Here is a 51,953-nt window from a genome sequence, read left to right as displayed (position 1 = left end):
CCCGAACTCGGAAGTGAAACGCAGCTGCGCCGATGGTAGTGTGGCTCAAGCCATGCGAGAGTAGGTCATCGCCAGGGTTTACACCCAAAACCCCGCTGCTCACGCAGCGGGGTTTTTCTTTGTGCGCAGGAAACCCCGGTAGTGCCGGCCACTGGCCGGCAACCCGATGGCGTTGCATTGCCCGGTAGATCCACGCCATGCGTGGGTGCTCCGCGAGGAAGCATGGCGCCAACCAAGGTTGGCCGCTACCAATCGATTGCCGGCCAGCGGCCGGCACTACCGGCAGATCCACACCAACCGTGGATGAGCCGCCGACGGTACACAAAAGAAAAGCGGCGCCCCGTGGGGCGCCGCTCTGCTCTCAACGATGTTCAGTCGAGCATGGCCCGGCTTTACTTTGCCGAAGCCTTGTCCTTCATCATCGCGTCGCGGGCTGCCTTGAACGGGTTGCCTTCGTACCAGTTCGGCCAACGATCGCCACCGGCCAGTTCCTTGCCGACGCCGTACATCAGCTGCAGGTCCTCGACAGTCCCGTCCAGCTTCCAGGTGGACGCGTCGAACTCGTCCTTCGGACCGTGGTAGCGGTTGGCGCCGTAGTCCGCCGCGGCCTTGCGGCCGGCGTCCACGCCACCCTCGCGCAGGTCCTCGCCACCATCGGCGTACAGGGCCGGCACGCCGGCCTTGGCGAAGTTGAAGTGATCCGAGCGGAAGTAGAAGCCGCTCTGCACCGAGGTCTCACCATGCAGCGTGCGGTCCTGGGCCGCAGCCAGCGGCTTGAGGATGTCCTCCAGCTCCGAGCTGCCGAAGCCGGTGACGGTCACGTCCTTGGCACGGCCGGCCACCGACATCGCGTCGATGTTGATCACGCCGGCGATCTTGTCCAGCGGGAAGGTCGGGTGGGAGACGTAGTACTTCGAACCCAGCAGGCCGGACTCTTCCAGGGTCACCGCCAGGAACACCACCGAGCGCTCCGGCTTCGGATCCTGGTGGGCCATGGCTTCGGCCACCTCAAGGATGCCGGCCACGCCGGTCGCGTTGTCGACCGCACCGTTGTAGATATTGTCGCCGGTTTCACCCTCGTGCTTGCCCAGGTGGTCCCAGTGCGCCATGTACAGCACGGCCTCGTCGGCACGCTTGCTGCCTGGCAGCACGCCCACCACGTTGCGCGACTGCTTCTGCGCGATCTGGCTCTTCAGGTCGACCGTGGCGGTGGCCTTCAGCGGCACCGGCTTGAAGCCGCGCTTGCTCGCATCCTTGTAAGCCTGCGCCAGGTCCAGGCCGGCACCGGCAAACAGCGCCTTGGCGGCGTCGGCGCTCAGCCAGCCCTGCACCGGGATGCGGGCTTCCGGGTCATCCTTGGCCGGCAGGTCGTACTGCGGGCCGGCCCAGGAGTTCTTCACCACGTCCCAGCCATAGGAGGCACCGGCGGTGTCGTGCACGATCAGCGCCGCGGCGGCGCCCTTGCGCGCGGCCTCTTCGAACTTGTAGGTCCAGCGGCCGTAGTAGGTCATGCGCTTGCCGTCGAACAGCTTCGCGTCGTCAACATGGAAGCCCGGATCGTTGACGAACATCACGACCGTCTTGCCCTTCCAGTCCTGGCCGGCATAGTCGTTCCACTTCTGCTCCGGCGCATCAACGCCATAGCCGACGAACACCAGGTCGCTGGCATCGACTTTCACCTCAGCCTGGCCGGTACGGGTGCCGACCACCATGTCGGTACCGAACTTCAGCTCGGTGGTTTTGCCACCCTGGGTGATCTTCAGCACGGTCGATGCGTCGGCCGTGGTCTCGGTCATCGGCACGTCCTGGAACCAGCTGTCACCGTTGCCCGGCTGCAGGCCGATGCGCTGCATCTGGTCGCGGATGTAGTTGACCGTCAGTTCCTCGCCCTTGCTGCCCGGCGCGCGGCCTTCGAATTCATCCGAGGCCAGGGTCTTGACCATCTCGGCGAAGTCGCCGGCGTTGATCTCCGGGGAGAACTGATGAGCCGCCGGCTTCGCGGCAGCGGTGTCGGTGGCTGACGCCGGTGCGGTGGCCGGCGTGTCTTCGCCTTTGCAGGCACTGAGCGCGGCCGCGGCGGCCAGGCACAGAAGGAGTTTGCGGGGCATCGTCGATTCCTGGAAAACAAAGGGCGGCCGCGCGTCGTGCACGGCCGGTGTCAGCGAGTATCACCGAACCCGAAGGCGCGGTGCGCTCAGTCCGCCGGAGCGGTTTCGGTGTCGAACGGGATCGGCTCAGCGCCGGTGACCGGACCGATGCGCGCGGTGCGATGCACATAAAGCACCACCTCGCGTTCGAACTGCAGGGGGCCGTTGACCACGGCATTCGGGCCGACGATCACGCGCGGCTTGCGGCTGGCGGTGAGCGAGACGCTGAAGTTCGGCTTGCGCACGTGCACACCGCCGTTGACCTGGGAACCGATGCCGACGGTGATATCGCCGTTGACGGTCTCCACGTCCTTGCCGACGCGGCTTTCGACCAGGCCGATGCCACCGTTCACGGTTTCGACGCCGCCTTCGATCTGGCTGCCGCGATCGGTGAAGATGCTGCCGTTGACGGTGCTGACGCTGCCGTGTGCAATCACCTCGCGGCCCAGGCGTACGCCGCCGTTGACCGTTTCAATCTTGCCGGTACGTGCACGGTCGGCCACCTTGACCCCGCCGTTGACGGTGTCGATGCTGCCGGTCTCGACGCCTTCACCAACCCGGATACCGCCGTTGACGGTATCCAGCTTGCCGTAGCGCTGGCCAGGCTCGGCGCTGATGCTGCCGTTGACCTTGCTGATGTTGTCCTGGGCACCGGCGGGGCCGGCAACGAGCAGGACGCCCAACAACAGCGGAATGGAAAGAGTTTTCATGGGACCTCGATGGATGTGCGGCTGGCAGGCCGCGTGCGGAGATGTCACCATTCCCCGGTACCCCCTGCAACTGCCTGAAGTCACTGGAAAGCCCTTGCGCGACAACGCCTTCCCATCACGCCGACATCACATCGCCGTCATCCGCGGCGGGCGCTGCCTGCTGTTGGGGCTGGCCATCGCCTTGGCGCTGCCGTTGCAGGGCGCCGCTCAGACCACCCGCGAGACCGAGCGCAAGCTGCAGAAGCTGCGTAGCGAGTTGAAGGGCGTGGCGCAGGAGCGCAGGCAGATCGAGGGCCAGCGGGGCCAGGCCTCGCAGCAGCTGCGTGAGGCGGACGAGAAGGTGGCCCGCACCGGCCGTGCGCTTGCGCAGACTGAAACTGCGCTGCGCGAGCAGGGAAGGGCCCTGGCCGAGGCCGAACAACGCCGCAGCACGCTGCAGGCCAACCTCGCCCAGCAGCATCGCGAGCTGGCCGGCCTGCTGCGTGCGGCCTACCAGCTGGGCAACCATGCACCTCTGAAGCTGCTGCTGTCGCAGGACACGGTGGCCGATGCCAATCGTGCCCTGGCCTACCACCGCTACCTGCAACGCGAGCGGGCACAGCGCATCACCACGCTGACAGCCGACCTGAAAGAGCTGGAAGTGCTGCAGGCGCAGATCGCCGAGCGCAAGCAGAAGCTGCAGGGTGCGCAGCAGGACCAGAAGCAGCAGGCTGCGGCGCTGGAAGCCGACCGTCGCGATCGCGCCAGGACCGTCGCCTCGCTGGATGAGCGCTTCAAGGACCAGCGCGAGAAGGAACAGGCGCTGGGCCAGGACGCCAAGGCACTGGAGACGCTGCTGGCCAACCTGCGTGCCGCTGCGGCAAGGGCCGAAGCCGAGCGCCGCGCCGCGGCGCGGCGAGCAGCCGCTGAAAAGGCCGCCGCCGAGCGTGCCGCACGCCAGGCCGCCGCGCAGGGCCGCCCGCCACCGCCGCCCACCAAGGTCCCGCCTGCCGTGGCTTCCGCGCCGGCGCCGAAGGTCGGTGGCCTGGGCTGGCCGTTGTCGGGAAACCTGTTGGCCCGCTATGGCGGCAAGCTGCCCGACGGCCGCACCAGCAGCGGTGTGCTGATCGGCGCGCCCGCCGGCAGCACCGTCACCGCCGTGGCCGACGGCACCGTGGTGTTCTCCGACTGGATGACCGGCTACGGCATGATCCTGATCGTCGATCACGGCAACGGCTACATGAGCCTGTACGCGCACAACGACACCCTGCTGAAGGATGCGGGTGCCCGGGTCAGCCGCGGCGATGCGGTGGCCAAGGTCGGCAATTCCGGTGGCCAGGGCGTGACCGCGCTGTACTTCGAACTGCGCCGGGGCGGGCAGCCGGTCAACCCGGACAGCTGGCTGCAGCGGCGCTGAATCCGGCGCTGTCGCGTGGCGGACGGATTCAACGGGAATTTAGCTGTGCTTCGCGCATAATCGACGCATGTGCCTTGGGCACCATGCCACCGTCGACAGGAGTGATCCATGCGCGCAGCCCGTACCGCCACCCTCTTGCTGGCCCTCTTGCTGGCCCTGTTGCCGGCGCTGTCCTGGGCGCAGCAGACCGCGCCCGCCCCGAGCCAGGAAACCAGCGGGCAGGCAGCGAACAGCGAGGAGGCGGTGACCTCGAAGGTGCCGCTGGAGGACATCCGCCGCTTCGTGGCGGTGTACAACGCGGTGCGCGCGGCCTATGTCGACCCGGTCGATGACAAGAAGCTGATGCAGTCGGCGGTGCGCGGCCTGCTGCTCGACCTCGACCCGCACAGCACGTACTTCAACAAGGAAGACGCGCAGGCCTTCGACGAGCAGGCCAACGGCGCCTACGAGGGCATCGGCGTGGAGCTGCAGCAGCAGCCCGACAACGCCAGCATGAAGGTCATCTCGCCGATCGACGACACGCCGGCGGCCAAGGCCGGCATCCTCGCCGGTGACCTGATCATCGCCATCGACGGCAAGCCGATCAGTGCCATTGATGCGAGCGAACCGTTGCGTGGCCCGGCCGGCAGCAAGGTGGTGCTGACCATCGTGCGCGCGGGCAAGCCGAAGCCGTTCGACGTCAGCCTCACCCGCCAGACCATCCGCGTGACCAGCGTGCGCAGCCGCCTGCTGGAGCCGGGCTACGGCTACATCCGCCTGAGCACCTTCCAGGCCGACACCGGGTCGGACTTCCAGAAGCACCTGCAGCAGCTGCAGAAGCAGTCCGGTGGCCAGCTCAAGGGCCTGGTGCTGGATCTGCGCAGCAACCCGGGTGGGCTGCTGACTGCCGCGGTGCAGGTGGCCGACGACCTGCTCGACAAGGGCAACATCGTCAGCACCCGCGGCCGCATCAGCATCAGTGATGCACGGTTCGATGCGACGCCGGGCGACCTGCTGAAGGGCGCACCGGTGGTGGTGCTGGTCGATGCGGGATCGGCCAGCGCCTCGGAAGTGCTGGCTGGGGCGCTGCGCGACAACAAGCGCGCGCGCGTGGTCGGCAGCCGCACCTTCGGCAAAGGCTCGGTGCAGACCGTGCTGCCGCTGGACAACGGCGATTCGGTGAAGCTGACCACCGCGCGTTATTACACGCCGAGTGGCAAGTCGATCCAGGCCACTGGCATCGTGCCGGAAGTCGAACTGAAGCCTGCGGCGCGCCCGGAAGACGAGGCGCTGCCGGCCAGCCTGAGCGATTACAGCGAAGCGACCCTGCCAGGCCATCTGCGCGGCGATGACGAAGGCACCGAGGGCTACCACGCCGGTGCGGTGCTGCCGGGCGATGGCCCGATCAATGACGCGCTGGCCGAGCTGAAGAACCCGGGTTCGGTGGCTGCACGCTTGAAGGCCGAAGCGGCGAAGGCGGATGCGGCCAAGGCCGCGAAGGCCGCTGCGGCGAAGCCGGAAGCGAAGGTCGAACCTAAGCCGGAAGCACAGCCGGAAGCAAAGCCGGAAGCAAAGCCGGAAGCAAAGCCGGAAGCAAAGCCGGAAGCAAAGCCCGCACCGGCCCCAGCCAAGCCGTGAGGTAGCGCCGGGCCATGCCCGGCGTCGGCTCAAGGGCGGAAGAAGAAACCAAATGCCGGCCAGCGGCCGGCACTACCCGGGCGGTCAGAAGCCGTGGCGCTTGCGCAGCCGGCGGGCGATCGCCGCGCGCACGTAGACCCCGTACACCAGGCCGAACACGAAGCCGCCGATGTGGGCCCACCAGGCCACCATGCCGAAGCTCGGGCCGATATGGGCGAACACCACCTGCAGCGCTGCCCACACCCCGATCAGCAGGTAGGCCGGGGCACGCACGAATTCCAGGAACAGGCCAAGCGGGATCACCACGCCCAGCCGCGCCCCCGGGAACAGGGCCAGGTAGGCACCGATCAGTGCCGAGACCGCGCCGCTGGCACCGATGATGATCTGGTCCGGGCTGCCCATGGTGTAGATGGCCACCAGATTCGATACCGCGCCGCCGACCAGGAACAGCAGCAGCAGGCGCCAGGGCCCCAGCACCCGCTCGGCGGGCAGGCCGAAGATCAGCAGGAACACCAGGTTGCCCAGCAGGTGCGACCAGTCCGCGTGCAGGAACAGGGCGGTGAACAGGCGCAGCACGCTGCCGTCCTGCAGCGTCGCCCACCAGTCGAGCGGGTGGGTCAGGCCGGTGGACAGGGCGCCCCAGTCCAGCCAGAGACTGCCGCGGGCATCGTCCGGACGCGAGATCGACCACAGGAACGCCAGCCACAGTGCCGCAAACAGCACGGGCGTAGCCCAGCGGAGGGCCGCCTTCTTGCGGGACGGGAGGGAGACGAACATGGCACTAGCCTAGCGTGCGGGCGCTTGCGACGGGGATTGTCCTGTTCAGCTTTTGAGACGGAAAAACCGCCTGCGTCGTTATTGTTTCATTAACGGCTCTGGGTAATACTCGCATACGGCGTCGTATGTCGGGAGGGGAATCCGGCGCGCTTCGACGGGCCTCTGGGCCTGCCGGGCGCAGGCGCACTCAGAGCACCATCACCGCTTACCGGAGAGAGAGAACTACGATGCAAACCGCTTCCACCATTGCCCGACTGACCCTGCTGGCCGTCGGCGTTGCCGGTGCGCTGGCCGCCGCCGATGCCAATGCTGCCGCCTTCCAGCTGAAGGAAAACAGCGCCAAGGGCCTGGGCCGCGCGTTCGCCGGCTCCGGCAGCGCCGAAGGCGACGCCTCCATCATCGCCGTCAACCCGGCCGGCATGCGCCAGCTTGATGGCACCCTGATTCAGGGTGACCTGAGCGCCATCAGCTTCAAGGCCGAGTTCAAAGGCCAAGGCCGTAAGCCGACCGGCGCCGCGCAGACCGGCGGTGACGGCGGCGACGCTGGAATGATCGCCCCGGTTCCGGCCGCATACTTCCATATGCCAGTCGGCGAGAAGGCGCACTTCGGTGTGTCGCTGACTGCTCCGTTTGGTTTCAAGACCCAGTACGACAATGGTTGGGTGGGTCGCTACAGCGGCCTGAAGACCGATTTGAAGGCGATCGACCTCGGCTTCGCCGCATCCTATGACGTCAACCCGTACGTTTCCTTCGGTGCGTCGGTGTTCGTCGAGCACCTGACTATCGAGCTGAGCAACAACATCGATTTCGGTACTGCGCTGGCCCAGGCCCGCGTGCCGGGTTACGCCCCGGGCAGCGCCGACGGCAAGCTGACCGTTGAAGGCGACAACAATGCAGTGGGCTGGACGGTCGGTGGTCTGTTCTCGATCGATGAGAATACCCACATCGGCCTGAGCTACCGCTCCAAGGTTACGCACAAGATCACCGGTGGCGATGCCACCTTCCTGATGCCGAACGACAATGGCCGCACCGCGACCATCCTGGGACAGACTCAGCCGGGCCAGTTCGTCAGCACCAGCGGGAAGGCAACCGTAAAGCTGCCGGCGTCGGCAACCCTCAGTGTGACCCACAAGGTCAACGACCGCTGGACCGTGATGGGTGACGTCACCCGCACCGCTTGGTCGACCGCATTCGACGCTGTCACCATCGACTATGCTTCGGCCCAGAAGGACTCTGTGCTGGACTTCGGCTATCGCGATACCACCTTCGTGTCGCTGGGTGCGGACTACAAGCTGAGCGATACCGTCACCCTGCGCGGTGGTGTCGCGCTGGACCAGACCCCGACTACCGACGCTCATCGCGATGTGCGCGTGCCAGATACCAGCCGCAAGTGGCTGTCGCTGGGCGTGGGCTGGACCCCGTCGGCTAACACCGAATACAACTTCGGCTACACCCACCTGTTCACCAGCGACCCGAACGTGAACATCAAGCCGACTACCAACAACCAGGGCAACTCGCTGGCTGGCAAGTACAAGGTTCGTGGCGACGTGCTGGCAGCTTCGTTCCAGTACAAGTTCTGATCCAGGCGATTGCCTGAAGCAAGACACGGAAGGCCCCGCGTAAGCGGGGCCTTCTTTTTGCAGTGCGGCCCAGGGCATCCACGTCGGGCGTGGCTACGCCCGGTTGTGTACGCAGGGGGCGAATCCATGACAATGGCGTCATGAACCTGTCCGATCCGAACTTCCAGCTGGAGCTGGCTGCCAACATCGCCGTCGCTGGCTCGATCCTGCTGGCCGGTCGCAACAACGTGCACACCTGGTGGCTGGGCATCGTCGGTTGTGCGCTGTTTGCTGCGGTTTTCGAGCGCTCGCACCTGTATGCGGACATGGTGCTGCAGTTCTTCTTCATCGCCATCAGCGTGCTGGGCTGGTGGCAGTGGCTGCGTGGTGACCATGGCGCGCCGCTGCCGATCACTGCGCTGCGCCCACGTGCCTGGGCCTGGCTGGCGCCGCTGGCGGTAGTGGCCACCTTCGGCTACGGCTGGATGCTGGCCCGACTGACCAACGCCTATGCGCCCTACATCGATTCGGCGGTGCTGGTATTGAGCGTGATCGCGCAGATCCTGATGATGCGCCGCAAGCTGGAATCGTGGTGGGTGTGGCTGCTGGTGAACAGCGTGGCGGTGCCGCTGTACTACAGCCGTGGCCTGCACCTGACCTCGATCCTGTACATCGGTTTCTGGATAAACGCGCTGGTCGCCCTGCGCCATTGGCGCCATCTGATGCGGACCGAGGCCAAGGCAGCCGATGCCGCCGCCTGAGCGCGTTGCGCGGGGGTTGGTGGTGGGCAAGTTCTGCCCGCTGCACCTCGGCCACGAACGCCTGATCGAGTTCGCCGCCACGCGCTGCCGGCAGCTGCTGGTGATTGGCTGGTCGCAGCCGGGTTTCCCAGGCTACAGCGCCGAGCGTCGCGAGCGCTGGCTGCGAGCGCGCTTCCCGCAGGCGACGGTGGCGGTGCTCGATGATGCGCGCCTGGCGGCATTGTGCACCCAGCACGGTTTGCACGTGCGCTCGCTGCCGCAGGACAGCGACAACGAGCACGTGCAGCGCGAGTTCACCGCCTGGCTGTGCCTGAGCCTGTTCGGCGGGCCGGTGCAGGCGGTGTACACCGGCGAGGAATACGGTGACGGCTTCGCGCAGGCGTTGGCCACGCACTTCGGTGCGCCAGTACGCCATGAGCGGTTCGATCGCGCACTGGACGTCGGGCAGGCGTGCGGCACCCAGCTGCGCGCCGATCCGCATGCGCACCGCCATGGCCTTGCACCGAAGGTCTATGCCGGATACGTGCAGCGCGTGGCCTTCATTGGTGGCGAGTCCAGTGGCAAGACCACGCTGGCGCGGGTGATGGCCGAGCGCCTGCAGACCGCCTGGGTGCCGGAGTATGGCCGCACGCTCTGGGAGCAGCAGGGCGGCGACCTGATGCCGGACGATCTGCTTCGTATCGCGATGACCCAGCCGCAGCATGAAGAAGAGGCTGCGCGGCGGGCACATCGCTGGCTGTTCTGCGATACCCCGCCGCTGGTGACGCTGGGCTACAGCGGCTGGATGTCTGGTACGGCGCCGGAGGCACTGCGGCAGGCTGCATTGCGGCCATATGACCTGCTGTTCCTGTGCGCGCCGGATATTCCGTTCGACCAGGACGGCACACGGGAGGGGGAAGCATTCCGTGCGCAGCAGCATGCGTGGTACGTGCGCGAGCTGCAGGCGCGGGGCGTCGACCATGTGCTGCTGGAAGGCGATCTGGAGACGCGCATCGCGCGCGTACAGCGCGAGCTGGCTAAGCGTGCGGACAACCGGTTCAGTGTCGCCCTGCCTCTGTAGCGCCGAGCCCATGCTCGGCTGCGCCAGGAAAGCCGAGCGTGGGCTCGGCTCTACAGGAAGCAAAGCACAAGAAACCCCGCTTTCGCGGGGTTTTTCGTTCACTGCATGACGCTGACGATCAGTCGCCCAGGGTCAGCAGCGAGGCGTTGCCGCCGGCGGCGGTGGTGTTCACCGTCACCGTCTTTTCGGTGGCGAAGCGCAGCAGGTAGTGCGGGCCGCCGGCCTTCGGGCCGGTGCCGGACAGGCCCTGGCCGCCGAACGGCTGCACGCCGACCACCGCACCGATCTGGTTGCGGTTGACGTAGACGTTGCCGACATGGACGCCGTTGCTGATGCGGTCGACGGTCTCGTCGATGCGCGAATGCACGCCCAGGGTCAGGCCGTAGCCGGTGGCGTTGATCTGGTCGATCACCGCGTCGAGCTGGTCGCCCTTCCAGCGGATCACGTGCAGCACCGGGCCGAACACTTCCTTCTGCAGCTGGCCCAGGTCCTTCAGTTCGTACGCGCGCGGTGCGAAGAAGGTGCCGTTGGCGGCCTCGGCCGACAGCTCGGCGGCGGCGATCAGGCGCGCTTCGCGATCCATGCGCTCAGCGTGGTCCTGCAGGATCTTCAGCGCATCTGCGTCGATCACCGGGCCGACGTCGGTGGACAGCAGGCCGGGGTTGCCGACCTTCAGTTCCTTCATCGCACCGGCCAGCATGGTCATCACCTTGTCGGCGATGTCGTCCTGCACGAACAGCACGCGCGCGGCCGAGCAGCGCTGGCCGGCGGAGGTGAAGGCCGAACCGATCGCGTCCTTGACCAGCTGTTCCGGCAGCGCCGACGAATCGGCGATGAAGGCGTTCTGGCCGCCGGTCTCGGCAATCAGCACACCGATGGCGGCGTCACGCGCCGCCATCGCGCGGTTGATCGCACGGGCGGTGTCGGTGGAGCCGGTGAAGGCCACGCCGGCCACGCGCGGGTCGGCGGTCAGCGCGGCACCGACGGTAGCACCGTCGCCCGGCAGGAACTGCACCGCCTCGGCCGGCACGCCGGCGTCGTGCAGCAGCTTCACCGCGTAGTAGCCGATCAGGTTGGTCTGCTCGGCCGGCTTGGCGATGACGCTGTTGCCGGCGGCCAGGGCGGCAGCGACCTGGCCCAGGAAGATCGCCAGCGGGAAGTTCCACGGGCTGATGCAGACGAACACGCCGCGGCCGTGCAGCTGCAGCTCGTTGGACTCACCGGTCGGGCTCGGCAGCTTCTCGGCGTGGCTGAACTGCTCGCGCGCCTGCTTGGCGTAGTAGCGCAGGAAGTCCACCGCTTCGCGCACTTCGGCGATGCTGTCGGGCAGGCTCTTGCCGGCTTCCTTCACGCACAGCGCCATGAATTCCGGCATGCGTGCTTCCAGCTGGTCGGCGGCGTGCTCGAGGATGGCGGCGCGGCTGGCGGCCGGGGTGCGGTTCCAGGCCGGCTGCGCGGCTACGGCATTCGCCAGGGCCTTCTGCACGGTGGCGGCATCGGCGGCCAGCCACTGGCCGACCACTTCGCGGGTGTCGGCCGGGTTGGTCACCGGCAGCGCGGCGCCGGCCGGGTTGGCACCCGGTACCAGCGGCGAGGCCTGCCACGGCTTCACGGCGGCGTTGAGCTGCTCGGCCAGGGCGCGCAGTTCGTTGTCGTTGGCGAGGTTGGCGCCCATGGAGTTCTTCCTGTCGTGGTTCTGGCTGCGCAGCAGGTCAACCGGCAGCGGGATCTTGGGATGCGGAATCGATTCGAACGAGGCGACCATCTCGACCGGATCGCGGATCAGGTCGGCGATCGGCACGCGCTCGTCGGTGATGCGGTTGACGAAGCTGGAGTTGGCACCGTTTTCCAGCAGGCGGCGCACCAGGTACGGCAGCAGGTCTTCGTGCGAACCGACCGGGGCGTACACGCGGCAGGGCAGGTTCAAGCGGTCGGCCGGCACCACTTCGGCGTACAGGTCGTCGCCCATGCCGTGCAGCTTCTGGTGCTCGTACACGCCGCCGTTGGCGATGCTGCGCACGGCCGCGATGGTGTGCGCGTTGTGCGTGGCGAACATCGGGTAGATCGCGTCCGCATGGGTGAACAGCCGCTTGGCGCAGGCCAGGTAGGACACGTCGGTGTTCTGCTTGCGGGTGAACACCGGGTAGCCCGGGTAGCCTTCGATCTGCGCACGCTTGATCTCGGCATCCCAGTAGGCGCCCTTGACCAGGCGCACCTGCAGGCGGCGACCGGCACGGCGTGCCATGTCGGCCAGGTGGTCGATCGTGTACGGCGTGCGCTTCTGGTAGGCCTGCACGACCACGCCGAAGCCATCCCAGCCAGCCAGCGAGGCGTCGGAGAACACCTGCTCGATGATGTCCAGCGACAGTTCCAGGCGGTCGGACTCTTCGGCGTCGACGGTGCAGCCGATGCCGTAGCTCTTGGCCAGCTGTGCCAGTTCCAGCACGCCCGGCACCAGGTCCTTCAGCACGCGCTCGCGCTTGGCGTGCTCGTAGCGCGGGTACAGCGCCGACAGTTTGATCGAGATGCCCGGCGCGTTGTTGACGTCGCCGTCCGGACGGCCACCGCGGGCCTTGTGATCGCCGCCGATGGCGTGGATCGCACGACGGTAGTCTTCCAGGTAGCGCAGCGCGTCCTTCATGGTCAGCGCACCTTCGCCGAGCATGTCGAAGGAGTAGCGGTAGCTGGCGTTGTCGCCTTTGTGCGAGCGCGCCAGCGCTTCGCTGATGGTGCGGCCCATGACGAACTGGTGGCCCATGATCTTCATCGCCTGGCGCACGGCCAGGCGCACCACCGGCTCACCGACGCGGCCGACCAGGCGCTTGAACGCGCTGGGCGCATCGGCGCGGGTGGCGTCGTTCATCTGCACCAGCTTGCCGGTCAGCATCAGGCCCCAGGTGGAGGCATTGACCAGCACCGAGTCGCTGCCGCCCAGGTGCTTTTCCCAGTCGGCATCGGCCAGCTTGTCGCGGATCAGCTTGTCGGCGGTGTCCTGGTCCGGAATACGCAGCAGTGCCTCGGCCACGCACATCAGCAGCACGCCTTCCTCGCTGCCCAGGTCGTATTGGCGCATGAAGGCTTCGATCGCGCCCTGGTCCTTGGCGCGCACGCGCACGCGGCCGACCAGGTCGGCCGCCAGTGCCTGCACCCGGGCCTGCTCGTCGGCGGGCAGGCGGGCCTGCGCCAGCAGCTCGCGCACGTGGGTGGCCTCGTCCTTCAACCAGGCGTCGGTGATGGCCTGGCGGAACGGGTTGGGAGGCGCCGGCAGTTCCGGCGACAGCAACGCGCCGGGACGCGGGGCGTCGTGGGCTGCAGGGGAGGAGGAAGGTGCGTTCATGCCGGTCCGGCCAGTGGAAAACTTGGCGATTTTAATCATTTTTGCGGGTTGCGGAAGTGCCCAGCAGCCACCTTCGTGAAGCGCTGATAGCCAATAGCTGCGGTGGATTCAGCGTGTTCAGCAAGTGCGTAGGAGTTTATGCCGAATTCGTCATTCGTACCGCCGACCTCATGCTGTGTTGCAGCATCGGAAAATGTGTGAATGCACCCTTGCTACCGGCGAGAGGGCGGGGCTACCATCGAGGCGTTTCCCGCGGCAGGAACGCGGTTGCGACATGATCGAGGTGCTTCCAGCTCCGGATGGGTCAGGTACGCAGCTGCGGCTGCGTCCCCCACGGGCGCTCGATGCCCGGCAGTTCGTCCTGTTGTTCACCGTGTTGTCGGGTGCGATGTGGCTGGTGTCCGCCCTCGGGTGGTGGGCCGGCAATGCATTCGCCCCCCTGTTCGCGCTGCTGTACAGCCTGGTGCTGGCGGCCGCGCTGCGTGCCTTGTGGCGCAGCGGTGAACGGCAGGAGGAGATCCGGGTAGTGCCGGCGTACGTGGAGGTCATCCCCGTACCCGGTGGATCGCCGGTGTTCCGGGCCCATCCCCACTGGGTGCGCCTGCTCACCGACGATGAGAGGGTCCGGCTGGCATCCAGCGGCCGGCAGGTGGAGGTGGGGAGTTTCCTCGCGCCGGCCGAACGTCAGACGCTCGCAGAGACACTTGAAAGCTTGCTCGCCGCCAGCGATGGCGGCAACCGACGACGCTAAGGGTCTAGGCAATGAAGCAAAGCAGCAGGTGGGGCACGAAGTGCGTGAACGCGGTCGCCGCGATGCTGGCGACCGGGGGACTGATGCCGGCGTTGGCCTGGGCCCAGGCGGCCGATCCGAAGCCGTGGCAGCTGAACATGGGCAAGGGGGTGACCCAGACCTCGCGCCTGGCCTGGGAATCGAACAACCTGTCGTTGATCATCTGCACGGTGATCGGCGTCATCGTGTTCGGGGCGATGGCCTACGCCATCTTCAAGTTCCGCAAATCCAAGGGCGCGGTCGCGGCCACCTTCAGCCACAACACCAAGGCCGAGATCATCTGGACAGTGATCCCGGTGATCATCCTGATCGTGATGGCATGGCCGGCCACGGCCAACCTGATCAAGATGTACGACACCCGCGATGCCGAGATGACGGTGAAGGTCACCGGCTACCAGTGGATGTGGAAGTACGAATACCTCGGCGAGAACGTCACCTTCACCAGCCGCCTGGACCGCGAGTCCGACCGGGTGCGGCAGAGCGGCATCGTGCCGACCCGCGAAAGCCATCCGCACTACCTGCTGGATGTCGACAACCGCCTGGTGCTGCCGGTCGATACCAAGGTGCGTTTCGTCATCACCTCCGACGACGTGATCCACGCCTGGTGGGTACCGGCGCTGGGCTGGAAGCAGGACGCCATCCCCGGCTTCATCAACGAAGCCTGGACCCGCATCGAGCAGCCGGGTGTCTACCGCGGCCAGTGCGCCGAGCTGTGTGGCAAGGACCACGGCTTCATGCCGATCGTGGTCGAGGCGGTGTCCAAGGAAGAGTTCAAGCAGTGGCTGGCGCAGCGCAAGCCGGCGCCGCCCGCCGAGCCCGCCACGCCTGCGGCACCTGCCGAACCGACTGCACCGACGGGCGAGGCACCGGCTGCGCCTGCTGCTGCAGAAGCGGGCAGCGCGCCTGCCACCGCGGCCAGCGGAGCGTGATGTAAAGCCCGCAGCCGTTCGCGGCCGCGGTGACAACCGATTCTGAGAGGTGTTTTGCAATGGCGCACTCGGCAGTTGGGCACGACGATCACCATCACCACCAGAGCTTCTTCGAACGTTGGTTCTTCTCGACCAACCACAAGGACATCGGCACGCTGTACCTCGGTTTCAGCTTCATCATGTTCATCATCGGCGCGGCGATGAGCGTGGTGATCCGCGCCGAGCTGGCGCAGCCGGGCCTGCAGTTCGTCAAGCCCGAGTTCTTCAACCAGATGACCACCGTGCATGCGCTGGTGATGATCTTCGGCGGGGTGATGCCGGCCTTCGTCGGACTGGCCAACTGGATGATCCCGCTGCAGATCGGCGCGCCGGACATGGCGCTGCCACGCATGAACAACTGGTCGTTCTGGCTGCTGCCGGTGGCATTCAGCCTGCTGCTGCTGACCCTGTTCCTGCCGGGCGGTGCACCGGCCGGTGGCTGGACGCTGTACCCGCCGCTGTCGCTGCAGGGCGGCTACAACGTCGCTTTCAGCGTGTTCGCCATCCACGTGGCCGGCATCAGTTCGATCATGGGCGCGATCAACATCATCGCCACCGTGCTCAACATGCGTGCGCCGGGCATCGACCTGCTGAAAATGCCGATCTTCTGCTGGGCCTGGCTGATCACCGCCTTCCTGCTGATCGCGGTGATGCCGGTGCTGGCCGGCGCGGTGACCATGCTGCTGACCGACAAGTTCTTCGGCACCAGCTTCTTCAATGCCGCCGGTGGCGGTGACCCGGTGATGTACCAGCACATCTTCTGGTTCTTCGGCCATCCCGAGGTCTACATCATGATCCTGCCCGCCTTCGGCGTGGTCAGCGAGATCATCCCGACCTTCAGCCGCAAGCCGCTGTTCGGCTACCAGGCGATGGTGTACGCGACCGCCGCGATCGCCTTCCTGTCGTTCATCGTCTGGGCCCACCACATGTTCACCGTGGGCATGCCGCTGGGCGGCGAGATCTACTTCATGTTCGCCACCATGCTGATCTCGATCCCGACCGGGGTGAAGGTGTTCAACTGGGTCAGCACCATGTGGCGGGGCTCGTTGACGTTCGAGGCACCGATGCTGTGGTCGGTGGCCTTCGTCATCCTGTTCACCATCGGTGGCTTCTCCGGCCTGATGCTGGCGATCGTCGCCGCCGACTTCCAGTACCACGACACCTACTTCGTGGTCGCCCACTTCCACTACGTGCTGGTGACCGGTGCGGTGTTCGCGCTGATCGCGGCGGTGTATTACTGGTGGCCGAAGTGGACGGGACGGATGTACAGCGAGAAGTGGGCCAAGGTGCACTTCTGGTGGTCGATCGTGTTCGTCAACCTGCTGTTCTTCCCGCAGCACTTCCTCGGCCTGGCCGGCATGCCGCGCCGCATTCCGGACTACAGCGTAGCGTTTGCCGACTGGAACCTGATCAGCTCGATCGGTGCGTTCGGCATGTTCGTCACCCCGTTCATGATGGCCGCGATCCTGCTGTCCTCGCTGCGCAACGGCGAGAAGGCCGAGGCCCGTTCCTGGGAAGGCGCGCGCGGCCTGGAGTGGACGCTGCCGTCGCCGGCACCGGCGCACACCTTCACCACGCCGCCGACCATCCGCCCGGGAGATCTGGCGCATGACGACATCACGCATTGAGGTGGGGCATGCATAACGAGAGCCCGCTGCCGATCGGTAGAGTCGACTGTCAGTCGACTCGCGAAGTGCAGCCGACTAACAGTCGGCTCTACCAAAGCCAAAGCCAAAGCCAAAGCCAGACCGAAGCCCAACGCCACGGCATCGAACAGCAACGCCAGCGCGCCAGGCGCACGGCGATGTGGGTCGGCGCCATCGCCGTGCTGGTCTACGTCGGCTTCATCCTCAGCGGGGTGATCGGCCGATGAGCGAGGCGCCAGCCAGCACACCGTCTCGCAGTGCGGGGCTGCCGCGCCTGATCGGTGTGGCGGTGGCGGTGTTCCTGCTCACGTTCTCGCTGGTGCCGCTGTACCGCATCGCCTGCGAGAAGGTGTTCGGTGTGCGCCTGGAACGCGGCCCCGGTGGCGAAGCCAGTGCAGGCGCCGCCACCGGCAAGCGCACCGTGCGCGTGGAGTTCGACGGCGGCGTCAATTCGCGCCTGCCGTGGTCGTTCCATCCCGAACAGCTGACCATGGACGTGGTGCCCGGCGAACTCAACGAAGCGCTGTACTTCGCCCGCAACGACAGCCAGCAGGCGGTGGTCGGCAGTGCGGTGCCTTCGGTGGCGCCGGCGCGTGCCTCGGGCTTCTTCAGCAAGACCGAGTGCTTCTGTTTCACCGCGCAGACGCTGCAGGCCGGCGAGAAGCGCGACATGCCGGTGCGTTTCATCGTCGATCCGGACCTGCCGCCCGAGATCAAGACGATCACCTTGTCCTACACCTTCTATCGCAACGACGCGCTGTCCGATCGGCTGGCCCCGGCCGCCACCTCGGAAGGCGCGCACGCCGCACCCTGACCCGGATACCGACATGGCCCAGACACCGACCGACGCCAACGTGTACTTCGTCCCGGCCCAGAGCAAATGGCCGTTCGTGGGTTCCATCGCGATGATGGTGACCATGGTGGGCGTGGCCAGCTGGCTCAACGATGCCAGCTGGGGACGCTGGACCTTCTACATCGGCATCGCGATGCTGGTGCTGACGTTATTCTGGTGGTTCAGCGACGTGGTGCGCGAGTCGCAGGCGGGCAACTACAACCACCAGGTCGATGGCTCGTTCCGGATGGGGATGATCTGGTTCATCTTCTCCGAAGTGATGTTCTTCGGCGCCTTCTTCGGTGCGCTGTTCTACACCCGCAACCTGGGCCTGTCGTGGCTGAGCGGCGAAGGCCGCGGGGTGATGACCAACGAGCTGCTCTGGCAGGGTTATTCCGCCGGCTGGCCGACCAACGGCCCCGCGGCGATCGGCGGCGCGTTCCAGACCATCCCGGCCTGGGGCCTGCCGCTGATCAATACGCTGATCCTGCTGACCTCCGGCGTGACCCTGACCATCGCCCACCACGCGCTGAAGGCCGGCAACCGCCGCCAGCTGCTGATCTGGCTGGGCCTGACCGTGGTGCTTGGCCTGGGCTTCCTCACCCTGCAGGCGGAGGAGTACATCCACGCCTACAAGGAACTGAACCTGACGCTCGGCTCGGGCATCTACGGTTCAACGTTCTTCATGCTGACCGGCTTCCACGGCGCGCACGTGCTGCTGGGCACGATCATGCTGATCGTGATGTGGCTGCGTTCGGCCAAGGGACACTTCACCCGCGACAATCATTTCGGTTTTGAAGCGGCCGCGTGGTACTGGCACTTCGTCGACGTGGTGTGGCTGATGCTCTTCATGTTCGTCTACGTGCTTTGACCGCGCACGCATCGGTGACCTCAGCCGCCGATGCCGTGCGGTTTGATCCAGCCCATGTAGATGCTCACGATCACCAGCAGGATCAACGCAACCGACACCGCGATGCGGCGCGTCAGTGCGTTGACCGTGCGCTTGGTCTGGCCGCGGTCGACCAGCAGGTAATACAGGCCGGCGCCCAGATTCCAGACGATGACGATCAGAAACGCGATTACCAGCAGGGTCTTCAGCGAATCACTCATGCGCGGCTCGAGGGCAGGGTGGATGCGCCTATCTGACCGCGTTTGCGCGGACTTGTCATGATGCGCCAGCACACGCGCGTGATCGCATGGCTGCTGGCGGTGCTGGCAATGGTTGGTTTCACCGCATTGGGGCTGTGGCAGCTGCAGCGCATGCATGCCAAACAGGCAATGTTGGATGCACAAGGTCCAGCTGTGGCACAGGCGATGCCACTGGCGCAGGCCCTGGCTGCACCTGGCGCATTGCACGGCGTGGCCGACCACGGCCGTTTCCTGCCCGGCGTGGTGCTGCTGGACAACCAGACCCGGCACGGCCGCGCGGGCGTGAAGATCTATCGCCCGTTCCGCAGTGACGAGGGCAGCGTGCTGCTGGTCGATCTGGGCTGGCGCGCGCTGCCGCCCGATCGCAGGCTGCCGGATGTGCCGTCGCCGCCTTCGCCGGTGGCGGTGCGTGGCCTGCTGGCGCCGCCGCCGTCGGCGGGGCTGGCCTTGGGCCCGGCGTTCTCCGCTACCGATGAGGCCGGGCGTTGGCTGGCCAGCCGCTTGCCCGACGAGGGCCTGGCGGCGGCGCTTGGCCTGCCGGCATTGCCCGATCGCGTTCTGCGGCTGGACCCGGCGCTGCCATTTGGCGACGAACGCGACCTGGACCTGCTGCCGAACACGCTGCCGCCGCAGCGCCACCTGGGCTACGCCGTGCAGTGGTTCGGGCTGGCCCTGACCGTGCTGGTGGTCGCGCTGGTACTGGAGTGGCGCAGGCGACGTGCTGCCCGGTAGTGCCGGCCGCTGGCCGGCAACCCCCGCATTCCTGGATGCCGGCGGGCGGCCGGCACTACCGCGGCGTCACACCCGCATCCCTCACCCAACCATGAGAAAATGCCCCGCATGAACACTGCTACGTCCCCGCAGGCGCGCGGCTCCGGCCGCCGGACCCTGGTGCTGCTGTTTGCCGTGTTCTTCGGGGCGATGGCGCTGGCCGCCGTGCTGCGCTTCTCTGGCTGGCAGCCCACCGGGCACCGCAATGCCGGCCAGCTGCTGAAGCCGCCGGTGGACCTGCGCCAGCAGGCGCCGACCCTGGCCAACGGCCAGCCGTACCCGTGGAACCCCGAAGCCCGTACCTGGCGCCTGCTGGTGGCGCCGGCCGGTGCCTGCGACGCGCAGTGCGTCACTTTGTCGCAGGGACTGGGCAAGGTGTGGCAGCTGTTCGGCCATAACGCCGATAATGTCGAAATCCTGTGGCTGGGAACGCCACCGGCGTCGATCGCCTCGCTGCCCGCGCTGCGGCCGCTGGCTCCGTCGCCAGCACTGCGCGCGGCCCTGCCCGGCGTCGACGATCCGGCTGGCCTGCCGGTCTACGTGATCGATCCGAACGGCTTCGTGATCATGCGTCATGCCCCGGGCACCGACCTCGGTGGCCTGCGCAAGGACATGGCCACGTTGCTGAAACTGAAGTGAGTCCCGTTTGATGAGCCTTTCCGCGCGTCCGGCGCTGCACCGCAATTTCCACCGCCTGGCGTGGTTCGCCATGATCATGACCGCGAGCACGATCATGTTCGGCGCCTTCGTGCGCCTGTCCGATGCCGGCCTGAGCTGCCCGGACTGGCCGACCTGCTATGGCCAGGCCACCTGGCCGCAGCACGTGGAAGAGACCATCGGCCACCCGGCGGCGGAGATCCGCCCGCTGGAGACCCACAAGGCCTGGCGTGAACAGGTGCACCGCTTCCTGGCCGGCGCACTGGGCATCGAGATCCTGACCCTGGCGCTGCTGGCCACGCGCAAGCGGCGATTCGGAAGCACGGCGGTGGTGACCGCCTGCGTGCTGGTGGCCGCCGGCATACCCCTGTACATGATGGGCTGGCATGGCACCGCCAGTACCTTGGCTCTGATCGGCGAGGCGATCCTGCTGATCGCCGCGCTGCGCTGGAGCAACATCGACCTGGCGCGCGCTGCACTGCTGACCCTGGCCGTGGTGATCTTCCAGGCCCTGCTGGGCATGTGGACGGTGACCCTGCTGCTCAAGCCCATCGTGGTGATGGGGCACCTGCTGGGCGGCATGCTGATGTTCGCGCTGCTGGTCTGGATGGCCTGGCGCGCCACGCACATGCCGATCACCCTGGCCGAAGCGCCGAAGCTGAAGTGGGTGCTGCGCATCGGCGTGGCGGTGCTGGTCACCCAGATCGCACTGGGCGGCTGGGTCAGTGCCAACTACGCGGCGCTGGCCTGCGGCGGCGGCAGCGCCTCGCTGGACAACTTCCCCCGCTGTGCCAACCAGTGGTGGCCGCAGCACAACTTCGTCGAAGGCTTCACCCTGTGGCGCGGCATCGGCGTGGATTACGAAGGCGGCGTGCTGGATGGCGCCTCGCGTATCGCCATCCAGATGGCGCACCGGCTGTTCGCGGTGGTGGTGGCCGTCTACCTGCTGTGGCTGGGCGTGCGCCTGTTCCGCTTGCCGAGCATGCGTGGCTGGGCCAGCGCGCTGATCGCGCTGCTGGTGCTGCAGGTCACCCTCGGCATCCTCAACGTGAAGCTGGCGCTGCCGCTGGAAGTGGCGGTGGCCCACAACGGCGTGGCCGTTGCCCTGTTGTTCGTGCTGGTCAGCCTGCTGGCCCGCCTGCGCGCCCCGGACTGACTCCATGTTTTCCAATTACCGCCAGTACTGGGACCTGACCAAGCCCAAGGTCGTTGCCCTGATCGTCTTCACCGCCCTGGTCGGCATGGTCCTGGCCATTCCGGGCGTGCCGAGCTGGGAGCAGGTGCGCGCCGGTGTGCTCGGTTTCCTCGGCATCTGGCTGGCGGCCTCGGCCGCAGCCGCCATCAACCAGCTGCTGGACGCACACATCGATGCGCAGATGGCGCGCACCTCGTGGCGTCCGCTGGTGGTGGGCAAGGTCAAGCCATGGCAGGTGCTGGTGTTTGCCGGCGTGCTGATCGTGCTGTCGATGACCATCCTGGTGCTGTGGGTGAACCTGATCACCGCCGTGCTGACCTTCGCCTCGCTGATCGGCTACGCGGTGATCTACACCGTGTACCTCAAGCGTGCGACCTCGCAGAACATCGTCATCGGTGGCCTGGCCGGCGCGATGCCGCCGATGCTGGGCTGGGCCGCAGTGACCGGCATGCAGGGTTCGTCGGACTGGGCGTACTCGTCGCTGCTGGTGCTGATCATCTTCATCTGGACCCCGCCGCACTTCTGGGCGCTGGCGATCTTCCGCCGCGAGGACTACGCCAAGGCGGAGATCCCGATGCTGCCGGTGACCCACGGCGTGGTGCATACCCGCAAGCAGATCATGGTGTATTCGGTGGTGCTGGCGCTGGTCTGCCTGCTGCCGTACCTGGTGGGCATGAGCGGTGCGTTCTACCTGGGCGGCGCGATCGTGCTCAACGCGGTGTTCCTCTGGTATGCCTGGCGCATGCTCAACCCGCCGGACGAATTGTTCTCGATGAAGATGTTCTATTACTCCATCGTGTACCTGATGGCGCTGTTCGCCTTCCTGCTGGTGGACCACTGGATCCTGCCCTGGTTGTGAGGGGCTGCCCTTTGTAGAGTCGAGCCACGCTCGACTCAGGCCCGGTCTGATGGCGGGAGCATCCACGCACGGCGTGGATCTACTTGAACCGCGGTTGCTGCGTCGCCATTGCTGTTCCTGACCGCAAAGGAAAGGAAGGCGTAGGGATGCATTCGATCTTCCGTTGGACCACCGCGCTGCTGCTGGCGCTGGGTGTGGCCCTCACCGCGCATGCCGATGACACCGCCGCGCAGATCCGCCAGCATGCCGGTGAGCACCGCCTGCTGGTACTGGGCGAATTCCACGGCACCCGCGAGACCCCGTTGCTGGTACGCCAGCTGGTGGACGACTACAGCCGCAACGGCCCGGTCCTGCTGGCGCTGGAACTGCCACGCGCCGAGAACCCTGTGCTGCGCGACTATCTGGAATCCGATGGCGGGGCCAGGGCGCGCCGGCACCTGCACGGCCGCGCGTTCTGGACCGTGCGCGATGACCAGCATGATGGTCGCCGTAGCCGCGACATGCTGGCGATGATCGAAGGCCTCCGTGTGCTGAAGGCGCAGGGGCGCGTGATCGAAGTGGTTGGCTATGACGTCAATGCCAGCAGTGGCGGCAACCAGACGCGCGATGACTTCATGGCAGCCGAATTGCGACGGCTCTATCGAGGGTTGCCAGACAATGCACGCATGCTGGTGCTGACTGGCAATGTCCACGCCATGCTGCGGCGGCCGGAAGGTATGCCGCCGGAAATGCAGAGGCGGCCGATGGCCTCCCAGCTGCGGGACCTGGATATCTACAGCGTGCGGTTGGGTGCGCTGCGTGGCCAGGCGTGGGCGTGCGCGGACCGTTGCATGGCGCGGCCACTTCCAGAGCAGGTGGCCCCGCGGCTGCGGGGCGATACCCATGCGGAACGGGCGTACGACCTGTGGGTGTGGATGCCGGAGCTGAGCGTCGGCACGCTCGTGGATCCGTAGTGTCAGGCAACCCATCCACGCATGGCGTGGATCTACTGGTGGTTCACGCCATCCGTGGTTTGGAGTAGATCCACGCCATGCGTGGATGGTCTACCCGGAACAACCCGCGTGCCCTGTCAGGGCTTGCGCCGCGCATACCGCTGCGCGATCACGCCGCAGACGATGAGCTGGATCTGGTGGTAGATCATCACTGGCAGCACGATGGCGCCGAGGCTGCCGCCGGCGAACAGCACCTTGGCAATCGGCACGCCGGTGGCCAGGCTCTTCTTCGAGCCGCAGAACACGATGGCGATCTCGTCCTCGCGGTTGAAACGCAGGCGGCGGGCGATGAAGGTGATCAGCGGCATGGCGATGCCGAGCAGCACGGCGGCCACGACCGCCACGGCCAGCAACGAGAGCAGCGGCGTCTTGCTCCACAGTCCTTCGGTCACCGCCTCGCCGAACGCCGAGTACACCACCAGCAGGATCGTGCCCTGGTCGGTGTAACGCAGCAGCGCGCGCTGCTTTTCCACCCAGCCGGCAATCCACGGCCGCAGCAGGTGGCCGGCCACGAACGGCACCAGCAGCTGCAGCATGATGCCGCCGATCGCATGCAGCGGGTCGTGCACGCCGCCGGAGGTGCCCGCCAGCGCGGTCAGCAGCAGCGGGGTCAGGAATACGCCGAGAATGCTCGACAACGAGGCACTGCACACCGCTGCGGGCACGTTGCCATGCGCCATCGAGGTGAACGCGATGGACGACTGCACGGTGGAGGGCAGGGTGCACAGGAACAGCACGCCCAGGTACAGCTCCGGGGTCAGCAGCCAGCCCGATAGCGGCTTGAACATCAGCCCGAGCAGCGGGAACAGGAGGAAGGTGCAGGCCAGGATGGTCAGGTGCAGCCGCCAGTGCAGCATGCCGCCGATGATCGACTCGCGCGGCAGGCGCGCGCCATGCAGGAAGAACAGCGCGGCGATGGCGACGGTGGTGACATCGTCGAGCACGATGGCGGCGGCGCCCTTCATCGGCAGCAGCGAGGCCAGGCCGACGGTGCACAGCAGGGCGAGGGTGAAGTTGTCCGGTCGCAGGCGCGACCACCAGCGGGTCATGGTGGGCAGAGTCCTTGGTGCGGAGGGTTGTTCAGGGCGAAGTGACCGGTGTGGCCAGGCGCTGGCGGGTGGCGGCTTCCAGCGACTTCAGGCCGGCGCGCTGGCCGAGCTGAAGCGCCTGCTCCGGGCTGGCATGTTCGTAGTGGGCATTGACCAGGCCGAGCACGGCACCGGCGCGGTTGCCGGAGGCGCAGTGCAGCAGCACCGGCCCCTGGCTCTGCTGCAGGGCCTGGTGCACCGCGCGCACATTGGCCGTATCCAGGCCCTCGGCGCCGGCCACCGGAATGCGCACATAGCGCAGGCCCAGCGATTCGGCCGCGCGGGTTTCATCGAAGCCCCGGTCCTCGTCGGGCTGGCGCAGGTCGATCACCGTGCGTACGCCCCGTGCGGCCAAGGCCTGCAGCTGTGCGGCACTGGGCTGGCCACCGGCATACAGGCCGGGACGGACTTCGTTGAGAGGCACGTCTTCGGCCAGGGCCGTCAGTGGCAGGCAGAGCGACAACAACAGCAGGCAGGTCAGGCGCAGCAGCATGGTCCTCTCCGTGAAACGTTCTGCTGCTACAGGCGCAGCCCGGCGCGGGCCTTGAGCAGCTCGCGCAGTTCGTATTTGTCAGTATCGTCCAGGCCCTGCTGGCGCTGCTTTGCCAACAACTCCTCCAGACGTTGCACCAGCAGCTGTTTCTCCAGCTGGGCCACTGCGTCGTGCAGTTCCTGGGTCCAGCTGGCTTCGGTGCCGGGCAGCGTCTGTGCGGCCAATGTATGCAGCGAGGCCTGTTCCTCGCGGCCGTCGAAGTGTTCCAGCAGGGCGCCGGTGCTGATGTCCGGGCGCTGTTCGACCAGCCCCAGCAGCTCCAGCAGCAGTTCCACACCCGGCAGGCGAAGGCCCTGGAAGTGATGCTTGCCGCCCAGGGTCAGCGCCAGCGACGGCTGCTGCAGCAGCACGGCGATCGCGCCGCGCACCAGGCTGCGCCTGGCCACTGGCTGGATCGTGCGCGAAGGCTGGCGTTGCGGCATCGGCGTGCGTGCAGCCTGGGCGTTGCCGCCGAGCCCGGTCAGCTGCGCCAGCTGCTGCTTCATCAGGTCGCCGAAGGCACCGTCGGGAATCTGCGCCAGCATCGGCTTTGCGCGTTCGGCCAGGCGCGCCTTGCCGTCCAGCGTGCCCAGGTTGATCTCGCGGGTCAGTTCATCGAAGAAGAACTGCGACAGCGGCGTGGCCTGCTTCAGGCGCTCGTTGAAGGCCTCGGCGCCTTCCTTGCGCACGATGGTGTCGGGGTCCTCGCCATCGGGCAGGAACAGGAAGAAGGCCTGGCGGCCGTCCTTCATGCGCGGCAGCACCGACTCCAGCGCCTTCCAGCCGGCGCGGCGGCCGGCGGCGTCGCCGTCGAAGCAGAAGAACACGTCCGGCGCGTTGCGGAACAGCAGCTCGGCATGGTCCGGCGTGGTTGCGGTACCCAGTGTTGCCACCGCCTGGGTGACACCGAACTGGAACAGCGAGACCACGTCCATGTAGCCCTCGACCACGATCAACCGCTCGATCTTCTGGTTGGCCTGGCGCACCTGCCACAGGCCGTACAGTTCGCGGCCCTTGTGGAACAGCGCGGTTTCGGGCGAGTTGAGGTACTTGGGGCCGTCATCCTTCTCGAACACGCGGCCACCGAAGGCGATCACCCGGCCACGGCGGTCGAAGATCGGGAACATCACCCGGTCGCGGAATTTGTCGTAGACGTGGCCGCGGTCGTTCTTCGAGAACAGGCCGGCGCGGTCGAGCAGTTTCATGCGCCGCTCGTCCTTGCCCAGTGCATCGCGCAGGCCGCTGTACCCATCCGGGGCGTAGCCGATCTGGAAGCGCGCGCGGTTCTCTTCGTCCACGCCACGCCCATCAAGGTAACTGCGTGCCTTGTCGCTGCCTTCCAGGTTCTTCTGGAAGAACCGGGCAGCGGCATCCAGTGCCGAATACAGCTCGCGACTGTCGTCCTGCTGCTGGGGGCTGCGCGGGTTCTCGTTGCGCGGTACTTCCATGCCCGCGCGCTTGGCCAGCTCATCCACCGCGTCGAGGAACTCGAGGCGGTCGTAGTTCATCAGGAAGCTGATCGCGGTGCCGTGCGCGCCGCAGCCGAAGCAGTGATAGAACTGCTTGGTGGGCGAGACCGTGAACGACGCGGAGCGCTCGTCATGGAACGGGCAGCGCGCGGCGTACTCCTTGCCCTGGCGCTTCAACGGCACGCGGCTGCCCACCACCTCGACGATGTCGGTGCGGGCGAGCAGGTCGTCGATGAAAGCGTCGGGGATACGGGCCATGGGCAACAGGGCAGGGCGCGGTGCAGGACCACGCGACGGAACCGGGGGCGGTCGGCCTAGTTTACCCCCTGTCGGGCACCTGGCTGGCGGTTGCCGGATCAATGCCGGCTGCGGCCAGGTGATGACGCGCGCGCAGGCGCTCATCGATCACCGCCGTCATCAGGGCACCAACGAAGAACACGACGGTGGCGTAGTAGATCCAGACCAGCGAGATCACCAGCGCGCCCATCGAGCCGTAGGCACTGCCGGGGGCCACGGTGGCGATGTAGACGCCGATGCCGTACCGCCCCAGTGCGAACAGTGCCGAGGTGATGACGCCGCCGATGAAGGCCTGGCGCCACGCCACGCGACGGTCGGGCAGGTAGTGGTACATGAAGGCGAAGCCGACTGCGTACAGCAGCAGGCTCGTGACGTACCCCAGCGCGGGCAGGATCGAGGGCAGTTGCGCGAAGGCCACCTGCAGCACCGTGGTGGCGGTCATCGACAGGATCAGCAGGAAGCCCAGCGCCAGCACCACGCCGAACGAGAACACGCGCTTGCGCAGCCAGGCCTTGAGGCCTTCCAGGCGCTCGCCGCTGGTGCGGAAGATCAGGTTCAGTGCGTTCTGCAGCTGGGCGAACACGGCGGTGGCGCCGACGAACAGCAGCAGCGTGCTCCACACACCCGCCAGCGAGCCGACATCCGGCTGGTTGTCGGCGTTCTTCAGAACGGTTTCGGCCACGGTGGCCGCGCTGCTGCCGGCCACCGAGCTGATCTGGTCGATCAGTGCCTGCTGGGCCGGCGGGTACAGCGAGGCGGTCAGCCACAGCAGCAGCACCAGCAACGGTGCCATCGACAGCAGGGCGTAGAAGGAGACGGAAGCTGCCTGGGTCAGCACGTCGACGTCGATGAAGCGCTTGGCCACCGCCATCGGGAAGCTGTCCTGCAGGCGCTTGATGTACTTGCGCAGTGACACGGGAACGTTGGGCTCGGGTTCAACCATGTGTGCGGTTGTAGCAGGCGACCGACGAAGGTGCGGTGAAGCGGGTGCATCAATGGGGTCAGAGCCCTTCCGTGTCGCGGAAGGGATCCGACCGCAAGTGCTGGATTACGCCAGCAGCTGCTTGACCAGCTTGGAAACCAGGCCCATGTCGGCCTGGCCGGCGAGCTTGGGCTTCAGTGCGCCCATCAGCTTGCCCATGTCGGCCGGGCCGGAGGCGCCGGTTTCGGCGATGGCGGCCTGGATGGCGGCCACGATCTCGGCTTCGCCCATCTTGGCCGGCAGGTAGGCTTCGATGACCACGATCTCGGCGCGCTCGATCTCGGCCAGGTCTTCGCGGTTGGCGGCTTCGTACTGGCTGACCGAGTCCTTGCGCTGCTTGACCATCTTGTCGAGCACGGCGATCACGGCGGTGTCGTCCAGTTCGATGCGCTCGTCCACTTCGCGCTGCTTGATGGCGGCATTGATCAGGCGGATCACGCCCAGCTTGTGCTTCTCGCCCGCCTTCATGGCGGCCTTCATGTCTTCGGTGAGCTGCTGCTTCATGCTCATGAGGAACCTCGTGGTGGTAGGTGGGGCGGGGGCGGATGCCCGAACCCGGAAACGCAAAAAGCCGGCGACGCTCGCGCGTGCCGGCTTCGGCTCCATCGCGACAGGCAGGCCCGCCGCAATGAAGATGCGTCCGATCAGTACAGGCGCTGACGCTTGGTGACGTCGCGCGACGAGCGGCGCAGCTGACGCTTCACAGCAGCGGCGGCCTTGCGCTTGCGCTCCTGGGTCGGCTTTTCGTAGAACTCGCGCTTGCGGGTTTCGGCCAGCACACCGGCCTTTTCGCAAGTGCGCTTGAAGCGGCGAAGAGCAAACTCGAAGGGCTCGTTCTCGCGGACTTTGACGCTGGGCATGGAATCTCCGGGACACAGTAGAACCGGGTCACGCCCGGCGAGCCGCACATTATAGCGGCGAATAGACAAACTGCAAGCGGCCAACCCTGAATACGGGCCGGAAGTTCGAAAGCAGTGAGATCTGCACATCCCCCGAGGGGGCGGCAGGGGCGTCATAATAGCAGGCATGCGAGTCCTTGGCATCGAATCTTCCTGTGATGAGACCGGCGTGGCGGTGTATGACACCGGCCTGTCCGGCAGCGCGGCCCTGCGCGCCCATGCGGTCTACAGCCAGATCGCCCTGCACGCCGAATACGGGGGTGTGGTGCCAGAGCTGGCCAGCCGCGACCACGTCCGCAAGCTGCTGCCGCTGGTGCGCCAGACCCTGGCCGAAGCCGGTCTGGGGGTAGGTGATATCGATGGCGTGGCCTATACGGCCGGTCCCGGCCTGGTCGGCGCGCTGCTGGTGGGCGCGGGCGTGGCGCGTTCGCTGGCCTGGGCGCTGGAGGTACCGGCCGTGGGCGTACACCATATGGAAGGCCACCTGCTGGCCCCGCTGATGGAAGACGACCCGCCGGAAGCGCCGTTCGTGGCACTGCTGGTGTCCGGTGGCCATACCCAGCTGGTGGCGGTGGATGCGATCGGCCAGTACCGCCTGCTGGGCGAAACCCTGGACGATGCGGCCGGCGAGGCCTTCGACAAGACCGCCAAGCTGATGGGGCTGCCGTACCCTGGTGGCCCGCAGCTGGCCAGGCTGGCCGAGCAGGGCACGCCGGGCGCGTATCGCTTCGCGCGGCCGATGACCGACCGCCCGGGGCTGGATTTCAGCTTCTCCGGCCTGAAGACCCAGGTCCTGATGGCCTGGCGCGACAGCGACCAGAGCGAGCAGACCCGTGCCGACATCGCCCGGGGCTTTGAAGATGCGGTGGTCGAGACCCTGTCGATCAAGTGCGAGCGCGCGCTGGAAGCGGCGGGCACCAACGTGATCGTGGTGGCCGGCGGCGTCGGCGCCAACAAGCGCCTGCGCGCCCGCCTGCAGCAGATGGCCGAGCGCCTCGGCGGCCGCGCCTGCTTCCCGCGGCCGGCACTGTGCACCGACAACGGCGCGATGATCGCCTTCGCCGGCGCGCTGCGCCTGCAGGCTGGCCAGCACAGCCCGCCGAAGGTGGATGTGACCCCGCGCTGGGACATGGCGACCCTGCCGGCGGTGTGAACCGGTAGCGTCGGGCCACGGCCGGCGGACGCATTACCGATGCACTGCCAACGGCGACGCCGCCAGCACGGTTGTCGCCCGCTCATGGCGCTGCAGCCAGCCCAGCGTGTGTGGGCAGCGGGCATGGATCAGCCGCCCGATCGCGGCCAGGTCGGCGCCGATGTCGCGCTCGAGGATGGGCTCGTGATGGGCGATGCGGTTGCGCAGGTGGCGGATGCGGTCGAGGTCAGCGTGGATGTTCGTGCGGACCACGCTGAGAGCATCCTGTGGCGCGTTCGGCAACGCAATCTTCAAGCCCCGCGCCCAGATGGCTCCCTCGAAGCGCCGCGTGAAAAGCTGCTGCCAGAAAGCGAAACGAAGACTGGCGATGATCTCCGGAGTGTCCATCCGAGGATCTGCCTGTCTATGGATATCCTGCAAGGCCGACAACGCGCCATCTGCTGGCATCCGCTGCAGCAGTGCAGGATGCCAGGGCCAGCGCGGCCCGAAGGTATGCGCCAGCGCCGCGGCCACCGCATTGCGGATTACGATTTCACAGATGTGCAGGGGAGATAGCAGCGCGCCGCACATCTGCATGTTCCATACGTAAAGTGAGGCGGCGTCCAAACAGTGCCGGTATGCAATGCGTTTGTACGTCGCCCACCGTGGGCGTGACAGCGCTGCCTGCAGGATTCGTTGCTCTCTCATCAAATACGGGACCACATGGCGGATCACTAGCCTGCGCTGGTTGCCGCAGGCGTGATATCGGGCAATGCCGCCGTGTCAGGCAGCAAAATTCCTGTATCGCCTTGGGCTTCCTCCAGTATGTCGTGATTGACTCTGGACCGTAGAGGAAATGAACGTCACGATCTGCATCGTGTGCTCCGGGACTCGCGGCTGGATTCCAGCTCCCCCCGGGGACGTTGAGAGGTACCAAAGGGCCCCGCTAGCAGGGCCCTTTGTTTTTTCCGGGCCGCCCCACGCCGGTGGCCCGCCGCCCGTTCCGGGCAGGCTCACCGCCGTGCCGGTACCATGGCCGTCTGTATTCGGCTGGTAACCGCAATGGACAAGGTTTTCATCGAGGGGCTGACGATCGACGCCCTGATCGGCATCTACGATTGGGAGCGGCGGATCCGCCAGGACCTGGTGTTCGACCTGGAAATGGGCTTCGACAACCGTCGCCCCGCAGCCACCGATGACATCGCCCACACCCTGAACTACAAGGCGGTGAGCAAGCGCCTGGAACAGTTCGTGCGCGAGTCGGAGTTCGGCCTGGTCGAGACCCTGGCCGAACGTTGCGCGCAGATCGTGCTGGACGAATTCGACGTGAAGTGGCTGCGCCTGAAGCTGAGCAAGCCGGGCGCGGTGCGCGGCGCGCGCGCGGTGGGCGTGATCATCGAACGCACGCGGGACTGACCCGGTCGTGCCGGCCATTGGCCAGCAACCCCGGTAGTGCCGGCCGCTGGCCGGCAACCTTGGCAACAACGAAACAGACAGGAGACAACCGATGGTGGACGCGGTGGTGGCGGTACAGTGGCTGGAACGGCTGCGGAACACACTGGAACCCTATCCTGGCGCCTACCTGGCGTTGATGATCTCGGCGCTGCTGATCGCCGCTGGCCTGGCCAACTGGGTGACCAAGCGCATCCTGCTGCGCGGGCTGCGACGCCTGCTCAGCCGCCTGCCGGGCGCTGATACCGGCCGCGGCAGCCACCTGATGCGGGTGATCTCGCGTCTGTCCAATGTGGTGCCCAGCCAGGTGATCGCCTCGGGCATCCGCATCGTGCCGGACCTGCCGCCGGGGCTGGTGAGCTTCATCATCGGCGCCTGCCAGGCGTGGGCGATCCTGACCGTGGTGCTGGCCATCTCGCATGCGCTGGATGCGGCCAATGATCTCTACGAGCGCCGCCCCGAGGCACGCAACAAGCCGATCAAGGGGTACCTGCAGGTCGCCAAGATCGTCATCTTCGTGATCGCCGGCCTGTCGATCGTTGCCACCCTGGCCGGCGTCGACCTCCGCTATCTGGTCACCGGTCTCGGCGCCGCCACCGCAGTGCTGATGCTGATCTTCCAGGACACCATCCTGTCGCTGGTGGCCAGCGTACAGATCAGTGGCGATGGTCGCGTGCGCATCGGTGACTGGATCGAGATGCCCAGCCAGAACGCTGACGGTGATGTGATCGACATCGCCCTGCACACCATCACCGTGCAGAACTTCGACAAGACCATCACCACCATCCCCACCAAGAAGCTGGTGACCGAGTCGTTCAAGAACTGGCGCGGCATGCAGGAGGCGGGTGGGCGCCGGATCAAGCGCGCGCTGTACCTGGACCAGCACAGCGTCGGTTTCCTGGACGAGGGCGACCTGGCCTTCCTCGGTGAATTCGCGCTGCTGCGCGACTACCTGCAGGCCAAGGAGCAGGAGCTGGGGCAGTGGAACGGGCGCCTGCGCGAGCAGGGCGTGGCCGAGGTCAACAGCCGCCGGGTGACCAACCTGGGTACGTTCCGGGCCTATGTGGAGCGCTACCTGCGCAGCCACCCGGGCATCCATACCGACATGACCCTGCTGGTACGCCAGCTGCAGCCGACCACCGAAGGCCTGCCGCTGGAGCTGTACTGCTTCACCCGCAGCACCGCCTGGGGCGAGTACGAGGCGGTGCAGTCGGACATCTTCGACCACCTGCTGGCGATCCTGCCGGCCTTCGGCCTGCGGGTATTCCAGGCCTCCAGCGACGCCATGTTGATGGCCGGGCAGCGCCAGCTGGCCGGCTCGGAGTAAGCTGCGGTGCCCCCGGCGGGGCAATACGGACCCCGCTGGTGGCTGAAACTGAATGAACAAACCCCTCGCCAAATCGCCCGGGATCGCTAGAATGCCGGGCTTGTAAACGTTTTCATCAAGGACTGCCGGTGGCCTCCGATCGCATCGAATCCCTCATTGCCCAGATGACCGTCGAGGAAAAGGTCGGCCAGCTGGGTGTCTTCGCGGACATGGTCCGCCCGTTCGCCCCGGACGTGAACCCGGAAGCCAACGTGCGCAATGCCGACCAGGTGCTGCAGCAGGTGCGCGAGGGCAAGGTCGGCTCGCTGTTCAATGGTGTGGGCGCCGAACTGGGCCGCCGGATCCAGCAGGTCGCCACCGAAGAGAGCCGCCTGGGCATCCCGGTGATCCTGGCGGCCGACGTCATCCACGGCATGCGCACCGTGTTCCCGATTCCGCTGGGCGAGGCCGCCAGCTTCGAGCCGGCGCTGGCCGAGCGCACCGCGCGCGCCACCGCCATCGAGGCCACCGCTGCCGGCCTGCACTGGACCTATGCCCCGGCCGTGGACATCGCCCGCGACCAGCGCTGGGGCCGTGGCGCCGAAGGTGCCGGTGAGGACGTGGTGCTGGGCTGTGCCTTTGCCGCCGCCCGCGTGCGCGGCTTCCAGGGCAGCGACCTGCGCGCCGCCGATTCGCTGCTGGCCACGCCGAAGCACTTCGCCGCCTATGGCGCGGTGATGGCCGGCATGGAATACAACATGGTGGACATCTCGCCGCAGACCCTGCGCGACGTGCACCTGCCGCCGTTCAAGGCCGCCTTCGACGCCGGCGCGATCACCGTGATGTCCTCGTTCAACGACATCAACGGCGTGCCGGCCAGTGCCAACGCCGAACTGCTGACCGACATCCTGCGCGGTGAATGGAAGTTCCCGGGCGTGGTGATCTCCGACTACACCGCCGATATGGAACTGGTCGCGCACGGCTATGCCGCCGACGACCGCGATGCCACCGCCAAGGCGTTCACCGCCGGCCTGGACCTGAGCATGCAGAGCGGCTTCTACGCCGAGCACCTGCCGGGCCTGGTCGAGAGCGGCGAGGTGCCGATGGCGGTACTGGATGAGGGCGTGCGCCGCATCCTGTGGCTGAAGGAAACCATCGGCCTGTTCGACGACCCGTACCGTTCGCTGGACCCGGCGCGCGAAGCCGATACCTCGTACCTCGCCGCGCATGACGAACTGTCGCGCGATGCCGCGCGCCGTTCGATCGTGCTGCTGAACAACCGCGACAACGTGCTGCCGTTGCAGAAGACCGGGCAGAAGATCGCGCTGATCGGTCCGTTCGTGCAGGACCGCGAGAACATTGAAGGCTGCTGGACCCTGTTCGGCGACAAGCAGCGTTACGTGGACCTGGAAACCGGCGTGCGCGCCGCCATCGGCGATGAAGCGCTGCTGGAGATCGTGCCGGGCTGCGAACTGGAAACTGCCATTCCGGGCGGCACCGAAGCAGCGGTGGCTGCCGCGCTGCGCGCCGACGTGGTGGTGCTGGCGCTGGGCGAACCGCAGCGCTACAGCGGTGAAGCGCAGTCGCGCGTGGAGATCACCCTGCCGCCGGCACAGCAGGCACTGGCCGAGGCGGTGGCGATGACCGGCAAGCCGCTGGTGGTGCTGCTGCGCAACGGCCGCGCGCTGGCACTGCAGGGCGCGGTGCGCAATGCGCAGGCCGTGGCGGTGACCTGGTACCTGGGCACGCAGACCGGCCATGCCGTGGCTGATGTGCTGTTCGGCGACTACAGCCCGTCCGGCCGCCTGCCGGTCAGCTTCCCGCAGGTGTCCGGCCAGCAGCCGTACTTCTACAACCACCCGCGCACCGGCCGCCCGGAACTGCCGACCATGTCGGAGTTCAAGGCTCGCTGGCGCGAGATTCCGAACGAGCCGCTGTACCCGTTCGGCCACGGCATCGGTTACACCACCTTCGCCTACGGCGTGCCGCGGCTGAGTGCGGCGCAGCTCGGCTGGGACGACACCCTGACCATCACCACCACCCTGACCAACAGCGGCGACGTGGCCGGCGAGGAAGTGGTGCAGCTGTACATCCACGACCGCGTGGCCAGCCGCGTGCGTCCGGTGCGTGAACTGAAGGACTTCCGCAAGGTGGCACTGCAGCCAGGCGAGTCGACCGACGTGGTGTTCACCCTCACCCGCGAGCAGCTGGCCTTCACCGGCCGCGACGGCGTGCTGCGTGCCGAGCCGGGCCACTTCGATCTGTGGGTCTGCGCGTCCTCGGCGGCCGGCGAAGCCGTGCAGTTCGAGCTGCTGAAGGCCTGATCGAAGAAAAAGGGGACGGAGGGGATTAAGTCGTTTGTGCCACTAACGACTTAATCCCCTCCGTCCCCTTTTTGTTGTCCTCACCGCGGCGGCGCTACCATCGGGCTCCCTGTTTCGATGGAGTGCGCGCATGCGCCGGATGGCTTGTCTGATTCCCGCCCTGGTGCTGGCCGCCTGCTCGCAGCCGGCGGCACCGCCGGCCGAGCCTGCGGCGGATGCACCGCCGCCGATGGAGGCCAGCGCCCCGGCAACGCCTGCGGCATCTGCCACTGAACCCGCTGCTTCGGCACCGGCCGCGCCCGCAGCGGAAGCGCCCGCCGAAGACGCACGCGCGCGCATCGAAACGCTGCTTGGCGATGCGGTGCAGTTCGAGAAGGTCTTCAATGCGTTCAAGGCCGCCGTGGTTGGCGGCGATCGCGCTGCGGTGGTCGAGGAAGTGCGCTTTCCATTGAACGTCGGTGGCGGAAAGAAGATCACCGGCCCCGGTGAGTTCCAGCGCAACTACGAGAAGATCATCACCCCGGCGGTGGTCAAGGCGGTGTCCGAGCAGGATTTCGGCAAGGTGTTCGTCAACCAGCAGGGCGTGATGATCGGCAGCGGCCAGGTGTGGTTGAACGGGCAGTGCCTGGACCAGGCCTGCACGAAGACCGAGGTGAAGGTCATCACCATCCAATGAACGCAGGCGGCCCCGCGTGCGGGGCCGTTGCAGACAAACGTGCCGGCCAGCGACCGGCACTACCTCAGGTGCTCGGGGTGAGCTTCAGCAGGCGCGCCTTGCTGCCGTCTTCCAGCAGCCACAGGGCGCCATCCGGGCCCTGTTCCACTTCGCGGATGCGCTCGCCCATGTTGAAGCGTTCGGCTTCGCGCGCGCTGTCGCCGTCGAAGGCCACGCGCACCAGCGAGGTGGAGGACAGGCCGCCGATGAAGCCGCTGCCCTTCCACTGCGGGAACAGGTTGCCGCTGTAGATCACGAAGCCGGCCGGCGAGATCACTGGCGTCCAGGTCACCTTCGGCGCGGCGAATTCCGGGCGCGTGTCGTGGTCGGGAATCGGCCGGCCGTCGTAATGGTCACCATTGGAAACGATCGGGTAGCCGTAGTTGGCGCCGCGCACGATCAGGTTCAGTTCGTCACCGCCGGCCGGGCCCATCTCGTGTGCCCACAGCTTGCCGTTGGCATCGAAGGCCATGCCGAGGATGTTGCGGTGGCCCAGTGACCACACCTGCGCGGCCACGCCGCCCTGCGAGGCGAACGGGTTGTCGGCGGGCAGGCTGCCATCATCGTTGAGGCGGATGATCTTGCCGAGGTTGCCGCCCATGTCCTGCGCCGGATCGAACTTCTGGCGCTCGCTGGAGCTGATCCACAGCTTGCCGTCCGGGCCAAAAGCAAGGCGATGGCCGTAGTGACCTTCACCACTCACCTTCGGGCTCTGTCGCCAGATCACCTTCAGGTCCTTCAGCTGGCCGGCACCGTTGGCGTCCAGCGCCAGCGTGGCACGGGCCACGGCGGCGCCGCGGGTGTCCAGCGTGCCTTCCTCGGCATAGCTGAGGTAGATCACGTGGTTGCTCGCGAATTGCGGGTGCAGGATCACGTCACCGAAGCCGCCCTGGCCGCCGTAAGCGACCTTCGGAACGCCGGTGATCTCGTGCTTCTGGCCGCTGGCCAGGTCCAGGTGCTGCAGCTTGCCGCGCTTTTCGGTGACCAGCAGGCTGCCGTCCGGCAGGAAGGTCATCGCCCACGGCTGGTCGAACCGGCTGATTTCGGTTGCGGTGAACGGGCGCTGGTCGGCAGTGGTGGAGGCTGCGGGCGCCGCAGTCTGGGCGCCGTTGGCGGCCGGGTCGGCGGCATTGCAGGCGGAGGTGGCAAGGATCGGCACCAGGCCGAGGGCGAGCAGCAGGGGCGTGCGGGTCATGGGTATCTCCAGGGCGGGGATGCGGATGGCCGGGCTGTCCCTTGTATACCACTGGCGTCGTGAGCGTCGTGGCCCGAAGGTCCTGCGACCCCTGTGCGAGCGCGGCGGGATCGTCTAGGGTGGGCACGCCCGGGCAAAGCGTGCCCGTCTGCCTGCCAAGGATCTGCAATGAACACTGCCATGCCCCACAAGCCCTCCACCGCCTTCATCGCCGCCTCATGGGTGGCCCTGCTGCTGGGTGCGGCGGCCTACCTGATCGGTCTGTTCAACGCCACGATGGCGCTCAACGAAAAGGGCTACTACCTGACCCTGCTGCTGTTCGGCCTGTTCGCGGCGGTGTCGCTGCAGAAGAGCGTGCGTGACCGCGTCGAGGGCATTCCGGTGAGTGGCCTGTACTACGCGCTGTGCTGGTTCGCACTGCTGTCGGCGTTGATGCTGCTGCTGGTTGGCCTGTGGAATGCCACGCTGGCACCGAGCGAGAAGGGCTTCTACGGCATGGCGTATGCACTGTCGCTGTTCGGCGCGGTGGCGGTGCAGAAGAACACCCGCGACCTGATCGCCGCCGGTGGCGGTGAGAGCAAGCGCAGCGCGGCCGTGCCGCCGCTGCCGGAACAGGAGTGAATGTGTAGAGCCGGGCCAATGCTCGGCTGTCCTGCGGCGTTTTTGGAGTCGAGCCGAGCGTAGGCTCGGCCCGACAAAAGCATGGCGTTATCGCTTCAACCGCGGATCCGCCAACTGCGCATCCTCCCAGCCACGGCGCACGGCACCGCGCGCCTGCGCCCATTCCAGCCGGCTGCGGCCACGCTCGCTGGCCCAGCGCGACTCCAGTTCAGCTTCGACCTGTTCGTAGGCGCGGATCATGTCCTGCGCACGCGCGGCGTGGCCGATGCGGTAGGCCGGTTCATAATCCTCGAAGAACAGCTGGTCGTCGTAATACGGCTCGGCCGTGTAGCGCTCACGCCAGTAGTTGCTGACCGCATCACGCGGCGTGCTGTCGTCCGGTACGCGGCCGGGGATCTGGTACTCGGTCATGGAAGGCTCCGTTGTGGACGAAGCCTGATCCTGCCTGTGTGGCGGTTAACGGCCCGGTCCGGCAGCGTGATCACCAGATCAATCCGCCGGGCATGGCCCGGCGCTATTGGTCATCCGGCGTCGGCATCTTTTCGCGGCAGCTTGTAGATCACCGCGCCGATGGCGAACGCCACCAGCGCAGCAGCGATGTTCTGCCAGCTGGCACTGGCGAACAGCGCCAGGCACAGCAGCAGCGCCAGTACCGGAATCAGCGGGCCACCCGGCAGTTTCAGTGCGCCCGGCCGGTCCGCATAGCGCTTGGCCAGCACCAGTACCGCAGCGGCCGTTCCGATGTAGGCGAACAGGCGCGTGGTCATCGACAGCAGGGCCAGCTGCACGAACGAACCGGACAGGGCCAGGCCGAGTGCGATCAAACCCTGGCACAGGATCGATGCGGCCGGGGTGTGGAAGCGCGGATGCACCTGCGCCAGGATCTTCGGCCCATAGCCATCGCGGGCCAGTGCGAACAGGAAGCGTGGGCCCATCATCATCGTGTTGCTGTTGGTGCCGAGGATGGAGATGGTCGCGCCTACGGTGAGGATCAGCGCCAGTGCTTCGCCGCCGAAGCCGGCAGCGGCATCGGCCAGCGGCGTGGCCGAGCTGGCCAGGCCGGCCAGCGTGCCCTGTGCCACCACCTGCACCGCGCCGTAGATGACGGTGACGGTGATGATCATGGTGATCAGCGCGAACGGAATATCGCGACGCGGATTACGGTACTCGCCGGCGGCGGCCGGGATGTTCTCGAAGCCGGCGTAGGCGTACAGCAGCAGCAACGCGGCCTCGCCCATGCGCTGCAGGTCGTGCGGGTCGGGGCGCTGGCCGGAGAAGGCCAGCTGCGGGTCGATATAGAACGCACCGATGGCCACGAACAGCAGCAGCGGCAACATCTTGCCGATCACCAGCACCACGCCGGTGCGCGCGGCCGAGCGCACGCCGATGATGTTGACGGCGGTGAGGAAGCCCAGCGACACCACGATCACCGCGATGCGCCCCATGCCGGCACCGGCCCACGGCCAGAAACGCGCGACCGCATCGGCCAGCGCGTTGCTGAGTGCGGCCGCCGAGCTGATGCGGGTCAGCCAGATCATCCAGCCGATCTCGAACCCGGCGAAGCGCCCGAACGCCTCGCGTGCATACAGGTAGCTGCCACCGGGCTCGTCGAAATAGCTGGCGGCCTGCGCGTAGCACAGCACCAGCAGGGCGACCACGATGCCGGCAGCGACCACGCCCCACAGGCTGAAGGGGCCAAGCAGGGCGACGGTGGCGGCCGGCAGCAGGTAGATGCCGCTGCCGATCACATCGTTGATCGACAGGCCGACGATCTGCCAGCGGCTGACCGCGCGCTGCAGCTGCGGTTCGTCCTGCGCGCTCAACGGGCGTCTCCGCGCAGTGCGGGCAGTTGCCACTGGGCCTGCAGGCGCGTGTACTCGGCGCGCGGCAGCAGCACGAAGCGCGGCGCATCCTGCGGCCGCAACCAGTCCAGCAGGGCTTGCATGCGGGCCTGCGGCATGGCGGTGCAGCCGGCCGTGGCCTCACCGGGTTGGCGCCACAGATGCGCGAAGATGCAGCTGCCCTTGCCGGGCTGGTTGTCCGGGTTGTGGGCGATCACGAAGCCTTCCTGGTAACGCACGTCGCCCCTGTTGTGCAGATCCAGCCGCATCGGCTCGGTGGAGCCTTCCACAGCTGCCTTGCCGACCTTCTTCTCATCGACGATGCGGTTGTAGAACGGCGAACCGGACACATCCATGCAGTAGCTGCTTTCGAGCATCGGCTGGTAGGCCATGGCCGTGCCTGGTCGTGTGACGGCATAGCCGAACGCGCTGCCGAGCGCGAACACGCCTGCCGGGCTGCGGCCATCGCCTTCCTGCTTCTGCGGGCCATCGGCCTGCGCCGGGTGCAGGCCCAGGCCCCAGGCGCTGCCGGTGCGGCCCAGTGCCACCGGGAACGCCTCTCCATGTGCGTGCCAGCCCTTGCCATCACGCACGTAGGCCTGCAGCTGGCCCTGTGTGCTGTCCCAGCTTTCGCTGGTGACCACGATCAGCTGGCGCGCACCCTGCAGCGGCGCAGCGTGGACGGATGCCGCCGCGGCAAGCAGCAGTGCAGCGGTAGCGAGACGGACCAGGGATTTCATCAACAGGTGCTCCGGTCAGGAATCCAGCAGGTGGTCGATCCGCTCCAGGTTCACCGCCAGCTGCTGCTGGCGGTCCGGATTGGTGTGGCAGAGCAGCACGAACAGGAAATCGAGCAGGGCGTGCATGGCGCTACGGTACAGCAGCTGCGCGACCTGCGGCGTGCGCTCGTGCGCGCACACCACCAGCGCTGCGTCAGCATGCGCGCGCAGCGGGTTGGCGGTATGGCGGGTGATGGAAATCACCTTGCCACCCATGTCCTGGAACTGGCGCGACAGCTGCGAAAGCTGAGGCAGGTTGCCGAATTCGGAGAACACCAGCAGCGCATCACCGGGGCGCGCGGCCGACAGGTTGGCCAGCATCAGGATCGGGTCGGTATGCGGCACCACCAGCAGGCCGAGCAGCGACAGCCGCATGGCGAACTCGCGCGCGAACAGGCCGTCGTCACCCAGGCCGTACACGAACAGCTTCGGCGCGCCGTCGAGCAGCTGCACGATGCGCTCGATCTCCTTGCGCGGGTTGGCCTGGCGGGTTTCCTCTTCGGCCTGCGCCTTGCTGCGGCGCAGGGTGTCGCCCAGGCGCAGGTAGTCGTCGCCGCTGTCGGGTTCGCTGGGGGCCTGCTGCGGATCGGCGCCAGCACGGGCGACATCCTGGCCGATGGAGTACTTCAGGTCCGGGTAGCCCTTGAAGCCGAGCTTCTGGCTGAACTTCACCACGCTGGACTGGCTGATGCCCAGCGCGCTGGCCAGTTGCTGGGACGAGTAGTCGCGCAGCAGGTGGGCGTTGTCGAGGATGAAGTCGGCGATGCGGCGCTCGATGGCCGACATCTGCCCGCGCTCGGAACGGATCTTCAGCAGGGGCGGCATGCGGGGTGTCCGGGCATGTGTAGGCGCGTTGCGGTTGGCAGCGTAGAGCGTGCCATGGAATGGGTCGGGCGGGTTCCAGCCGCGAAGAGGTTACGGGATGCAGTTGTTGCCTTTGACGTTGAGTCCGCCTTCAAGCGAGCCGAGCACCGCAGGTCCGGCGAGGGCGAAGAGGCGCGGGTGTCTGAGCGCAGCGAGTTCCGCGCCGTCCCTCGGCGGACCGAGGAGCGCAGGGCACCGACGTGCGCAGCACGTCGGCTCGCGGCCGGGGGAGCGTTTCTTTTGGTTACTTTTCCTTTCGCGAAAAGAAAAGTAACGCGCGACCCAGCGTCAGTGGCACGCAACGTCAGCCGCAGGGCAGAGATCACCCCAGCATCTCCAGCCCACGCACCTCAGTAATGCCCAGCCCCGGCACGTCGCTGATGCTGATCTCCGATTCGTTGAAATGCACGCCGCCGCTGACCGGGTCGAACTGGCCCAGCGAGGGACCGTCGAGGTCAACCTTGGTGATCACATCACTCTTGGCCACGGCCAGGTGCACGGCGGCGGCCACGCTGATGCTCGACTCGATCATGCAGCCGATCATGCACGGCACGCCGTAGATGCCGGCGATGTCGGCGATGCGGATCGCATTCGACAGGCCGCCGGTCTTCATCAGCTTGATGTTGATGATGTCGGCCGCGCGCTGCTGGATCAGGTCCATCACCTGGCTCGGGCTGAACACGCTCTCGTCGGCCATCACCGGCGTGTTGACGCGATCGGTGACGTACTTCAGGCCGCTGATGTCAGCCGCCTTCACCGGTTGCTCCAGCAGCTCCAGCACCACGCCGGCCTCTTCCAGCGTACGCATCGCATGCACCGCCTGCTTGGCGGTCCAGCCCTGGTTGGCATCCAGTCGCAGCAGGGCACGGCCTTCCACGGCGGCATGGATCGCCTTGACCCGTTCGATGTCCAGTCCGATGTCCTTGCCGACCTTGATCTTCAGCGACTCGAAGCCGCGTTCGATCGCCGACAGCGAATCGGCCACCATCTTGTCGATGTAGTCCACGCTGATGGTGATGTCGGTGGTGATCACCGGGTCGCCACCACCGAGCATCTGGTACAGCGGCGCACCGTGCAGCTGCGCCCACAGGTCGTACAGCGCGATCTCCACCGCTGCCTTGGCGCTGGTGTTGCGCTCCATCGCGGTCTGCACCAGCGTGCACAGATGGTTGAGGTTGACCACGTCCTGGCCGATCAGGCGCGGGGCGATGAAGTGGCGGATCGCTTCGATGATCGAGCCGTGCGTATCGCCGGTGATCACCGCGGTGGCCGGGGCTTCACCGTAACCGGTGTTGGCGGTGTCGGTGCGGATCAGTACGACCACGTCTTCCACGGTTTCCACCGTGCGCAGGGCAGTCTTGAACGGCGTCTTCAGCGGCACGCGCAGCATGCCCAGTTCGATGGCAGTGATCTTCATTCAGGGGGTCTTGGCCCGCAGGCGCTGGATGTTGGTGATGCGGTCGATGTAGCGGACGGTATCGCTGGCCATCATCGGCTCCAGCGGCGTGACCGAAACACCATTGAGATGGGCCTGCACACGTCTGCCGTCGGCACCGAACCAGCTGCCGCCCGCCGTATCGTGGATCACCCAGGTGCGGCCGTCGACGTGGCCAATGGCCATCATCACGTGGCCGGGGATGTAGACCAGGTCGCCGACCTGTAGTTCGCTGACCGCACGGTCGCGCGCGGCCTTGCCGACCTTGTCGGTGAACGGCAGGCGATCCAGTGCCGGGCTGACCGCCTGCGCACTGGTATTGCGCGGCAGCAGCACGCCGAAGCTGCGGTAGATCTCGGAAACGAACCCGCTGCAGTCGCGGGTGTCGTAGTCGTGGCCCCAGCCGTAGCGTTCGCCCAGGAACTTGAAGGCCTGCTGCAGCAGCAGGCGCGGGGTCAGTGGCAGGTAGTCGGCGGCGGTGTCCTGCGAGCGCGGCAGCAGCGCCGGTACGAGCTTCAGACGCCCATCGGCCTCGCGCACCGGCAACTGCACCACCCACGAGGCATGCGCCTGCTGGCCGTTCACGGGTTCTGAAGCGGGCCAGTCGGCCAGCACCGGCAGGCGTACGCCCATGTCCAGCTGCAGGCGCGATACGCGCGGTTCCTCCGGGGTGTAGGCGGTCTGCGCGGTGGCGCCGGTGATGATGCGGTACGGGCCCTTCGCGCCATAGCCGAGCACCGTGGCCTTGTCGCCGCTGGCGATGGCGTCGGCTTCGATCCACGCGCTGTAGCGCTCGCTGTGCACGAACAGCCAGCGGCCGTCGGCACTGCGGTGAACCACCGCGACCTTGTCGCCGGGGAACAGCGCCGATTCCTGGAAGCGGTCGATGTCGGTGTCACCGGCGGTGCTGAAGACGCGCTCGCGGGTGGGGAAGGTACGCAGTGCCGCGCGCTTCACCACCAGCCCATAGGCCGGTGCCACCTGGGCAGGAATCGCATCGAGGCCGAGGTTGGCTTCGATGCCGCTGCGCAGCGCGGGAGCGATGGCCTGGCCCGTCTCGTTGAACAGTGCACGCGTGGGCCAGCGGGACAGCGCGCTGATGCTGGCACGCACCGTCGCCGCATCAAGCTGGGCGGGCAGTGTGGCGATGTCCTGGATATGGTTGTCCTGCACCCGCATCCGCGCGTTCTGCGCCTCGATCTGCGCGCGATCCAGAATCGGCGCATCAGCGTTGTCCAGGCGCGCGGCCCAGTACTGCGGGGTGAGGTAGGCCTCGTGCAGGCCGATCACATAGGGCAGCGGCGCACCCGGGTCGGGCGGTGGTGCCGCCTGTGCAAAGGCTGGTGCGGCCAGCAGGCACAGGGCCAGGGTCAACCGGCGCGGCCAACGCCGGTGCGGTTCGCGGGAAGCCAGGCTCATGCGGTGCACACCCTCCTCGAATGCCTGTTGGAATATTTATTCCTTTTGGCATCGAAAGCAAGAATAAATTATTGACCGGCATCCCGGCCCGTGTTACACAGCCGTTACCACCCGCGCTGGGGAAGTGTCGCTGTGGATCCTGCCTTTCGCAAACCGCGTCTGCCTGCTGCTGCCGGCCTGTGTGCCGCGCTGCTGCTGTGGGTGTGGTCGGCGGGAGCGGAACCGCCGCCCTCGGCCGTCCAGTTTGCGCGCGTCGTGCAGATGATCGACGCGGGACGGTTCTTTGAAGCTCACAGCGAACTGAACACCTGGTCGGCCGCCGACGCGGCGGAGCCTGGCGTCAGTTTCGACGACATCGCGTTCCAGGAAGAACGCATGCGCCGCATCCGCCTGGATTTTTCCCTCGACGAAACCGCCGCCAAGGCGGCCGTGCGCCGCTGGATTCCCGACCTGACCGACGAGGAGTTCGCGCGCTGGGATCAACTCGGCCTGATCGAGCATCTCGATATCGATGGTACGCGTCGGTATTTCAAGCGCGCACCGTCGAACCTGTTCCTGCTCAGTGACGAAGCACGCGAACGCCGCCGCGCGGATGCACCGATGCCGGCGCCGGGCCCGAACGAAGTGCTCAACGCGCACCACGCGCGCGTGCTTGCCGCAGCCGAACAGAGTGGCCAGGCGTCCGTACTGCCGCAGCGCATTGAGTTCACCCAGTCGCTCACGGTGAAAGCCGATGCCGTCCCGGCGGGTGAAACCGTACGCGCCTGGATTCCATACCCGCGCGAGATCCCCGGCCAGCAGGAACAGGTGCAGTGGCTGGGCAGCGCCCCGGCCAAGGCACGGGTGGCACCGGCCAGTACCCTGCAGCGCACGGCCTACCTGGAAGCCAAAGCCGTAGCCGGCAAGCCGACCCGGTTCGAGATACGCTATGCGGTAACGGTCTTCGCGCGACACACCGCGATCGATCCCGCGAAGGTGCTGGCCACCTCGAATGATCCCGCATTGAAGCCCTATCTGGCCGAGCAGCTGCCGCATGTGCGCTTCACCCCGGCGCTGAAGCTGTTCTCCGACCAGGTGCTGCAGGGCGAGACGCGCCCCTATGAAGTGGTGCGCAAGCTGTTTGCCGCCGTGGACCGCATTCCATGGGCCGGTGCGCGCGAATACTCGACGCTCAGCAACATCAGCGATCATGCGCTGCGCGCCGGCCATGCGGATTGCGGCCAGCAGACCCTGCTGCTTATCGCGCTGCTGCGCATGAACGGCATTCCTGCACGCTGGCAGTCGGGCATGGTGTTCTCCGACGATGGCAGCGGCTACAACAACCTGCATGACTGGGGACAGGTCTACCTGGCGCCATACGGCTGGCTGCCGATGGACGTGACCACCGGCGCGCTTGCCAGCGATGTGCCGGCCCTGCGCGATTTCTATCTGGGTGGCCTCGACGGCTACCGCATTGCTTTCAACGACGATTTCGGCCAGCCCTTGGTGCCGGCCAAGCAGCACTTCCGCTCGGAAACGGTCGACTCGCAGCGTGGCGAGGCCGAGTGGGCAGGCGGCAACCTGTACTTCGACCAATGGACCTACGACTTCCAGTGGCGGGTACTGCCAGCCAGGCAACGCTAGCGCGACACATCGCATTCCACACCATTCAATTCTTGCAGGAGAGAGCAGGGGATGAAGGCTTACAGCATCAAGCGGGCGGCGTTGTGCGTCGCCCTCGGGGCGTGTCTGGGCGTAGTGCTGCCCGGCATCGCGATGGCACAGAACGTGAGCGGTGCAGTCGCCGGCCGTGCAACCGCCGGTGACCAGGTGACCGTGGTCAGCAGCAGCACCGGCCTGACCCGTACCGTCACCGTAGGCGCCGATGGCAGCTACCGCCTCGGCCAGCTGCCGGTGGGCGACTACCAGCTGCAGCTCAGCCGCGATGGCCAGAAGCTGGGCGACCAGGTATCGGTGAGCGTTGCCGTCGGCGGTACCACCACGGTCAACCTGGGCAGCGGCGGCGGTGTCACCAACCTGGATGCACTGCAGGTGGTTGGCACCCGCGTGGTCAACCGCGTGGATGTGTACTCCACCGAAACCTCGTTCAACATCAACCGCCAGGAGATCTCGCGGCTGCCGGTGGCGCAGGACCTGTCCGCGGTCGCGCTGATGGCGCCGGGCGTGGTCGGCGGCAACTCGTCATTCGGAGGCCTGTCGTTCGCCGGTTCATCGGTGGCCGAGAATGCGGTCTTCATCAACGGCCTGAATGTCACCGACATGTATACCCGTCGTGGCTTCAGCACCGCGCCGTTCGCCTTCTTCAAGGAATTCCAGGTCAAGACCGGTGGCTACTCGGTCGAGTTCGGCCGCTCCACCGGTGGCGTGATCAATGCAGTGACCCGTTCGGGCAGCAACGAGTTCGAAGGCGGCGTTGAAGTCACCGCCGAGCCCAGTGCGTGGCGCGCCAGTGGCGGCGATCATTTCCACCGCGATGGCACCCCGCATTCCTACGGAAGCCGCGACAACAACTCGTTCCTGAAGACCAACGTCTGGGGCTCGGGGCCGATCGTCAAGGACAAGCTGTTCCTGTTCGCGATGTACGAGGACCGCAGCGACAAGGGCCACAACACCTCGTCCGATGGCAGTACCTGGTTCAAGAACGACTCCGGCAACGGCTTCTGGGGCACCAAGCTGGACTGGAACATCAACGACAACCACAGCTTGGCGCTGCTGGCGTTCTCCGACGAGGGCGATGTCACCAACGCGTCGTACGGCTACAACTGGAATGCGGACCGGATCGGTTCCTGGGGCGGCGACTCGGTCACCGAGACCGGCGGCCGCAACTGGTCGGCCACCTACACCGGCCACTTCGGCCAGAATTTCACCGCGCGCGCCATGGTCGGCCAGAACAAGCAGCGTGCCTTCACCAATTCGTCGCTGGACCAGGCCTGCAGCCCGGTGTTCACCGACAGCACCTACGGCCCGCGGCTGGGCAAGCTGCAGGGGCTGCGCGCGGGCTGCCACCCGACCGGTGCGGCGGTGGCCGAGCGCGATGACACCCGCGATGTCGCGCGCCTGGATTTCGAATGGCAGCTCGGTGATCACCTGCTGCGCTTCGGTGTCGACCGCGAACTGATGACCACCAAGCAGTCCACCCGTTATCCAGGGCCGACCGAGCTGAGCTACACCGCCTACGTGGCGCGCCCCGGCGATGAAGTGTGGGATGGCGCAAACGCCTACGTACCGGCTGGCGTCACCGAGATGCTGCGCGCTCGCAACCGCCGCTCCGGCGGCACCTTCGAGACCGAGGCCAATGCCTTCTATCTGGAAGACATCTGGAACATCACCCCGAACCTGATGCTGAACCTCGGCGTGCGCTGGGACCGCTTCGAGAACCGCACCGCCGCCGGCAAGGCGTTCATCAAGATGGACGACCTGATCGCGCCACGCGTCGGCTTCTCGTGGGACATGCGCGGTGATGGCAGCACCAAGCTGTTCGGCAACGCCGGCCGTTACTACCTGCCGGTCACCAACAACATCAACGTGAACTTCGCCGGTGGCCTGACCGACGAATACAGCTATTACGTGCTGAACGGCTGGGAGCAGAAAACCTCGCCGACCGGTTCGCCGTACATGGCACCGATCGTCGGCCAGCAGATCGGGCCGACCGACACCCGCATGAACACCGGCGGTGCCGACCTGCGCCAGAGCGTGGACCGCGACCTGAAGGCGGTCTACCAGGACGAATACATCCTGGGCTTCCAGAACATGATCAACCAGGCCTGGTCGTGGGGCGTCAATGCCACCTACCGGCGCATGACCCGCGCACTGGATGACATCCGCATCAACTACACCCCGTGCGGCCCGACCCCCAGCACGCTGTGGCCGATCGCCAACCCGGGCGAGAGCCTGACGATCTGGGGCGACAAGAGCATCGGTTGCGCCAACGAAGGCTGGATCACCATCGACACCGCCAACAGCGGCTATCGAAAGGGCGGCAGTGGCGAGGTGATCGGTTACTCCAAGCCCAAGCGCACCTACAAGGCGCTGGAGTTCCAGATCGACCGCGCCTGGGACGAGAAGTGGATGTTCAACGCGTCCTACCTGTGGTCGAAGAGCGAGGGCAACTTCGAAGGCCCGGTAAATTCCGATACCAACTACGGCGACACCGGCATGGTGCAGTTCTGGGACCACCCGGCCACCAATGAACGCTATGGTGTTCTGTTCAACGATTTCCGCCATCAGTTCAAGCTGCGTGCCGCGTATGCGCTGAACAAGCAGTGGTCGTTCGGCACCACGCTGCAGGTGCAGTCCGGTGGCCCGATCACCGCCTACGGCGTGATGTGGCCGAACGACTCCATCGCCGGTGGCAGCACGTCCAGTGAAGGCAGTGGTGGTGGCACCGGTTGGCTGTGCGTGGCCAACTGTTCGGGCCCGTACAACCAGCGCCAGTTCGAGTACAGCCCGCGCGGCGCGTTTGGTCGCCTGCCGTGGACCTGGACCATGGGCGCCAACGTGACCTGGCGCCTGCCGGTGGAGGGCATCGACCTCAGCGCCCGGTTGTCGGTGTACAACCTGTTCAACAACCAGAAGACCATCAACGTGCACCAGCGCTACGAGGCGCAGCCCGGCCAGTATCGCGAGGCGACGTTCGCTACCGGTACGCGCTGGCAGGCACCGCGCTACACCCAGCTGGTGGTGACCTGGAACTTCTGAGGCCACGATCCGCGCCGTCCACCGTGACGGCGCGGGCAATGGAGGGGCTGCCCGCATGCACCACCTGCTGATCCTCGCGGCGGCACTGGCCGCACCGTCCGCTTCGTCGGTCGACAGTGCAGCCATCGAGGCCGACATCGCGACCGTGGTCCGGGCCGAGCATCTGCCCGGGCTGGCCATGGCGGTGGTCGACAACGGGCAGGTGGTCTATCGCCACGCCGAGGGCGCGCGTGGCGATGGCGGCCGCATCGACGAGGACACGCTGTTCAAGATCGCCTCCAACAGCAAGGCGATGACCGCCGCGCTGCTGGCGCGGCTGGTGCAGCAGGGCACGCTGCACTGGGATGATCCAGTGCAGCGACACCTGCCGGGTTTCCGCATGCATGATGCGTGGGTGGGCGAGCAGATGCAGGTGCGCGACCTGCTGATCCACAACAGTGGCCTTGGCCTGGGCGCCGGGGACCTGATGCTGTGGCCGGAGCCGAACGCGTTCACCCGCGCCGACATCATCGCCGGCTTGGCGCATCTCAAGCCGGTCAGCAGCTTCCGCAGTCACTACGCCTACGACAACCTGATGTATGTGGTGGCCGGCGAAGTGGCGGCGGCAGCGGGTGGCAAGCCGTATGACCAGCTGATGCGCGAGCAGGTGTTCGAACCACTGGGCATGACGCGCTGCCAGGTGGGTGCGTGGTCGGTGAAACGCGTGGGCAACGTGGCACAGCCGCATGCCTGGCGTGGTGAACGCAACGAGGTGGTGAACGCCGATGCTGCGATCAGCCCGGACCTGCCCTCGATGGCGGCGGGAGGCATCCGTTGTTCGCTGGGCGACATGACACGCTGGATGCAGGTGCTGCTCGATCCCGCGCTGGTGCCGGACTGGCTGGGCAGCGAGCAGCGGCGCACGCTGTGGACCCTGCACATGCCGATGCCGTTGGGTGAACGCCAGCGGCGCTGGGACAACGCGCATTTCTACGGCTATGGATATGGCTGGCGGGTGTCGGACATGGACGGGCAGTGGAAGGTGGCGCATACCGGCACGTTGTCGGGCATGTACTCGTCGCTGGCATTGCTTCCTGACCGCAGGGTCGGCGTGGTGATGCTGATCAACGGCGAAGGCGAGGATGCACGCACGGCGCTGATGCAGGCCACGCTGAAGCGCTTCACCGCACCAGACGATGCGCGCCCTGCGATGGAGTACCTGGCCGAACTGAAGGCTGACCGGGCAGCGCAGTCAGCATCTGGCCATCAACGGCCAGCGACCACCGCCGCACAGCCGGCACGCGGCAATGACCTGCCGCATTGGCAGGGCCGCTACTCCGACCCCTGGCTGGGCCCGGCTTCGCTGTGCCCGGGCAAGGATGGCCTGCGCTTCAGCGTGGACAAGTCGCCCAGGCTGCAAGCGGCCGTGCTGCAACTGCAGGGGCGCTGGCTTCTGCGCTGGGATACGCTGGGTGACGAGGCGCAGGCGTGGCTGCAGCCGGGCGAGGGCCCGGCACCGACACTGGACCTGCGCGCCATCGATCCTGACATCGACTTCAGCTATGACTTCCAGGACCTGCATTTCACTCGTACTGGCGACTGCCCTGGCGGCGACCGCCAACGCCGCTGAGCCACCGCGCGTTTCGCCGGCCACTGATGCGGCCAGCGCCGGATTGGTGGAGATCCGCACGTTGTCGCCAGGCATCGACATGGACATCCGATACGCCAATGCCAACAACTTCACCGGCGCGCGCGTGCCCGGTTATGAGGCGCCGTCCTGCTACCTGCTGGCGCCCGTGGCGAAAGCGCTGGCGCAGGTAGAACAGAATCTGCGCGCGCAGGGCTTTGGCCTGCGCCTCTACGACTGCTACCGGCCGGTGCGCTCGGTGCAGGCCTTCATGGCCTGGGTGAACGATCCGCGCGAACTCTCGCGCAAGGCACAGCAGTACCCGGACCTGGACAAGCCACGGCTGCTGGCCGACGGCTACATCGCCGAGCGCTCTGGCCATAGTCGTGGCGCCACGGTTGATCTTGGCCTGCTGGATTGCCGCACTGGCGCCTGCACGCCGCTGGACATGGGCACCGACTTCGATTTCTTCGGCCCGCGCGCGCATACCCGGACGAGCGGGTTGAGCACTGTGCAGCAGGCGAACCGCCAGCAGCTGGTGCAGGCGATGGCGCGCCGTGGCTTCGTCAACTATCCGCAGGAGTGGTGGCATTACACTCTGCAGCCCGAACCGGATCCCGGCACCGCGTACGACGTGCCAGTGCTTTAGGTGGTATCGGCAGGGCTGCGCCCTGCACCCGCGGTAGTGCCGGCCGCTGGCCGGCAACATCAGACGCAACAGCAACAGCGTGCGTTCCGTGGGTTGGCTGGGCGGTGCCGGAGTGCGGGGACGCCGTAAATCCGTCCATGGAGGCTTGGCAGCCGCATCCATGCGGCTGACACCCCGCACTCCGGCACCGCCCAGCCTCTGACAGTTTCCCGCGCGGTCCGTTGTAGAGCCGAGCCCATACTCGGCTGCTCTTTGTTCGTCGGCTGCTTCTTGTTCAATCGTCGCGATATTCGATCTCGATGGAGATTCATCCACGCATGGCGTGGATCTACTGTGGCTACCGGATTGGGTCCGGGGCAGATCCCTTACACTGGCCGCCTCTTCATCCCTGCCCACCCGATGAACCTTCCTCTGCACTTCGGCCTGCTCGGTACCTTGGAAGCCGGCGCCATCGCCCTGCTGGTCGGGCTGCTGGTGTACTTCCTGTGGTCGCAGCTGTGCCGGCTCCTGCACTGGACAGCGGGTCACGCGATCGGGTGGTCCTGTGTCATCGCCGTGATCATCTCCGCCGGCATCGATGCATGGAAGCTGTTCTACATGGGCATCGTGCGGCTGGAGTCGCCGCTGTACGCGCGCCTGTTCCTGGCAACCATCCACGATCCGAACGAACTCGGCAGCCGCGTGGTGCTGGAAATCGCCGGTGCGCTCGCCGGTGTTGCGCTCGGCTGGGTGTTGTTCAGTTCGCGGTCATCGGAAAAAACCGTCGACTGAAGCAGGTTTTTCGTTGGTTGCCGGTTAAATCCGGCAGCGCTGAATGCGCATCTTATGAGCTGCTCACTTGCTGCTAACCACCGTGCTAATGCATGCGCGGGGGCGAGTGGTTAATGGTGCGTGTTGACGCGGGTCGCGGGGCAAAATCGATTCAGAAACGGCGTGGCAGGGTAGGTGCCGTGCGGAGACAACACGCCGCGCAACACCACCCAATTGGCAGGAGACACCCCTGATGACTATTCGCAACCGCAAGCCCCTGATCGCCCTGATCGTCGCCGCTGGCAGCGTGCTGGCCATTCCGGCGATGGCCCAGTCGGCCAAGCAGCAGGCGGCGCATGCGCAGAACGAGGCCGCACAGGCCCAGCAGGCGGCTGCACAGGCCGGCCAGGCCGCCGACCAGGCGACCAACGCTGCCGCAGCCGCATCGGCGCAGGCCAACGGCGGTGGCCAGACCTGGGCCAGCATCGATACCGATGGCAACGGCACCATCAGCAAGACCGAGGCGCAGGTGAACGCGGGCCTGGCCCAGGTGTTCGACCAGGCTGACACCAACAAGGACGGCGAGCTGAGCGCCGATGAGTACAAGGCCTATGTGGCCGCCCAGCAGGCCGGCGCCGGCGGCGCAGCGCAGGGTGCGCAGGGCAGGTAAGACCTGC

Annotated in this window: 47 protein-coding genes; 28 read left to right on the top strand and 19 right to left on the bottom strand. The window is 66.7% G+C overall.

The window, feature by feature from the left end; translation table 11 throughout:
• Positions 1-392: 392 nt before the first annotated feature.
• On the bottom strand, positions 393-2,108 hold the full coding sequence (locus H4O10_RS15805; protein WP_005407779.1) for a M28 family metallopeptidase: 1,716 nt from the start codon (positions 2,106-2,108) through the stop codon (positions 393-395).
• Between the two features lie 86 nt (positions 2,109-2,194).
• Positions 2,195-2,857, bottom strand: coding sequence for a hypothetical protein (locus tag H4O10_RS15800; protein WP_005407780.1), 663 nt, complete (start codon positions 2,855-2,857; stop codon positions 2,195-2,197).
• A 94-nt stretch (positions 2,858-2,951) separates the two neighbouring features.
• Here H4O10_RS15800 and H4O10_RS15795 point away from each other — a divergent pair, with 94 nt between their 5' ends.
• Positions 2,952-4,253 (top strand): peptidoglycan DD-metalloendopeptidase family protein, encoded by a 1,302-nt coding sequence (locus tag H4O10_RS15795; RefSeq protein WP_049454744.1) that lies wholly within the window; start codon positions 2,952-2,954, stop codon positions 4,251-4,253.
• 108 nt (positions 4,254-4,361) lie between these two features.
• Positions 4,362-5,870, top strand: a complete 1,509-nt coding sequence (locus tag H4O10_RS15790; RefSeq protein WP_088470129.1) for a S41 family peptidase — start codon at positions 4,362-4,364, stop codon at positions 5,868-5,870.
• Positions 5,871-5,954: 84 nt separating this feature from the next.
• Here the strand turns inward: H4O10_RS15790 and H4O10_RS15785 are convergent, their stop codons facing one another.
• Positions 5,955-6,647 carry a rhomboid family intramembrane serine protease gene (locus H4O10_RS15785; RefSeq protein ID WP_005407784.1) on the bottom strand — a complete coding sequence of 231 codons (693 nt, stop codon included), beginning with the start codon at positions 6,645-6,647 and terminating at the stop codon, positions 5,955-5,957.
• 227 nt (positions 6,648-6,874) lie between these two features.
• Here H4O10_RS15785 and H4O10_RS15780 point away from each other — a divergent pair, with 227 nt between their 5' ends.
• The 3 genes from H4O10_RS15780 to H4O10_RS15770 all read left to right on the top strand — a co-directional run bounded on the left by H4O10_RS15780 (position 6,875) and on the right by H4O10_RS15770 (position 10,027).
• Positions 6,875-8,227, top strand: coding sequence for an outer membrane protein transport protein (locus H4O10_RS15780; RefSeq protein WP_049417761.1), 1,353 nt, complete (start codon positions 6,875-6,877; stop codon positions 8,225-8,227).
• Between the two features lie 140 nt (positions 8,228-8,367).
• Positions 8,368-8,967 carry a nicotinamide riboside transporter PnuC gene (gene pnuC / locus H4O10_RS15775; RefSeq protein ID WP_049431233.1) on the top strand — a complete coding sequence of 200 codons (600 nt, stop codon included), beginning with the start codon at positions 8,368-8,370 and terminating at the stop codon, positions 8,965-8,967.
• Positions 8,954-10,027: an AAA family ATPase gene (locus tag H4O10_RS15770; protein ID WP_049453408.1), complete on the top strand. Its 1,074-nt coding sequence runs from the start codon at positions 8,954-8,956 to the stop codon at positions 10,025-10,027. The genes pnuC and H4O10_RS15770 overlap by 14 nt, the downstream gene beginning before the upstream one ends.
• 118 nt (positions 10,028-10,145) lie before the next feature.
• On the opposite strand, the gene putA is transcribed toward H4O10_RS15770, so the two are convergent.
• On the bottom strand, positions 10,146-13,364 hold the full coding sequence (putA, locus tag H4O10_RS15765; protein WP_049453409.1) for a bifunctional proline dehydrogenase/L-glutamate gamma-semialdehyde dehydrogenase PutA: 3,219 nt from the start codon (positions 13,362-13,364) through the stop codon (positions 10,146-10,148).
• A 274-nt stretch (positions 13,365-13,638) separates the two neighbouring features.
• Between putA and H4O10_RS15760 the strand changes: the two genes are divergently transcribed.
• Genes H4O10_RS15760 through H4O10_RS15735 form a run of 6 tightly spaced genes read left to right on the top strand, consistent with a single transcriptional unit; the run spans position 13,639 to position 18,471 of the window.
• Complete coding sequence (locus tag H4O10_RS15760; protein ID WP_021202927.1) at positions 13,639-14,115, top strand: DUF2244 domain-containing protein; 477 nt, start codon at positions 13,639-13,641, stop codon at positions 14,113-14,115.
• A gap of 11 nt (positions 14,116-14,126) precedes the next feature.
• Positions 14,127-15,083 (top strand): cytochrome c oxidase subunit II, encoded by a 957-nt coding sequence (gene coxB, locus H4O10_RS15755; RefSeq protein ID WP_049453411.1) that lies wholly within the window; start codon positions 14,127-14,129, stop codon positions 15,081-15,083.
• Positions 15,084-15,142: 59 nt separating this feature from the next.
• Complete coding sequence (gene ctaD / locus H4O10_RS15750; protein WP_005407790.1) at positions 15,143-16,750, top strand: cytochrome c oxidase subunit I; 1,608 nt, start codon at positions 15,143-15,145, stop codon at positions 16,748-16,750.
• An 8-nt stretch (positions 16,751-16,758) separates the two neighbouring features.
• Positions 16,759-16,995 carry a hypothetical protein gene (locus H4O10_RS15745; RefSeq protein WP_033835837.1) on the top strand — a complete coding sequence of 79 codons (237 nt, stop codon included), beginning with the start codon at positions 16,759-16,761 and terminating at the stop codon, positions 16,993-16,995.
• The gene (locus H4O10_RS15740; protein ID WP_005412023.1) at positions 16,992-17,582 is read left to right on the top strand and encodes a cytochrome c oxidase assembly protein; all 591 of its coding nucleotides are present in this window, start codon (positions 16,992-16,994) and stop codon (positions 17,580-17,582) included. The genes H4O10_RS15745 and H4O10_RS15740 overlap by 4 nt, the downstream gene beginning before the upstream one ends.
• 13 nt (positions 17,583-17,595) lie before the next feature.
• On the top strand, positions 17,596-18,471 hold the full coding sequence (locus H4O10_RS15735) for a cytochrome c oxidase subunit 3 (protein WP_005412024.1): 876 nt from the start codon (positions 17,596-17,598) through the stop codon (positions 18,469-18,471).
• 20 nt (positions 18,472-18,491) lie between these two features.
• Here H4O10_RS15735 and H4O10_RS15730 read toward each other — a convergent pair whose 3' ends face one another.
• On the bottom strand, positions 18,492-18,710 hold the full coding sequence (locus H4O10_RS15730) for a twin transmembrane helix small protein (RefSeq protein WP_005412025.1): 219 nt from the start codon (positions 18,708-18,710) through the stop codon (positions 18,492-18,494).
• A 57-nt stretch (positions 18,711-18,767) separates the two neighbouring features.
• Here H4O10_RS15730 and H4O10_RS15725 point away from each other — a divergent pair, with 57 nt between their 5' ends.
• The 5 genes from H4O10_RS15725 to H4O10_RS15705 all read left to right on the top strand — a co-directional run bounded on the left by H4O10_RS15725 (position 18,768) and on the right by H4O10_RS15705 (position 23,184).
• Positions 18,768-19,481 (top strand): SURF1 family protein, encoded by a 714-nt coding sequence (locus H4O10_RS15725; RefSeq protein WP_033833635.1) that lies wholly within the window; start codon positions 18,768-18,770, stop codon positions 19,479-19,481.
• A 108-nt stretch (positions 19,482-19,589) separates the two neighbouring features.
• The gene (locus H4O10_RS15720) at positions 19,590-20,159 is read left to right on the top strand and encodes a hypothetical protein (protein ID WP_005412027.1); all 570 of its coding nucleotides are present in this window, start codon (positions 19,590-19,592) and stop codon (positions 20,157-20,159) included.
• Between the two features lie 10 nt (positions 20,160-20,169).
• A complete protein-coding gene (locus H4O10_RS15715; protein WP_005407797.1) occupies positions 20,170-21,333 on the top strand; it encodes a COX15/CtaA family protein in 1,164 nt (387 codons plus the stop codon).
• A gap of 4 nt (positions 21,334-21,337) precedes the next feature.
• A complete protein-coding gene (cyoE, locus tag H4O10_RS15710; RefSeq protein ID WP_005407798.1) occupies positions 21,338-22,231 on the top strand; it encodes a heme o synthase in 894 nt (297 codons plus the stop codon).
• A gap of 146 nt (positions 22,232-22,377) precedes the next feature.
• Positions 22,378-23,184, top strand: coding sequence for a hypothetical protein (locus tag H4O10_RS15705; RefSeq protein ID WP_033833637.1), 807 nt, complete (start codon positions 22,378-22,380; stop codon positions 23,182-23,184).
• A 116-nt stretch (positions 23,185-23,300) separates the two neighbouring features.
• On the opposite strand, the gene H4O10_RS15700 is transcribed toward H4O10_RS15705, so the two are convergent.
• The 6 genes from H4O10_RS15700 to rpsU form a co-directional block, all read right to left on the bottom strand.
• On the bottom strand, positions 23,301-24,272 hold the full coding sequence (locus H4O10_RS15700; protein WP_049453414.1) for a bile acid:sodium symporter family protein: 972 nt from the start codon (positions 24,270-24,272) through the stop codon (positions 23,301-23,303).
• Between the two features lie 31 nt (positions 24,273-24,303).
• Complete coding sequence (locus H4O10_RS15695) at positions 24,304-24,804, bottom strand: sulfur transferase domain-containing protein (protein ID WP_033833639.1); 501 nt, start codon at positions 24,802-24,804, stop codon at positions 24,304-24,306.
• Positions 24,805-24,830: 26 nt separating this feature from the next.
• Positions 24,831-26,570 carry a DNA primase gene (gene dnaG, locus H4O10_RS15690; protein ID WP_033833640.1) on the bottom strand — a complete coding sequence of 580 codons (1,740 nt, stop codon included), beginning with the start codon at positions 26,568-26,570 and terminating at the stop codon, positions 24,831-24,833.
• Between the two features lie 61 nt (positions 26,571-26,631).
• On the bottom strand, positions 26,632-27,552 hold the full coding sequence (locus tag H4O10_RS15685) for a YihY/virulence factor BrkB family protein (protein ID WP_049402636.1): 921 nt from the start codon (positions 27,550-27,552) through the stop codon (positions 26,632-26,634).
• A gap of 105 nt (positions 27,553-27,657) precedes the next feature.
• Entirely contained in the window at positions 27,658-28,101 is a 444-nt protein-coding gene (locus tag H4O10_RS15680; protein ID WP_005412032.1) for a GatB/YqeY domain-containing protein, read from the bottom strand.
• Positions 28,102-28,235: 134 nt separating this feature from the next.
• A complete protein-coding gene (rpsU, locus tag H4O10_RS15675) occupies positions 28,236-28,451 on the bottom strand; it encodes a 30S ribosomal protein S21 (protein ID WP_002808376.1) in 216 nt (71 codons plus the stop codon).
• A gap of 166 nt (positions 28,452-28,617) precedes the next feature.
• Between rpsU and tsaD the strand changes: the two genes are divergently transcribed.
• Positions 28,618-29,643 (top strand): tRNA (adenosine(37)-N6)-threonylcarbamoyltransferase complex transferase subunit TsaD, encoded by a 1,026-nt coding sequence (tsaD, locus tag H4O10_RS15670; RefSeq protein ID WP_032966370.1) that lies wholly within the window; start codon positions 28,618-28,620, stop codon positions 29,641-29,643.
• Between the two features lie 33 nt (positions 29,644-29,676).
• Here tsaD and H4O10_RS15665 read toward each other — a convergent pair whose 3' ends face one another.
• The gene (locus H4O10_RS15665) at positions 29,677-30,330 is read right to left on the bottom strand and encodes a hypothetical protein (RefSeq protein WP_033833642.1); all 654 of its coding nucleotides are present in this window, start codon (positions 30,328-30,330) and stop codon (positions 29,677-29,679) included.
• 354 nt (positions 30,331-30,684) lie between these two features.
• On the opposite strand from H4O10_RS15665, the gene folB reads away from it, so the two are divergent.
• The 4 genes from folB (at position 30,685) to H4O10_RS15645 (ending at position 35,380) form a co-directional block, all read left to right on the top strand.
• On the top strand, positions 30,685-31,038 hold the full coding sequence (gene folB / locus H4O10_RS15660; protein WP_005407807.1) for a dihydroneopterin aldolase: 354 nt from the start codon (positions 30,685-30,687) through the stop codon (positions 31,036-31,038).
• A gap of 91 nt (positions 31,039-31,129) precedes the next feature.
• Positions 31,130-32,401, top strand: a complete 1,272-nt coding sequence (locus tag H4O10_RS15655) for a mechanosensitive ion channel domain-containing protein (RefSeq protein ID WP_033833643.1) — start codon at positions 31,130-31,132, stop codon at positions 32,399-32,401.
• A gap of 128 nt (positions 32,402-32,529) precedes the next feature.
• Positions 32,530-34,704 (top strand): glycoside hydrolase family 3 N-terminal domain-containing protein, encoded by a 2,175-nt coding sequence (locus H4O10_RS15650; protein ID WP_049433368.1) that lies wholly within the window; start codon positions 32,530-32,532, stop codon positions 34,702-34,704.
• Between the two features lie 130 nt (positions 34,705-34,834).
• Positions 34,835-35,380 carry a hypothetical protein gene (locus H4O10_RS15645; RefSeq protein ID WP_088470127.1) on the top strand — a complete coding sequence of 182 codons (546 nt, stop codon included), beginning with the start codon at positions 34,835-34,837 and terminating at the stop codon, positions 35,378-35,380.
• Between the two features lie 64 nt (positions 35,381-35,444).
• Here H4O10_RS15645 and H4O10_RS15640 read toward each other — a convergent pair whose 3' ends face one another.
• Complete coding sequence (locus H4O10_RS15640; protein WP_049433370.1) at positions 35,445-36,614, bottom strand: PQQ-dependent sugar dehydrogenase; 1,170 nt, start codon at positions 36,612-36,614, stop codon at positions 35,445-35,447.
• Between the two features lie 168 nt (positions 36,615-36,782).
• On the opposite strand from H4O10_RS15640, the gene yiaA reads away from it, so the two are divergent.
• Positions 36,783-37,235: an inner membrane protein YiaA gene (gene yiaA, locus H4O10_RS15635; RefSeq protein ID WP_033833646.1), complete on the top strand. Its 453-nt coding sequence runs from the start codon at positions 36,783-36,785 to the stop codon at positions 37,233-37,235.
• Between the two features lie 87 nt (positions 37,236-37,322).
• On the opposite strand, the gene H4O10_RS15630 is transcribed toward yiaA, so the two are convergent.
• The 6 genes from H4O10_RS15630 to H4O10_RS15605 all read right to left on the bottom strand — a co-directional run bounded on the left by H4O10_RS15630 (position 37,323) and on the right by H4O10_RS15605 (position 43,573).
• Entirely contained in the window at positions 37,323-37,646 is a 324-nt protein-coding gene (locus H4O10_RS15630) for a hypothetical protein (RefSeq protein WP_033833647.1), read from the bottom strand.
• 110 nt (positions 37,647-37,756) lie between these two features.
• Entirely contained in the window at positions 37,757-39,058 is a 1,302-nt protein-coding gene (locus H4O10_RS15625) for an amino acid permease (protein ID WP_049453084.1), read from the bottom strand.
• Positions 39,055-39,816 carry a L,D-transpeptidase family protein gene (locus H4O10_RS15620; protein ID WP_033833648.1) on the bottom strand — a complete coding sequence of 254 codons (762 nt, stop codon included), beginning with the start codon at positions 39,814-39,816 and terminating at the stop codon, positions 39,055-39,057. Before H4O10_RS15620 ends, H4O10_RS15625 begins: the two co-directional genes overlap by 4 nt.
• A 15-nt stretch (positions 39,817-39,831) precedes the next feature.
• Positions 39,832-40,680 carry a MurR/RpiR family transcriptional regulator gene (locus H4O10_RS15615; RefSeq protein WP_033833649.1) on the bottom strand — a complete coding sequence of 283 codons (849 nt, stop codon included), beginning with the start codon at positions 40,678-40,680 and terminating at the stop codon, positions 39,832-39,834.
• 361 nt (positions 40,681-41,041) lie between these two features.
• The gene (locus H4O10_RS15610; protein ID WP_033833650.1) at positions 41,042-42,136 is read right to left on the bottom strand and encodes a dipeptide epimerase; all 1,095 of its coding nucleotides are present in this window, start codon (positions 42,134-42,136) and stop codon (positions 41,042-41,044) included.
• Positions 42,137-43,573: an SH3 domain-containing protein gene (locus H4O10_RS15605; RefSeq protein ID WP_049453473.1), complete on the bottom strand. Its 1,437-nt coding sequence runs from the start codon at positions 43,571-43,573 to the stop codon at positions 42,137-42,139.
• 132 nt (positions 43,574-43,705) lie between these two features.
• On the opposite strand from H4O10_RS15605, the gene H4O10_RS15600 reads away from it, so the two are divergent.
• The 6 genes from H4O10_RS15600 to H4O10_RS15575 all read left to right on the top strand — a co-directional run bounded on the left by H4O10_RS15600 (position 43,706) and on the right by H4O10_RS15575 (position 51,946).
• On the top strand, positions 43,706-45,196 hold the full coding sequence (locus H4O10_RS15600; protein ID WP_088470126.1) for a transglutaminase-like domain-containing protein: 1,491 nt from the start codon (positions 43,706-43,708) through the stop codon (positions 45,194-45,196).
• Between the two features lie 51 nt (positions 45,197-45,247).
• Entirely contained in the window at positions 45,248-48,271 is a 3,024-nt protein-coding gene (locus H4O10_RS15595; protein WP_012478953.1) for a TonB-dependent receptor, read from the top strand.
• Positions 48,272-48,326: 55 nt separating this feature from the next.
• The gene (locus tag H4O10_RS15590; RefSeq protein ID WP_049453470.1) at positions 48,327-49,880 is read left to right on the top strand and encodes a serine hydrolase domain-containing protein; all 1,554 of its coding nucleotides are present in this window, start codon (positions 48,327-48,329) and stop codon (positions 49,878-49,880) included.
• Positions 49,813-50,526, top strand: coding sequence for a M15 family metallopeptidase (locus tag H4O10_RS15585; RefSeq protein ID WP_033833654.1), 714 nt, complete (start codon positions 49,813-49,815; stop codon positions 50,524-50,526). The genes H4O10_RS15590 and H4O10_RS15585 overlap by 68 nt, the downstream gene beginning before the upstream one ends.
• 399 nt (positions 50,527-50,925) lie before the next feature.
• Positions 50,926-51,297 (top strand): hypothetical protein, encoded by a 372-nt coding sequence (locus tag H4O10_RS15580; protein WP_012478956.1) that lies wholly within the window; start codon positions 50,926-50,928, stop codon positions 51,295-51,297.
• Between the two features lie 232 nt (positions 51,298-51,529).
• Complete coding sequence (locus tag H4O10_RS15575; RefSeq protein WP_005407824.1) at positions 51,530-51,946, top strand: EF-hand domain-containing protein; 417 nt, start codon at positions 51,530-51,532, stop codon at positions 51,944-51,946.
• The last annotated feature ends 7 nt before the right edge of the window (positions 51,947-51,953 follow it).

The organism is Stenotrophomonas sp. I18B00994, from assembly GCF_014145825.1.
GTDB classification, from domain to species: Bacteria; Pseudomonadota; Gammaproteobacteria; order Xanthomonadales; family Xanthomonadaceae; genus Stenotrophomonas; species Stenotrophomonas maltophilia.
This window is presented reverse-complemented; position numbering and strand designations above follow the sequence as displayed.

Coding starts and splice junctions, on each gene's coding strand:
- H4O10_RS15805 (WP_005407779.1), bottom strand. CDS start 2,108: ATGCCCCGCAAACTCCTTCTGTGCCTGGCCGCCGCGGCCGCGCTCAGT.
- H4O10_RS15800 (WP_005407780.1), bottom strand. CDS start 2,857: ATGAAAACTCTTTCCATTCCGCTGTTGTTGGGCGTCCTGCTCGTTGCC.
- H4O10_RS15790 (WP_088470129.1), top strand. CDS start 4,362: ATGCGCGCAGCCCGTACCGCCACCCTCTTGCTGGCCCTCTTGCTGGCC.
- H4O10_RS15785 (WP_005407784.1), bottom strand. CDS start 6,647: ATGTTCGTCTCCCTCCCGTCCCGCAAGAAGGCGGCCCTCCGCTGGGCT.
- H4O10_RS15780 (WP_049417761.1), top strand. CDS start 6,875: ATGCAAACCGCTTCCACCATTGCCCGACTGACCCTGCTGGCCGTCGGC.
- pnuC (WP_049431233.1), top strand. CDS start 8,368: ATGAACCTGTCCGATCCGAACTTCCAGCTGGAGCTGGCTGCCAACATC.
- H4O10_RS15770 (WP_049453408.1), top strand. CDS start 8,954: ATGCCGCCGCCTGAGCGCGTTGCGCGGGGGTTGGTGGTGGGCAAGTTC.
- putA (WP_049453409.1), bottom strand. CDS start 13,364: ATGAACGCACCTTCCTCCTCCCCTGCAGCCCACGACGCCCCGCGTCCC.
- H4O10_RS15760 (WP_021202927.1), top strand. CDS start 13,639: ATGATCGAGGTGCTTCCAGCTCCGGATGGGTCAGGTACGCAGCTGCGG.
- coxB (WP_049453411.1), top strand. CDS start 14,127: ATGAAGCAAAGCAGCAGGTGGGGCACGAAGTGCGTGAACGCGGTCGCC.
- ctaD (WP_005407790.1), top strand. CDS start 15,143: ATGGCGCACTCGGCAGTTGGGCACGACGATCACCATCACCACCAGAGC.
- H4O10_RS15745 (WP_033835837.1), top strand. CDS start 16,759: ATGCATAACGAGAGCCCGCTGCCGATCGGTAGAGTCGACTGTCAGTCG.
- H4O10_RS15740 (WP_005412023.1), top strand. CDS start 16,992: ATGAGCGAGGCGCCAGCCAGCACACCGTCTCGCAGTGCGGGGCTGCCG.
- H4O10_RS15735 (WP_005412024.1), top strand. CDS start 17,596: ATGGCCCAGACACCGACCGACGCCAACGTGTACTTCGTCCCGGCCCAG.
- H4O10_RS15730 (WP_005412025.1), bottom strand. CDS start 18,710: ATGAGTGATTCGCTGAAGACCCTGCTGGTAATCGCGTTTCTGATCGTC.
- H4O10_RS15725 (WP_033833635.1), top strand. CDS start 18,768: ATGATGCGCCAGCACACGCGCGTGATCGCATGGCTGCTGGCGGTGCTG.
- H4O10_RS15720 (WP_005412027.1), top strand. CDS start 19,590: ATGAACACTGCTACGTCCCCGCAGGCGCGCGGCTCCGGCCGCCGGACC.
- H4O10_RS15715 (WP_005407797.1), top strand. CDS start 20,170: ATGAGCCTTTCCGCGCGTCCGGCGCTGCACCGCAATTTCCACCGCCTG.
- cyoE (WP_005407798.1), top strand. CDS start 21,338: ATGTTTTCCAATTACCGCCAGTACTGGGACCTGACCAAGCCCAAGGTC.
- H4O10_RS15705 (WP_033833637.1), top strand. CDS start 22,378: ATGCATTCGATCTTCCGTTGGACCACCGCGCTGCTGCTGGCGCTGGGT.
- H4O10_RS15700 (WP_049453414.1), bottom strand. CDS start 24,272: ATGACCCGCTGGTGGTCGCGCCTGCGACCGGACAACTTCACCCTCGCC.
- H4O10_RS15695 (WP_033833639.1), bottom strand. CDS start 24,804: ATGCTGCTGCGCCTGACCTGCCTGCTGTTGTTGTCGCTCTGCCTGCCA.
- dnaG (WP_033833640.1), bottom strand. CDS start 26,570: ATGGCCCGTATCCCCGACGCTTTCATCGACGACCTGCTCGCCCGCACC.
- H4O10_RS15685 (WP_049402636.1), bottom strand. CDS start 27,552: ATGGTTGAACCCGAGCCCAACGTTCCCGTGTCACTGCGCAAGTACATC.
- H4O10_RS15680 (WP_005412032.1), bottom strand. CDS start 28,101: ATGAGCATGAAGCAGCAGCTCACCGAAGACATGAAGGCCGCCATGAAG.
- rpsU (WP_002808376.1), bottom strand. CDS start 28,451: ATGCCCAGCGTCAAAGTCCGCGAGAACGAGCCCTTCGAGTTTGCTCTT.
- tsaD (WP_032966370.1), top strand. CDS start 28,618: ATGCGAGTCCTTGGCATCGAATCTTCCTGTGATGAGACCGGCGTGGCG.
- H4O10_RS15665 (WP_033833642.1), bottom strand. CDS start 30,330: ATGAGAGAGCAACGAATCCTGCAGGCAGCGCTGTCACGCCCACGGTGG.
- folB (WP_005407807.1), top strand. CDS start 30,685: ATGGACAAGGTTTTCATCGAGGGGCTGACGATCGACGCCCTGATCGGC.
- H4O10_RS15655 (WP_033833643.1), top strand. CDS start 31,130: ATGGTGGACGCGGTGGTGGCGGTACAGTGGCTGGAACGGCTGCGGAAC.
- H4O10_RS15645 (WP_088470127.1), top strand. CDS start 34,835: ATGCGCCGGATGGCTTGTCTGATTCCCGCCCTGGTGCTGGCCGCCTGC.
- H4O10_RS15640 (WP_049433370.1), bottom strand. CDS start 36,614: ATGACCCGCACGCCCCTGCTGCTCGCCCTCGGCCTGGTGCCGATCCTT.
- yiaA (WP_033833646.1), top strand. CDS start 36,783: ATGAACACTGCCATGCCCCACAAGCCCTCCACCGCCTTCATCGCCGCC.
- H4O10_RS15630 (WP_033833647.1), bottom strand. CDS start 37,646: ATGACCGAGTACCAGATCCCCGGCCGCGTACCGGACGACAGCACGCCG.
- H4O10_RS15620 (WP_033833648.1), bottom strand. CDS start 39,816: ATGAAATCCCTGGTCCGTCTCGCTACCGCTGCACTGCTGCTTGCCGCG.
- H4O10_RS15615 (WP_033833649.1), bottom strand. CDS start 40,680: ATGCCGCCCCTGCTGAAGATCCGTTCCGAGCGCGGGCAGATGTCGGCC.
- H4O10_RS15610 (WP_033833650.1), bottom strand. CDS start 42,136: ATGAAGATCACTGCCATCGAACTGGGCATGCTGCGCGTGCCGCTGAAG.
- H4O10_RS15605 (WP_049453473.1), bottom strand. CDS start 43,573: ATGAGCCTGGCTTCCCGCGAACCGCACCGGCGTTGGCCGCGCCGGTTG.
- H4O10_RS15595 (WP_012478953.1), top strand. CDS start 45,248: ATGAAGGCTTACAGCATCAAGCGGGCGGCGTTGTGCGTCGCCCTCGGG.
- H4O10_RS15590 (WP_049453470.1), top strand. CDS start 48,327: ATGCACCACCTGCTGATCCTCGCGGCGGCACTGGCCGCACCGTCCGCT.
- H4O10_RS15585 (WP_033833654.1), top strand. CDS start 49,813: ATGACTTCCAGGACCTGCATTTCACTCGTACTGGCGACTGCCCTGGCG.
- H4O10_RS15580 (WP_012478956.1), top strand. CDS start 50,926: ATGAACCTTCCTCTGCACTTCGGCCTGCTCGGTACCTTGGAAGCCGGC.
- H4O10_RS15575 (WP_005407824.1), top strand. CDS start 51,530: ATGACTATTCGCAACCGCAAGCCCCTGATCGCCCTGATCGTCGCCGCT.